The organism is Streptomyces verrucosisporus, from assembly GCF_017114865.1.
GTDB lineage: Bacteria > Actinomycetota > Actinomycetes > Streptomycetales > Streptomycetaceae > Streptomyces > Streptomyces fenghuangensis.
Genome location: NZ_JADEYH010000019.1, coordinates 56354 through 112246, shown reverse-complemented (window position 1 = coordinate 112246; position 55893 = coordinate 56354). Strand labels below are relative to the sequence as shown.

The 55893-nt window shown below is 74.1% G+C and carries 54 protein-coding genes and 4 pseudogenes (2 of these 58 only partly in view); 34 read left to right on the top strand and 24 right to left on the bottom strand.

From position 1 onward, the window contains the following. Positions 1-841 carry the 5' portion of a PP2C family protein-serine/threonine phosphatase gene (locus IQ279_RS20015; RefSeq protein WP_206350174.1) on the bottom strand. The gene continues 518 nt to the left of window position 1, outside the view, so 841 of the gene's 1359 nt are visible here — the first part of the coding sequence; its start codon is at positions 839-841; the stop codon falls past the left edge of the window. Positions 842-1110: 269 nt separating this feature from the next. Here IQ279_RS20015 and IQ279_RS20010 point away from each other — a divergent pair, with 269 nt between their 5' ends. Then, on the top strand, positions 1111-1791 hold the full coding sequence (locus IQ279_RS20010) for an enoyl-CoA hydratase-related protein (RefSeq protein ID WP_206350173.1): 681 nt from the start codon (positions 1111-1113) through the stop codon (positions 1789-1791). Between the two features lie 40 nt (positions 1792-1831). Here IQ279_RS20010 and IQ279_RS20005 read toward each other — a convergent pair whose 3' ends face one another. Further along, on the bottom strand, positions 1832-2749 hold the full coding sequence (locus tag IQ279_RS20005) for a hypothetical protein (protein WP_372445188.1): 918 nt from the start codon (positions 2747-2749) through the stop codon (positions 1832-1834). A gap of 226 nt (positions 2750-2975) precedes the next feature. Between IQ279_RS20005 and IQ279_RS20000 the strand changes: the two genes are divergently transcribed. After that, positions 2976-3614, top strand: coding sequence for an HAD-IA family hydrolase (locus tag IQ279_RS20000; protein ID WP_206350172.1), 639 nt, complete (start codon positions 2976-2978; stop codon positions 3612-3614). A 48-nt stretch (positions 3615-3662) separates the two neighbouring features. On the opposite strand, the gene IQ279_RS19995 is transcribed toward IQ279_RS20000, so the two are convergent. Both IQ279_RS19995 and IQ279_RS19990 read right to left on the bottom strand, forming a co-directional pair. Further along, on the bottom strand, positions 3663-4226 hold the full coding sequence (locus IQ279_RS19995; RefSeq protein ID WP_307792444.1) for a GNAT family N-acetyltransferase: 564 nt from the start codon (positions 4224-4226) through the stop codon (positions 3663-3665). A 119-nt stretch (positions 4227-4345) separates the two neighbouring features. Then, a complete protein-coding gene (locus IQ279_RS19990) occupies positions 4346-4690 on the bottom strand; it encodes a MerR family transcriptional regulator (RefSeq protein ID WP_206350168.1) in 345 nt (114 codons plus the stop codon). Positions 4691-4845: 155 nt separating this feature from the next. On the opposite strand from IQ279_RS19990, the pseudogene IQ279_RS19985 reads away from it, so the two are divergent. From IQ279_RS19985 to IQ279_RS19975, 3 genes and pseudogenes are all read left to right on the top strand, one after another. Further along, positions 4846-5109 (top strand): annotated as a pseudogene (locus tag IQ279_RS19985) (branched-chain amino acid aminotransferase); the annotation flags it as partial. Between the two features lie 111 nt (positions 5110-5220). Continuing rightward, on the top strand, positions 5221-5640 hold the full coding sequence (locus IQ279_RS19980; RefSeq protein WP_093851694.1) for a YciI family protein: 420 nt from the start codon (positions 5221-5223) through the stop codon (positions 5638-5640). A 15-nt stretch (positions 5641-5655) separates the two neighbouring features. Further along, complete coding sequence (locus IQ279_RS19975; protein ID WP_206350166.1) at positions 5656-6948, top strand: RNA polymerase sigma factor; 1293 nt, start codon at positions 5656-5658, stop codon at positions 6946-6948. 39 nt (positions 6949-6987) lie between these two features. Here IQ279_RS19975 and IQ279_RS19970 read toward each other — a convergent pair whose 3' ends face one another. Both IQ279_RS19970 and IQ279_RS19965 read right to left on the bottom strand, forming a co-directional pair. Next, positions 6988-7170 carry a DUF397 domain-containing protein gene (locus IQ279_RS19970; protein ID WP_206350165.1) on the bottom strand — a complete coding sequence of 61 codons (183 nt, stop codon included), beginning with the start codon at positions 7168-7170 and terminating at the stop codon, positions 6988-6990. Then, on the bottom strand, positions 7167-7466 hold the full coding sequence (locus tag IQ279_RS19965) for a Scr1 family TA system antitoxin-like transcriptional regulator (protein WP_307792443.1): 300 nt from the start codon (positions 7464-7466) through the stop codon (positions 7167-7169). Before IQ279_RS19965 ends, IQ279_RS19970 begins: the two co-directional genes overlap by 4 nt. Here IQ279_RS19965 and IQ279_RS19960 point away from each other — a divergent pair. The 8 genes and pseudogenes from IQ279_RS19960 to IQ279_RS19930 all read left to right on the top strand — a co-directional run bounded on the left by IQ279_RS19960 (position 7457) and on the right by IQ279_RS19930 (position 13744). Then, positions 7457-7918, top strand: a complete 462-nt coding sequence (locus tag IQ279_RS19960; protein WP_206350163.1) for an ATP-binding protein — start codon at positions 7457-7459, stop codon at positions 7916-7918. The genes IQ279_RS19965 and IQ279_RS19960 overlap by 10 nt on opposite strands. 32 nt (positions 7919-7950) lie before the next feature. After that, complete coding sequence (locus IQ279_RS19955; RefSeq protein WP_206350162.1) at positions 7951-9126, top strand: DUF262 domain-containing protein; 1176 nt, start codon at positions 7951-7953, stop codon at positions 9124-9126. After that, positions 9123-10244, top strand: a complete 1122-nt coding sequence (locus IQ279_RS19950; RefSeq protein WP_206350161.1) for a DUF3696 domain-containing protein — start codon at positions 9123-9125, stop codon at positions 10242-10244. The genes IQ279_RS19955 and IQ279_RS19950 overlap by 4 nt, the downstream gene beginning before the upstream one ends. Beyond that, positions 10222-11184 carry a hypothetical protein gene (locus IQ279_RS19945; protein ID WP_206350160.1) on the top strand — a complete coding sequence of 321 codons (963 nt, stop codon included), beginning with the start codon at positions 10222-10224 and terminating at the stop codon, positions 11182-11184. The genes IQ279_RS19950 and IQ279_RS19945 overlap by 23 nt, the downstream gene beginning before the upstream one ends. Positions 11185-11611: 427 nt before the next feature. Further along, positions 11612-11812, top strand: a complete 201-nt coding sequence (locus IQ279_RS19940; protein ID WP_372445187.1) for a hypothetical protein — start codon at positions 11612-11614, stop codon at positions 11810-11812. Beyond that, positions 11805-12634 (top strand): annotated as a pseudogene (locus IQ279_RS19935) (acyltransferase family protein); the annotation flags it as partial. The gene IQ279_RS19940 and the pseudogene IQ279_RS19935, both read left to right, overlap by 8 nt. A 274-nt stretch (positions 12635-12908) precedes the next feature. Further along, positions 12909-13076, top strand: a pseudogene (locus tag IQ279_RS28165) (ATP-binding protein); the annotation flags it as partial. Further along, a complete protein-coding gene (locus IQ279_RS19930; RefSeq protein WP_206350193.1) occupies positions 13073-13744 on the top strand; it encodes a response regulator in 672 nt (223 codons plus the stop codon). The pseudogene IQ279_RS28165 and the gene IQ279_RS19930, both read left to right, overlap by 4 nt. Here IQ279_RS19930 and IQ279_RS19925 read toward each other — a convergent pair. The 4 genes from IQ279_RS19925 to IQ279_RS19910 all read right to left on the bottom strand — a co-directional run bounded on the left by IQ279_RS19925 (position 13708) and on the right by IQ279_RS19910 (position 16922). Beyond that, a complete protein-coding gene (locus IQ279_RS19925; protein WP_307792442.1) occupies positions 13708-14916 on the bottom strand; it encodes a serine hydrolase domain-containing protein in 1209 nt (402 codons plus the stop codon). The genes IQ279_RS19930 and IQ279_RS19925 overlap by 37 nt on opposite strands. 5 nt (positions 14917-14921) lie before the next feature. Continuing rightward, positions 14922-15857 carry a DUF6895 family protein gene (locus IQ279_RS19920; RefSeq protein WP_206350159.1) on the bottom strand — a complete coding sequence of 312 codons (936 nt, stop codon included), beginning with the start codon at positions 15855-15857 and terminating at the stop codon, positions 14922-14924. Further along, positions 15854-16636: a hypothetical protein gene (locus IQ279_RS19915; protein WP_206350158.1), complete on the bottom strand. Its 783-nt coding sequence runs from the start codon at positions 16634-16636 to the stop codon at positions 15854-15856. The genes IQ279_RS19920 and IQ279_RS19915 overlap by 4 nt, the downstream gene beginning before the upstream one ends. Positions 16637-16739: 103 nt before the next feature. Continuing rightward, complete coding sequence (locus IQ279_RS19910; protein WP_206350157.1) at positions 16740-16922, bottom strand: hypothetical protein; 183 nt, start codon at positions 16920-16922, stop codon at positions 16740-16742. 778 nt (positions 16923-17700) lie between these two features. Between IQ279_RS19910 and IQ279_RS19905 the strand changes: the two genes are divergently transcribed. The 4 genes and pseudogenes from IQ279_RS19905 to IQ279_RS19890 all read left to right on the top strand — a co-directional run bounded on the left by IQ279_RS19905 (position 17701) and on the right by IQ279_RS19890 (position 21331). After that, entirely contained in the window at positions 17701-19302 is a 1602-nt protein-coding gene (locus tag IQ279_RS19905) for a S8 family peptidase (protein WP_206350191.1), read from the top strand. Beyond that, positions 19281-20546, top strand: coding sequence for a hypothetical protein (locus IQ279_RS19900; protein ID WP_206350155.1), 1266 nt, complete (start codon positions 19281-19283; stop codon positions 20544-20546). The genes IQ279_RS19905 and IQ279_RS19900 overlap by 22 nt, the downstream gene beginning before the upstream one ends. 21 nt (positions 20547-20567) lie before the next feature. Further along, positions 20568-20735: pseudogene (locus IQ279_RS28845) on the top strand (helix-turn-helix domain-containing protein); the annotation flags it as partial. A gap of 137 nt (positions 20736-20872) precedes the next feature. After that, on the top strand, positions 20873-21331 hold the full coding sequence (locus IQ279_RS19890) for a nuclear transport factor 2 family protein (protein ID WP_307792441.1): 459 nt from the start codon (positions 20873-20875) through the stop codon (positions 21329-21331). 145 nt (positions 21332-21476) lie between these two features. On the opposite strand, the gene IQ279_RS28525 is transcribed toward IQ279_RS19890, so the two are convergent. From IQ279_RS28525 to IQ279_RS19875, 4 genes are all read right to left on the bottom strand, one after another. Continuing rightward, the gene (locus IQ279_RS28525) at positions 21477-21599 is read right to left on the bottom strand and encodes a hypothetical protein (RefSeq protein ID WP_277402560.1); all 123 of its coding nucleotides are present in this window, start codon (positions 21597-21599) and stop codon (positions 21477-21479) included. Between the two features lie 35 nt (positions 21600-21634). Further along, on the bottom strand, positions 21635-22606 hold the full coding sequence (locus IQ279_RS19885; protein ID WP_206350154.1) for an MBL fold metallo-hydrolase: 972 nt from the start codon (positions 22604-22606) through the stop codon (positions 21635-21637). 39 nt (positions 22607-22645) lie between these two features. Next, positions 22646-23164 carry a flavin reductase family protein gene (locus IQ279_RS19880; RefSeq protein ID WP_206350153.1) on the bottom strand — a complete coding sequence of 173 codons (519 nt, stop codon included), beginning with the start codon at positions 23162-23164 and terminating at the stop codon, positions 22646-22648. A gap of 102 nt (positions 23165-23266) precedes the next feature. Next, entirely contained in the window at positions 23267-24064 is a 798-nt protein-coding gene (locus IQ279_RS19875) for an SDR family NAD(P)-dependent oxidoreductase (protein WP_206350152.1), read from the bottom strand. Between the two features lie 210 nt (positions 24065-24274). Between IQ279_RS19875 and IQ279_RS19870 the strand changes: the two genes are divergently transcribed. From IQ279_RS19870 to IQ279_RS19860, 3 genes are all read left to right on the top strand, one after another. Next, complete coding sequence (locus tag IQ279_RS19870) at positions 24275-24742, top strand: SRPBCC family protein (protein WP_206350151.1); 468 nt, start codon at positions 24275-24277, stop codon at positions 24740-24742. Positions 24743-24937: 195 nt separating this feature from the next. Next, complete coding sequence (locus IQ279_RS19865; RefSeq protein WP_206350150.1) at positions 24938-26092, top strand: acyl-CoA dehydrogenase family protein; 1155 nt, start codon at positions 24938-24940, stop codon at positions 26090-26092. Positions 26093-26207: 115 nt separating this feature from the next. After that, complete coding sequence (locus tag IQ279_RS19860; protein WP_206350149.1) at positions 26208-27518, top strand: cytochrome P450; 1311 nt, start codon at positions 26208-26210, stop codon at positions 27516-27518. A 148-nt stretch (positions 27519-27666) separates the two neighbouring features. On the opposite strand, the gene IQ279_RS19855 is transcribed toward IQ279_RS19860, so the two are convergent. From IQ279_RS19855 to IQ279_RS19840, 4 genes are all read right to left on the bottom strand, one after another. After that, a complete protein-coding gene (locus tag IQ279_RS19855; RefSeq protein WP_206350148.1) occupies positions 27667-28434 on the bottom strand; it encodes a VOC family protein in 768 nt (255 codons plus the stop codon). A 173-nt stretch (positions 28435-28607) separates the two neighbouring features. After that, positions 28608-29165, bottom strand: coding sequence for a hypothetical protein (locus IQ279_RS19850; protein WP_206350147.1), 558 nt, complete (start codon positions 29163-29165; stop codon positions 28608-28610). Further along, positions 29158-30525 (bottom strand): NAD(P)/FAD-dependent oxidoreductase, encoded by a 1368-nt coding sequence (locus tag IQ279_RS19845; protein ID WP_206350145.1) that lies wholly within the window; start codon positions 30523-30525, stop codon positions 29158-29160. The genes IQ279_RS19850 and IQ279_RS19845 overlap by 8 nt, the downstream gene beginning before the upstream one ends. After that, positions 30525-30848, bottom strand: a complete 324-nt coding sequence (locus IQ279_RS19840; protein WP_206350143.1) for a 2Fe-2S iron-sulfur cluster-binding protein — start codon at positions 30846-30848, stop codon at positions 30525-30527. Before IQ279_RS19840 ends, IQ279_RS19845 begins: the two co-directional genes overlap by 1 nt. Positions 30849-31090: 242 nt before the next feature. Here IQ279_RS19840 and IQ279_RS19835 point away from each other — a divergent pair, with 242 nt between their 5' ends. Continuing rightward, positions 31091-32629 carry an MFS transporter gene (locus tag IQ279_RS19835; protein ID WP_206350141.1) on the top strand — a complete coding sequence of 513 codons (1539 nt, stop codon included), beginning with the start codon at positions 31091-31093 and terminating at the stop codon, positions 32627-32629. An 18-nt stretch (positions 32630-32647) separates the two neighbouring features. Next, positions 32648-34162: an alpha/beta fold hydrolase gene (locus tag IQ279_RS19830; protein WP_206350139.1), complete on the top strand. Its 1515-nt coding sequence runs from the start codon at positions 32648-32650 to the stop codon at positions 34160-34162. A gap of 119 nt (positions 34163-34281) precedes the next feature. Here IQ279_RS19830 and IQ279_RS19825 read toward each other — a convergent pair whose 3' ends face one another. From IQ279_RS19825 to IQ279_RS19805, 5 genes are all read right to left on the bottom strand, one after another. Then, on the bottom strand, positions 34282-35040 hold the full coding sequence (locus IQ279_RS19825; protein WP_206350137.1) for an SDR family NAD(P)-dependent oxidoreductase: 759 nt from the start codon (positions 35038-35040) through the stop codon (positions 34282-34284). 177 nt (positions 35041-35217) lie between these two features. Further along, entirely contained in the window at positions 35218-36330 is a 1113-nt protein-coding gene (locus IQ279_RS19820) for a winged helix DNA-binding domain-containing protein (protein ID WP_206350135.1), read from the bottom strand. Positions 36331-36455: 125 nt separating this feature from the next. Further along, complete coding sequence (locus IQ279_RS19815; RefSeq protein WP_206350133.1) at positions 36456-37493, bottom strand: MDR family NADP-dependent oxidoreductase; 1038 nt, start codon at positions 37491-37493, stop codon at positions 36456-36458. Further along, positions 37490-38782, bottom strand: coding sequence for a cytochrome P450 (locus IQ279_RS19810; protein WP_307792440.1), 1293 nt, complete (start codon positions 38780-38782; stop codon positions 37490-37492). Before IQ279_RS19810 ends, IQ279_RS19815 begins: the two co-directional genes overlap by 4 nt. Positions 38783-38864: 82 nt before the next feature. Then, positions 38865-39986, bottom strand: coding sequence for an epoxide hydrolase family protein (locus IQ279_RS19805; protein WP_206350131.1), 1122 nt, complete (start codon positions 39984-39986; stop codon positions 38865-38867). 210 nt (positions 39987-40196) lie between these two features. Between IQ279_RS19805 and IQ279_RS19800 the strand changes: the two genes are divergently transcribed. The 12 genes from IQ279_RS19800 to IQ279_RS19745 all read left to right on the top strand — a co-directional run bounded on the left by IQ279_RS19800 (position 40197) and on the right by IQ279_RS19745 (position 55339). Beyond that, positions 40197-41420 (top strand): cytochrome P450, encoded by a 1224-nt coding sequence (locus IQ279_RS19800; protein ID WP_206350129.1) that lies wholly within the window; start codon positions 40197-40199, stop codon positions 41418-41420. A 7-nt stretch (positions 41421-41427) separates the two neighbouring features. Continuing rightward, positions 41428-42591 (top strand): CaiB/BaiF CoA transferase family protein, encoded by a 1164-nt coding sequence (locus tag IQ279_RS19795; protein WP_206350127.1) that lies wholly within the window; start codon positions 41428-41430, stop codon positions 42589-42591. A 49-nt stretch (positions 42592-42640) separates the two neighbouring features. Next, positions 42641-44323: an MFS transporter gene (locus tag IQ279_RS19790; RefSeq protein WP_206350125.1), complete on the top strand. Its 1683-nt coding sequence runs from the start codon at positions 42641-42643 to the stop codon at positions 44321-44323. A gap of 232 nt (positions 44324-44555) precedes the next feature. Continuing rightward, positions 44556-46193 carry a citramalate synthase gene (cimA, locus tag IQ279_RS19785; RefSeq protein WP_206350123.1) on the top strand — a complete coding sequence of 546 codons (1638 nt, stop codon included), beginning with the start codon at positions 44556-44558 and terminating at the stop codon, positions 46191-46193. A 53-nt stretch (positions 46194-46246) separates the two neighbouring features. Next, positions 46247-47284 carry a ketoacyl-ACP synthase III family protein gene (locus tag IQ279_RS19780; RefSeq protein WP_206350121.1) on the top strand — a complete coding sequence of 346 codons (1038 nt, stop codon included), beginning with the start codon at positions 46247-46249 and terminating at the stop codon, positions 47282-47284. A gap of 195 nt (positions 47285-47479) precedes the next feature. Further along, a complete protein-coding gene (locus IQ279_RS19775; RefSeq protein ID WP_206350119.1) occupies positions 47480-48505 on the top strand; it encodes an aromatase/cyclase in 1026 nt (341 codons plus the stop codon). Beyond that, positions 48492-49124, top strand: a complete 633-nt coding sequence (locus tag IQ279_RS19770) for an antibiotic biosynthesis monooxygenase family protein (protein ID WP_206350117.1) — start codon at positions 48492-48494, stop codon at positions 49122-49124. The genes IQ279_RS19775 and IQ279_RS19770 overlap by 14 nt, the downstream gene beginning before the upstream one ends. A gap of 109 nt (positions 49125-49233) precedes the next feature. Next, positions 49234-49479 (top strand): acyl-CoA carboxylase subunit epsilon, encoded by a 246-nt coding sequence (locus IQ279_RS19765; protein WP_206350115.1) that lies wholly within the window; start codon positions 49234-49236, stop codon positions 49477-49479. Between the two features lie 128 nt (positions 49480-49607). Next, positions 49608-51404 (top strand): fatty acyl-AMP ligase, encoded by a 1797-nt coding sequence (locus tag IQ279_RS19760; RefSeq protein WP_206350113.1) that lies wholly within the window; start codon positions 49608-49610, stop codon positions 51402-51404. Further along, positions 51404-53131: an acyl-CoA dehydrogenase family protein gene (locus IQ279_RS19755; protein ID WP_206350111.1), complete on the top strand. Its 1728-nt coding sequence runs from the start codon at positions 51404-51406 to the stop codon at positions 53129-53131. The genes IQ279_RS19760 and IQ279_RS19755 overlap by 1 nt, the downstream gene beginning before the upstream one ends. A gap of 44 nt (positions 53132-53175) precedes the next feature. Beyond that, entirely contained in the window at positions 53176-54417 is a 1242-nt protein-coding gene (locus IQ279_RS19750) for an acyltransferase domain-containing protein (RefSeq protein WP_206350109.1), read from the top strand. 1 nt (position 54418) lies between these two features. Beyond that, the gene (locus IQ279_RS19745; RefSeq protein WP_206350107.1) at positions 54419-55339 is read left to right on the top strand and encodes a 4'-phosphopantetheinyl transferase family protein; all 921 of its coding nucleotides are present in this window, start codon (positions 54419-54421) and stop codon (positions 55337-55339) included. Between the two features lie 36 nt (positions 55340-55375). On the opposite strand, the gene IQ279_RS19740 is transcribed toward IQ279_RS19745, so the two are convergent. Further along, on the bottom strand, positions 55376-55893 hold the 3' portion of the coding sequence (locus IQ279_RS19740) for a response regulator transcription factor (RefSeq protein ID WP_206350105.1). Its footprint extends 97 nt past the window's final position; the window shows 518 of its 615 coding nt (coding positions 98-615); the start codon falls outside the window, past its right edge; it ends in the stop codon at positions 55376-55378.

The following is a 55893-nucleotide window of genomic DNA, read 5'->3' as shown; positions in this document are numbered from 1 at the left end:
AGGCCGCGGCCTTCAGGTCGTGCCCGACGACGTCCCCGATGACGGCCGCGCAGGACTGGTCGGGCAGCAGGATGACGTCGTACCAGTCGCCGCCGAGCTGCCCGGGGGCCGTCGCGGGCCGGTAGACGGCCGATCCGCTGAACGGGTGGAGGTCGGGGAGCCGGGGCAGCAGCAGGCGCTGGAAGTTCTCGGCGCCGGAGCGGACCTGCTCGAACAGGCGGGCGTTCTCGATCGCCACGCCCGCCGCCCCCGCCAGCGCGACGACGATGTTCTCGTCCTGGGCGTCGAAGGGTAGGCCGTCGCGCCGGTCGGTCAGGTACAGGTCGCCGTAGATCTCGCCCCGCACGCCGATCGCCACGCCGAGCAGGGTGCGCATCGGCGGGTGCCCGGGCGGGAAGCCCGAGGAGTTGGGGTGGGCTCCGATGTGCTCGACCCGCAGTGGTTCGGGGTTGTGGATCAGGTGTCCGAGCAGGCCGTGGCCCCGGGGGAGCTCCACACCGGCGAGGGCGGCCTCCTCCTCGTCGCTCAGCCCGACGGGGATGAACTGCTCCAGTTTCTCGCCGCTGTCGTCCAGTACGCCGAGCGCGCCGTAGCGGGCGTCGACCAGCTCCATCGCCGTGGTGACGATACGGCGCAGCACCACGGGCAGCTCCAGCTCGCTGCTGATGGCCAGCACGGCGTCGAGCAGGCTCTGCAGCCGCTGCTGGGCGCGGGTCAGCGACCGGATCTGCTCGGTGAACTCGGCGGCCTCGGCCTCCCGGCCGGGGTCGGCCCGCGGGGCGGCGGGCGGGTCGGCACGGGACCGCCGCCTGTGCCACTGTGCCCCCTGGCCCTGCTCCATCAAGCCTCCTCGTCGCTGTGGACCGGGCACGCTACCCGGCCCGGACGCCCGCCGGGGGAGAGCACATGTTTCCTCTCCTGCGACACCCCACAGGGCATATGCTAAGACCCTTTTGTCCGATGAGTGAGATCCGGCGATCCGGTGCCGGGGATGTGGCCGGGGGAGCGGCTGGGTAGCATGCGGCCATCGCCGTTACCGGTCAGTAGGTTCTCGTTCGGGAAGACCACGAGAGGACGCGGCCGGTTCCACTCCCGCCCGAAGGAGCAGCCATGCCCGCGCTCGACCGCCAAGGCGACGTCTTCGTCCTCGACCTCGGAGACGGCGAGAACCGCTTCCACCCCGACTGGCTCGCCTCCGTAGGCGCCCTGCTCGACGAGGTGGAGAAGGCCGAGGGGCCGCGCGCCCTGGTCACCGCGGCGACCGGCAAGTTCTTCTCCAACGGCCTCGACCTCGAATGGCTGCTGGCCAACACCGGCAAGGCCGCCGAGTACGCCGCCAGCGTCCAGGACCTCTTCGCCCGGGTGCTGACCCTGCCGCTGATCACCGTGGCCGCCCTCCAGGGCCACACCTTCGCCGCCGGTGCGATGCTCTCCCTGGCCCACGACTTCCGCGTGATGCGCGCCGACCGGGGCTTCTGGTGCCTGCCCGAGGCCGACATCCACATCCCCTTCACCCCCGGCATGTCCGCCCTCATACAGGCCCGGCTGACCCCGCAGACGGCCCACGAGTCCATGACCACCGCCCGCCGCTACGGCGGGCAGGACGCGCTGGCCGCCGGGATCGTCGACCGCGCGGTGGAGGAGGACGCCGTCCGGTCCACCGCGATCGAGATCGCCGCCTCCCTGACCGCCAAGGCGAGCCCCACCCTGGGCACCATCAAGTCCCGGATGTACGGCCCGGCCGTCGCGGAGCTGCGCGCCGAGGAGATCCCGCTCAGCCTGGGCGGCTGAGCGGGCGACCGGTCGATCGGCTGGGCGGTCGTCCGGCCGCTCAGCCGAAGACCGGACCGGGCCCCGGTCCCGTGTGTCCCGGTCCCGCGCGCCCCTGTCCCGTGCGGCCGGGGCGCGCAGGCCCGCCCGCAGCCGCTCGACCCGGGCGCGCACCTCGGCGGCCGGCGGCCCGGCCGGCGCCGGTTCCGGCAGCCCCCGGCAGCCTCGGCACAGCCCGCCGGGCAGCGCCTCGGGACGGCCGGGACGCCCGCACCCGGTGCACTCCATCATCCGGCGCGGCGCCGTTCCCTGCGCGGGGACGGGTGCGGGTGCGGACGCGGGCGGCAGCCGGTCGGCCAGCCGACGCCGGGCCAGCGCCCCCCGGGCAGTGCACCGTCTCCGGCAGCCCGGACGTCAGCGCCAGCACGAGCTGCCCCGGGCTCGCCCCGCGCTCCAGCCAGGCGGCGGCCGGACCGGTCAGGGCTTCGCACTCGGCGGCCGAGAGCGTCATACGCGGATCGGCCCGCCCGAGCGCGGCCAGCACCTCGTAAGCCTCCGCCCGCCGGGACGGCCGTACGGCCCCGGTCTCCTCGACCGCCTCCGGCTCCCGTTCTGTAACCGGCGGGGCCTCACCGGGCGGCGTGCCCTCCCGCAGGAACGCCCCCCACCAGGCGTCGTCCCGCGCCGTCCGCGAGAAGTACGTGCGGTACACCCACTGGGTGCGGCCCTCGCCCACGGTCTCGCGCACCCACCGCAGATGCCCGGCCCGCGACAGCGCGTTCAGCGCGGACCGCACCGCCTGCTGCCCGTAGGCGGGCAGTTCGCGGGCGAGGGTCTTGGTGTCGATCGCCGCGCCGTCCGGCAGTCGGTCGATATGGGCGGCCACCGAGGCCTCACGGGGCGGCAGATGTTCGAAGTCGCCGCGCTTACGGGGGAGTTGTCCGGGCGCGGAGCGCTTTCCGTAGCCGGGAGCGGCCATCGGAGGGGCGTACGGGCGCACGTCGGCGCTACACCGCCGACGCGGTGTGTGGCGACCCGGTCGCTGAGAGTGGAGAACCGCAGGGTGGGAGGGTGGGAGGAGACCTCCCACCCATTCCTTGGAGAAGGCGCTCGAATCCCGGATCCCGACCCCCGGCACCCGAGCTCCGGGCCGGAATCCCGGCCCTCCGAAGCGGGCGGCGCACCGGAACGGAGAGGGAGGCCCCATGGATTCGCGCTGCGTCATCCTCGACATAGGCGGCGTACTGGAGATCACCCCGAGGACGGGCTGGCAGCGGTCCTGGGAGCAACGGCTCGGCCTGTCGCCCGGCACCGTGAACCGGCGCCTGGGGGAGGTCTGGCGGGCCGGAAGGGCCGGAGAGCTCGACGAGCCCGGGGTGCGGGCCCGGGGCTCGGCCGAAATCGCCCTGGACGAGGCGGCGGTGGACGCCTTCATGACCGACCTGTGGGCCGAGTACCTGGGCACGGCCAACGAGGAGCTGATCGCCTGCGTACGCGGACTGCGGAAGCGCTGCGGGCCGGGGCTCGGGCTCGGAATCCTCAGCAACAGCTTCGCCGGAGCGCGCGAACGGGAGGAGGCGGCGTACGGCTTCGGCGCACTGGTCGAGCGGATCGTCCACTCCCACGGGATCGGCGTCCTCAAGCCCGGCCCCCGCGCCTACGAGGCGGTGTGCGCCGCCATGGGCGCGCGCCCGCAGGACTGCCTCTTCGTCGACGACCTCCCGGAGAACGTCGAGGCCGCGCGGGAGTTCGGCATGCACGGGCACCTGCACGAGGACAACGCCCGCACCATCGCCCGGATCACGGCCCACGTGGGCCCGGTAACCGAGGCTCCACGCCCCTGAGCACCGGCCCGTCGTGCGGCCGACGCGTTCATCCCCGCCCAGGTGGCCTCACGGCGCCGGCCGCAGGCCCCAGGTCTGGAGGACGTAGGGCCGTCCCTTCTCCTCCCCCTCGATCAGCGGCACGTCGAGCAGACTGAAGCCCGCCCTGGCGGCCACGGCGACGCTGGCGGCGTTCTCCGCCTCCAGCTCCAGGATCACCTGCTCCGCGCCCAACTGCTCGAAGGCGTACGCGGCCATCACCCGCACCGCCCGTACGGCCAGCCCCCGTCCCCGGTGCGCCGGGCCGACCGCGTAGCCGAGCTCCGTCGCGTAGCCGAGCTCCGTACCCTCGGGGGCACGCCGCAGCATCGCCTCGCCGAGCGGCGCGCGGCCGTCGGTGGTGATCGCGAGCAGGATGGCCGTGCCGTCCGCCCGCAGCCGCCGGGCCCGGTCGAGCCGCGCGCGGGCGGCCGCCTCGTCGAAGGGCGAGACGATCGGCGTCCAGTACGCGATGTCGGGGTGGTCGAACAGATCCGGCATCGCGGCCACGTCCGCCTCAGTCCAGTCGCGCAGGACGAGCCCCTCCCCGGTGAGCTCGATCCGGTCGGGAAACGGCGGATTGCTGCTGCTCACGGTGATCCCCCCTGGCTCCGTAGGACGAGGCAGCATACCCGGGGCCACGGCCATGAGTCCGTGGACTTTTCCGCGTCCGGTACAGGCGGTGACCCGTGCCAGGGCGGCGCCCCGGGGCTTCAGGGGCGCGCGAGGTGGGCGGCGAGTGTGTCGCGGCCGCACGTCAGTTCGCCGATGCGCTCGTCCGACGCCGCCGACTCCCGCTCCAGCGCGCCCCACAGATCCGCGCACCAGCCGAAGCCCGGCTCCGATCCCCGGGCGCACGGCAGCACCGAGCGGATCACCTCGGTGATCAGGCCCGGGGCCGGCAGGGCGCGGATCCGCCGCACGGTGAGCGCCGCGTCCTCGCCGTAGGTGCGGTAGCCGTTCGGGCCGCGCTCGGAGGTGAGCGGCCCCTGCTCCCCGTAGTACCGCAGCAGCCGCGTGCTGACCCCCGTGCGCCGGGACAGCTCCCCGATCAGCATGTGCCGTATCCCTCCCGGAAGCTGACCTTCACACCGGTGTGAGGCCCTGACGTCGCCCCGCGAGCGGGCATTCCGCGCCCGCCGCCCCTCTTCCTGAAACCCCTGAAACCCCTGAAATCCCGAACTCCCGGGATCCGAGCTTCGGAGCGACGGACATGACCTCATCGACCCCTTGCGTCGTCCACCGCGACGGCCGTACGGCCACCGCCGGAGAGCCGGCGCCGCTCGCCTTCGCGGGCCACGCCCACTTCACCGCCGTGCAGGTGCGCGACGGCCGGGTCCGGGGGCTCGACCCGCATCTGGCGCGGCTGCGTTCGGCCTCGCTGGAGCTGTACGGCCGGGCGCTGCCCGACGAGCGGGTGCGGTCCCGCCTGCGGGCTGCGCTGGGGAGCGGTGCGCGGGACGTGTCGTACGCCGCCGGAGCCTCCTTCCGGAAAAAATTCGGCGGCCGTGTTGATCCGCGCCGTTCCCGTTCGACCTATGGGTGAGAGGGTCCCAGAGAGGCCCGGAACCGCCAGGGAGACAGAACCATGAAGTACATGCTGATCATGCGCGCCACCGACGAGGCTCTCGCGGGGATGGCGGACGTCGACTTCGGCGAGATGCTCGAGACCATCGGCAGGTACAACGACGAGCTGATCCGGGCCGGTGTGCTGGTCGCCGCGGAAGGGCTCGACGACGCCGCCGAGGGCGTGGTCGTCGACCACTCCTCGGAGCCGCCCGTGGTCACCGACGGCCCCTACGGTGAGACCAAGGAGCTGTTCGGGGGCTTCTACATCCTCAACGTGTCCTCCAAGGAGGAGGCCGTCGAGTGGGCCAGGCGGGCGCCGTTCAGCGGCCCGGGTCTGAAGACCGAGATCCGCCGGGTCACCACGATCGACGAGTTCCCCCAGGACAACGAGTGGATCCAGAAGGAGCGGGCGTGGCGCGAGGCCACCGGCCAGCTCTGAGGGGGGCTGCGGAAGATGGCCGACCCCACCGGCCGTGAGGCCGTCGCCGCCGTCTGGCGGATCGAGTCCGCGCGGATCACCGGCGCGCTCGCGCGGTACACCGGCGACTTCGCGCTGGCCGAGGACTGCGCCCAGGAGGCACTGGCCGAGGCGCTGGTGAACTGGCCGCGCGAGGGCGCGCCCCGCGACCCGGCGGGGTGGCTGCTCACCGCCGGAAGGCGCCGCGTGATCGACGCGTTCCGCCGGCGCTCCGCCCTCGACGAGCGGTACGCCGCCCACGGCCTGGGCGAGGGCGGCATCGTCGCAGGGGGCGCCCCGGTGGGTGCGCCCCCCGACCCGGCCCGGGAGGACGGTGACGTGCTGTGGGACCCGGACCGCATCGACGACGACACCCTCGCGCTGATGTTCCTCGCCTGCCATCCCGTGCTGCCGCGCGAGGGGCGGGTGGCGCTCACCCTGCGGGTGGTCGGCGGCCTGACGAGCGACGAGATCGCCAGGGCCTTCCTGGTGCCGACCGCCACCGTGCAGGCCAGGATCACCCGGGCGAAGAAGACCCTGAAGGCGGCCCGGGTGCCGTTCGGGACGCCGACGGCCGCCGAGCGGGCCGAACGGCTCGGCTCGGTGCTCAGCGTCGTCTACCTGGTCTTCACCGAGGGGTCCTCGGCCGGCTCGGGCAGGGACCTGATCCGGCTCGACCTCGCGAGCGAGGCACAACGCCTGGCGCGGGTGCTGAGCCGGCTGATGCCGGACGAGGGCGAGGTCCACGGCCTGCTGGCGCTGCTGGAGCTGACCGCGGCGCGCTTCCCCGCCCGTACCGGGCCGGACGGCGAACCGGTGCTGCTGGAGCACCAGGACCGCCGCCGCTGGGACCGGGCCGCGATCCGCCGGGGACGGGCCGCCCTGGCCCGCGCGGAGTGGACCGGCCGGGGCCTGGGCGCCTACGGCCTGCAGGCGGCGATCGCCGAGTGCCACGCCGCCGCCCCCTCGGTCGAGGCGACGGACTGGGAGAGGATCGTGCTCCTCTACGAGGCGCTCGGCCGGCTCGCGCCCTCACCGGTGGTCGACCTCAACCGGGCGGTGGCGGTCTGCATGGCGCGGGGACCGGCGGCGGCCCTGGCCATCGTGGACGGACTGGCCGGCGCCAAGGCGCTGTCCGGCTCCCATCTGCTGCCGAACGTCCGCGGGGAATTCCTCGCCCGCCTGGGCCGCACCGACGAGGCGCGCACCGAACTGGAGCGCGCGGTGAGGCTGTGCGGCAACGAACGCGAACGGACGGTGCTGCGACGCAAGCTCGCCGACCTCGGCTGATCGCCCGGCCGCCGGGCTCATCCGGCGGCCGGGACGGTGTCACGCGCGGGCGGTGTACGCGACGAAGTCGGCCCAGGCGGCGGGCGGGAGGACGAGCTGCGGCCCGTCCGCCGCTTTGGAGTCGCGCACGTGCACGGCGTCGGCGCACGCGGCCACCTCGACGCATTCGCCGCCTTCCGAGTCGCTGTGGCTGGACTTGAACCAGACCAGGCCGTCCCTCATAGCTCCTCCGCCACCTTCCTGATGAAGCGCGCCGATTCCTCGGTACTGAGAGCCTGCATGCGGATCATTCCATGGCGCTGGGTGAGCACGCTGATCTTCTCCGGGTCGGAGTGGAGCGCACCTGTCTCCTGCCCCTCCGCATAGGCGTAGTACTCGTGTTCGGCCGTTTCCAGCAGCACCATGGGCCCGCTGAGTCCGCCGGACACCCCGCGCTCGACGGGGAGCACCTGGACGGAGGCATTGCGCAACTCGCCCATCTCCAGAAGGTGACCCGTACGGGGGCACGATGACCGCACACCGATCCGACGCACCCGAAACACCCGAGACTCCGCTCTCCGCCGGACACCTGCCGGAGCGGGCGGAATGGCGCCTGCCGAACCACCCGCGCAGCGCGGGACGCGCGCGGGCCCTGCTGCGGGACGGGCTGAGCGCCTGGAAGGTGCCGGACGCGACGGCGGAGACGGCCGTACTGCTGCTGAGCGAGCTGGTGGCCAACGCCTGCCGCCACGCCCGCACCCCGCCCGGCCGGGAGATCGCCCTGCGCTGCGTGCTCGGCGACCGGGGGCTGCGGGTGGAGGTCTGCGACGCGGGCGACGGCGTGCCGCGTCCGCGCGGCACGCCGCCGGAGGACGAGTCGGGCCGGGGCCTGGCCCTGGTCGCGGCGCTCTCCGACGCCTGGGGCGCGTACCCGCGCTCCTGCGGGATCGGCAAGACCGTCTGGTTCGAGCTGTGCTGTCCAAGGCCCTGAGCCGACCCGGCGATCGTGGCTACGATCGAGACATGACTACGCCGGGTACCCGAGAGACGCCAAGGATTCTGGAGGACCTCTTCCTCGACGAGGGAACCGGAATCGAGGTGGAGACCGAGGCGGACGCCGACGCGGAGGAAACCCCCGCCGACATCGCCAAGCCGTGGAACCCGGAGCAGATCAGGGTCAACACCAAGCAGTTCTCCCTGCGGAACGTGCTCGACATGATCGAGGAGGGGTCGCTGGAACTCGCTCCCGACTTCCAGCGCGGGAAGGTGTGGAAGCCCCGGCAGAAGTCGCGGCTGATCGAGTCGGTCCTCCTTCAGATCCCGCTCCCGGCCTTCTACTTCGCCGAGGACAGCGACGGCGACATGCGTGTGGTCGACGGCCTGCAACGGCTCTCCACCATCAACGACTTCGTCCGGGGCGGCACGGACCGGGGCTTCGCGCTGAAGGATCTGGAATACCTGGGTCTGGAAGGGAAGCGTTTCGAGGATCTGCCCGCGCCGTGGCGGCGGCGCATCAACAACGCCCAGATCACGGTGCACGTCATCGACCCCACCACGCCGCCCGACGTGATGTACGACATCTTCAAGCGCATCAACACCGGCGGTACCCCGCTCAACGCCCAGGAAATCCGGCACTGCATGAGCAAGGACCGCAGCCGGAACATCCTGAAGGAGATGACACTCCTTCCGGAGTTCGACGCGGCCGCTCCCAGGATGAGCGGGCATGTCCGTATGAACGACCGGGAGATGGCGCTCCGATTCGCCGGTTTCCGGCTGATGGGGGTCGAGGGATACTCCCGTCACCTTTCGATGGAAGCCTTTCTCCAGCGCACCACCGCGATGCTCGACGATCCCGGTGAGGTCTCCGGCGAGAGGGCGGCGGCTCTGGTGGAGGACTTCCGCAAGGCCATGTCCAACGCCTATCTGGTGTTCGGCGAGCATTCCTTCCGCAAGTGGCCGCACGGGTCCGATCGGCACAACCCGATCAACCGGGCCCTGTTCGAGTCCTGGTCGATCGCCCTTCTCGGTCGGGAAGCGGCGGACCTGAAACGCCGCAAGGCCGCCATCGTCAAGGCGGCCCGCAAGCTGATGACCGACGACTACCGCTACCTGGAGTCGATCACGGCGTCCACGGGCGACCCGGCACGGGTGCGCTACAGGTTCGCCGCTACCGAGGAAGCCGCGGAGGCCGGAAGGTGATCACCTCTCTGCGGGTGAGGAACTTCAAGCGCTTCCTCGACGCCTCCTTCGACATGCGGCGGCTCACCGTCCTGACCGGGCTGAACGGTACGGGCAAGAGCACGGCCGTCCAGGCGCTGCTGCTGGCCCGCCAGTGCGCGCACAGGCGCGCGGGCGAGGTGGTCGAACTCAACGGGCCGTACGGGCTCGCGCTCGGGGAGGCGGAGGAGGTCCGGCACCGGGACGCCTTCGGCTCCGAGATCGAGATCGAGCTGGCCGGCAGCCATGCCTCCGAGCCCAGGACCTACCGGCTGGAGGTCCCCGACGACAGGGCACTGCACCTGCGGGTGGGGGAGGGGAGCACGGGCGAGCCGTTACCGGAGCTGACGAGGCAGGGGTGCGGCTTCACCTACCTGAACGCCGAGAGGCTGGGGCCCCGCGACCGGCTCGACGTGTCGGCCGAACGGCTGGACCGCATCGGCGTGGGAGTGCGGGGGGAGTACACCGCGCAGGTGCTCGCCCTGTACGAGAGCAGGCAGGTGCGTGAGCCTCTCCTGTATCCGGACACACCGAGGACGCACGGTGTGACGACCCTGCGCACCCAGGTGGAGAGCTGGGCATCCGAGATCATCCGGAGCATCCGGATCACCGCCCAGTGGCCGGCGGGCATCACCGCGAGCACGATCCGCTTCCACGAGACCGGCGCCTACGGCCTGAGCGAGCCGATCCGCCCGGCGAACATGGGCTTCGGCTTCTCCTACGCCCTCCCCGTCATCGTCGCGGGACTGCTGACGCGGCCGGGCGACGTGATGATCGTGGAGAACCCGGAAGCGCATCTGCACCCCGGCGGTCAGTCGAAGCTGGGCCGCTTCCTGGCCCGGGTGGCGGGCAGTGGAGCCCAGGTGCTGGTCGAGACGCACAGCGACCACGTGCTGAACGGGGCGCGGCTGGCGGTCGCCGAGGAAGGCGTCCTGGCGGCGGACGACGCGGTGATCCACTACTTCGGCGACGAGGGAGCCGAACCCATGCCCATCGGACTGAACGAGCGGGGCGAGCTCTCCGAATGGCCGAGGGGGTTCTTCGACCAGATCGAGTACGACCTGGGGAGGCTGGCACGTGCCCGGCGCAGCGGACGGTGAGCGGTACCGGTTCGTGGTGGACGAGGCGGGCTTCGACTTCCGGGGGCTCGCGGACGACGAGCTGACCGGCCACCTGGACGCCTTCAACGACATGCTCGACGAGGTGCTGAGGCGGTGCCCGGTGGGAGCCTCGCCCTGGTGGGGCGAGACCGAGTGTGCCGACGGCCACGAGATGTGGCGGTTCCTCTACGAGCGCGAGGGGCCGTACACGGTCTCCCCCGATGTCCGGCGGAGGCTGGCGCTGCTCATGGACCGCTGCTCTACCTGGGACTCCGGTGCGGCACGGCTGCCGGACCGGGTGGAGGTGGCCGGCTCGGAGCTGGAAGCGGCCTGGAGTGTCGGCTACGCGATGCACCGGGCGAGGGCCGGACATGCGACCGCCTGTCTGGTGTTACCCGCGGCGGACCGCAGCGGCTGGCTGGCGGTCACCTGCGAAGAAGGCGGTGCCGAGGTCTTCTTCCTGTCCGGCGCGCCGGACATCACGCACTTCTGGCGTGGGACGTTCCGCCGGGAGGACGTGCCCGAGAGCGGTTTCTTCGACCGAGCGCGCGAGGCCTTCCCGGAGTTGGAGTTCGCCCCGGGGCTGACCTTCCGTAAGTTCGACGGGACATACCGCGAGATGCGGGAGTGGGTGGTGGACGTCCTCGGGGTGCTCAACGACCACTTCGCCGGAGCGCTGGCAGCGCATTCGGGACAACCGCAGGCCGTGCAGGCAGAACTCGGACGGTTCGGCCTGGACCTCTCCCCGGAGAGCCCCAACACGCGCGGGAAACCGAGGATCATGCGGCAGCGGAAGGTCGAGCACGAAGGAGAGACCTACGACTGCGAGTGGCACGCGAAGAAGGAACGGCACCGGAACCGCGTGCACTTCACCCTGCCCGAGCAGCGGCTGGGCGGCCGGATCCTCGTCGGGATCTTCACCGACCACCTCGACACCTGATCGCGCCGACACCTCGTGGCCGCGGCCTGCACAGCGGTTGCGCGGGCCCGGGTGGTGTCCGGGCCGTACCCGTAGTACCCGGGAGCTACGCGGGAGGTGGGCTCTGAGGGGGGACGCCGGGTGAGGGGTGCGCTCCGTAGCTTTCGGACCGGGGGCACGACAGGTGTCCGATGCCGAGGGGAGCGCTCACCATGGGGGTCCGTCCACGCGGAAGACGCGGACGTCTGCGCCGCGCCCTGCTCAGCGCGCTGGTGGCCGCCTCGGTGGCCTTCCCGGTGGCGGGCGCGGCGCGGCCGTCGCAGGTGCCCGCGCCCGTACCGGTGGAGCTCGGGCCGCTGTCCGCGTCCCCCGGCGCGCCGGCCGGGCGGTACGCCGCCAACCGCGCGGGCATACGGGAGGCCGGGCGGGCGGCGACTGGATCGCCCGGGTGCCGAACGTACGGCTGGAGCTGCCCGGGGTGACGCTCGGGCTGGGGGCCGATCCGGTCTCGCCGGAGTTCGGCGCCCGGGTCTTCGACGCGGGCGCCGGCGGCCACAGCGACTACCTCGCGCCCGGTTCGCGGGCGCTGGGGAACATCGCCCGGATCGCGGCCGGGCGGCTCCCGGACGAGGGGGCCGGCCATGCGTGACCTCGTGTGGAGGATCGAAGCGGCCACCCCGCCCGGCCGCGACCGCGCCGTCGACGCGCTGCGGGCCGCCGCCGTCCTCGGGGTGGTGCTCGGCCACTGGCTGGTGACCGCCCTGGTCGCCGACAGCGGTCGGTTGCGCGGGGACAGCCCGCTGCGGCACATGCCCCACCTCGCCCCGTCCTCCTGGGTGTTCCAGACGCTGGCGGTCTTCTTCCTGGTGGGCGGGATGGTGGCGGCCGGGAGTCACGCGTCCGCCCGCGCCCGCGGGGTCCCGTACGGGCGGTGGCTGGGGGCCCGGCTGGCCCGGCTGTTCGGGCCGGTGGCCGCCATGCTCGCGCTGTGGGCCGTGGCGGCGGGGGGATGCTCGTGGCCGGGGCGGGCGCGGGGACCGTCCGCACCCTGTGCGCCCTGGTGTGGTCGCCGCTGTGGTTCCCGCTGGTCTTCGCCGCGCTGACGGCGGCGACCCCACTGGTTGCCCGGCTGGGCCCGGTGTGGCCGCCGGCCGTGGTGCTCTGCGTCGATCTGGCGCGGTTCGGGCTGGATGCCGGGCCCTCCTGGCTCGGCTCGGTCAACGTCGCGGCCGGCTGGCTGGTGCCGTACTGCCTGGGCGCGGCCTGGGCCCGCGGTGTCCGGCCGGGACGCCGGGCCTGCTGGGGGCTGCTGCTGGGCGGTGGCGCCGCGACCGCCGGGCTCGTGCTGTGGGCGGGCTACCCGGCGGCCATGGTCGGGGTGCCCGGGGCCGGGGTGTCCAACCTCGCGCCGCCCACGCTGGCCGCCGTCTGCTTCGGCCTGGCCCAGTGCGGCACGGCCCTGCTCGTCGTCAACGCGAACGAGTACCTCCACACCTACCGGATGGCCGCCCCGGCCGGCCTGCTGCTCGCCGGTGTCCAGTCGGCGGCGCTCGTCGGCGCGATGTTCCGCCCGATCCCCGCCTGGTGGGCGTCCACGGCCGCCCTGGTCCTGGTCGCGTGGTACGCGAGCGCCCGGATGGCCGCCGAGCCGTGGCTCCCCTTTGCCGCCGCCGGGCAGCGGCTTCCCTGGACGGCGGCCGTGCTCGCCTTGCAGGCCGGGGTGCTCTTCCTGGGCCCCTGCTCCCGCTCCGTCCGGCCGGGGCGAGGGGCACGGGCTGCCGGGCATGCGCGAGCGCGCCGCCATGCTGGGCGGCGAACTGGCCGCCGGACCTACTCCGGACGGCGGCTGGGAAGTGACCGCGATCCTGCCGGCGGATCCGGTGAAGGACGGACCTGTGAAGGACGGACCGTGACGGACATCCGCGTACTGATCGCCGACGACCAGATGATGGTCCGCCAGGGCTTCACGGTGCTGCTGGGCGCCGAGCCCGGCATCGAGGTCGTCGGCCAGGCCGTCGACGGCCTCGACGCCGTGGCCAGGACCGCCGAACTCGTCCCGGACGTCGTGCTGATGGACATCCGGATGCCCGGGCTCGACGGCATCGGGGCGACCCGCCGCATCACCGGGTCCGGCGAGGACGCCCCCAGGGTCCTGGTGCTGACCACCTTCGACCTCGACGAGTACGTGTACGAGGCGCTGCGCGCGGGCGCCTCCGGGTTCCTGCTCAAGGACGCCTCGGCCGATGAACTCGCCCACGCGGTGAGGGTGGTGGCGGCCGGGGACACGCTGCTCGCCCCGAACGTCACCAGGCGGCTGATCACCGAGTTCTCCCGGGTGAGCGGTGCGCCCCGCTCCCCGCTGAGGGAACGCGTCGGCGATCTGACCGGGCGCGAGACCGAGGTGCTGTCACTGATCGCACAGGGTCTGTCCAACGCGGAGATAGCCGAACGCCTGGTGGTGGCGGAGCAGACGGTGAAGACCCACGTCGGACGGATCCTGCTCAAGCTGGGCCTGCGCGACCGGACCCAGGCAGCGGTCTTCGCCTACGAGTCGGGGCTGGTGCGCCCGGCCGGGTACTGAGCGGTGGATCGGGTGCGGCGTGCGGGGATCTCGGCCGCGAGGTCGCGCAGGGTGCGGTAGGCGGTGCGGATGAAGGTGCCGCGCAGGGTGGGGGAGCTGTTGGTCACCGCCGCCAGGCCGACGCGGGCGGCCGGGCAGAAGCCGGCGAAGGACGTGAAGCCGCGGGTGCCGCCGGAGTGGAACAGCAGGTCGAATTCGCCGCCGTCGCGGGCGGTGTGGGTGCGCGCCTTCCAGGCCAGGCACATCCGGTCGCCGCCGGGCGCGGTCGCCCGGGGGCGGGTGACGTCGTGGAGGGCGGTGCACAGGGTCTCGTCCGCCTCCGGCGGCGGGGAGAGCAGGACCTCCAGGTAGCGCTGGAGGTCGCGGGCGCTGGAGCGCAGCGCGCCCGCACCCGGCAGTCCCGGGATGCGCCAGGGCGGGCGGGGGCGGCCGTGCCAGTGGCCGGTGGCCTGGGGCAGTTCGGGGTCGCAGGTGCTGTCGGCCAGGCCCAGCGGCGTGAGGATCCGGGTGGCGAGCGCCTCGCCGTACGGGGCGCCGGCCGCGTCCGACAGCAGCCGGCCCAGCACCCCGACGCCGAAGTTGGAGTAGCGCACCCGCTGTCCGGGAGGGTGGCGCACCCGGGTCTGGGAGAGGGCGTGCAGCAGGTGGTCGGGGGTGAAGCCCTCGTAGGGGTTGGTGTAGAAGCGGGGCACGGCCCGTGCCAGCAGCCCCGGCGGCAGCACGGGCAGCCCGGCGGTGTGCGAGGCCAGATGGGCGAGGGTGATCCGGTCGCCGTAGCCCTCGGGCACGGCGGCCGCGGGGAGGCGTTCGGCGATCGGGTCGTCGTGGTCCAGCTCGCCCCGGGCCACCGCCTCGGCCAGCAGCAGGGCGGTGAAGGTCTTGGTCACCGAGCCGAGTTCGAATCGGGTGGCGGCGGACGCGCCCCGGCACAGCGTCCTGGACTCGCCCACCCGCACCGCCACGACCGCCACCGCGGGGCCGGGCGCGGTGGCGGCGACCGTCTCCAGAGGGAGGGAGAGCGCGGACTCGGGCCGGGAGGTGGGGACTTCGGTGTCGGTGCTGTCAGTGGTGTCGGTGTTGTCGGTGGCGGTGTCCGGCCCGGTGGTGCCGGCGGAGGCGCCGGGGCCGGGTTCCCGTTCGGGGCCGGGGCGGGAGGCCGTGTCGGAGGACACCGGGCTCACCGCCGCGCGGCGCGGGAGAGCGCCAGGGTGCCGGCGACGGCCGCGACGACTGTGGGGTGGTGGTGGTCCCGGAAGCGCTGGGCGGCGTCCCCCTCGACCTCCTTGCCGTCCCGGGGCATCAGCCCGTCCTCGTGCTGCACCGAGGCCAGCTCCTCCCACAGGGCGGGGTCCGCGTACGGCTCGCGCAGGCAGCTTCCGACGATCAGCAGCTCGGTGACGAGGTCCCACTCCTGGACCTCCCGCCAGATGTCCAGCCACACCGGCAGCCACAGTTGGAGGTACTCCTCCAGGTGCGGCGGCAGGTCGCCGGGGCGGGCGCCCCAGTCGGTGATGTGGAAGACGGTGTGCGTCACGCAGTAGGCCGTCATCCAGTCGATCACCCACGGCTCGGGGGTGTTGCCGAGCCAGGTGGCGTCGGTCAGCCGCTTCCAGTCGGTCTCGCGCGCCAGGCCCGTCAGGCGGGCGGCGTTGGCGACGGCGAGGCGGCGGTTGGGCACCTGCTCGACGGCGTCCATGGTGACCAGGCCGCCGAGGTGGTCCAGCAGCGCCTCCAGGCGCCGGTGGCGGTAGCCGGCGCGGACGAAGTGCGCGTACAGCTCCAGCGGGTCGACCATCATCATGTAGCGCAGCTGCCGCTCGTAGAGCATGTCGCCGCCGCGCAGTTCCCACCAGGCGAAGTCGAGCAGTTCGCGGGCGGTGCGCTCCTCGCTCGCGGAGGCCAGCCCCTCGCGCAGCACCAGGGAGGCGGCCAGGGCCGTCTCGCCCAGCGGCTTGTAGATGCTGTCGGGGTCGGCCATGTCCGAGGTGGTGCCGGGCGGCAGGGTGCCCAGTTCGCAGTGGCGGCGCAGCCAGCCGAGGGCGCGGGTGGACACCCGGTGCGCCGACCGCCCCACGGGTGCGGGGGCCTCGGCGGTGGTGCGGGGCGTGCTCATGCGGTCGGTCCTCCCGGCCTCTGCGGCTGCGTACGGTCCAGCAGGCCGCGGGCGACGGCGGTGTCCAGCGCGGTGCGCCCGCCTCCCCCGCAGTGCAGTTCGAGGTGCCGCACCAGGGCGGCCGTATCCAGGTCCGGGCGTGCGCCGCGGTGCAGTGCGCAGGCGAGCCAGCGCGCCAGGCGGGCCGCGGTGGGGTAGTCGCGGCGGAGCATCGCGCGGGCGGCGCCCCGGCTCAGGTCGCGCAGCCGGTCCAGGGCGGTCTCGTGGACGGGGCCGTCGACGTTCGGCAGGGCGAGCGGGGAGAGCTGCGCCATGCTCAGGGACAGTTCGCGCCAGGAGGATCCGGGGGAGCCGGCGCCGCCTGGGGGCGTCGGCTCGCGTACGCCCAGGGTGTCCTCGGGGGTGTCGGCCGGGGTGTCTGTGAGGGTTTCGCCGGGGGAGCCACCGCCGTACCGCGCGAGGAGCCGCACGGTCGTCCAGTCGCGCCACGCGGCCTCGGGCGCGGCGTCCGGAGCGGGCGGAAAGATTCGCAGGGACTCGGCCACCGCCCGGGCGTCGCCGGGCCCGAAGGGCGCTTCGGCCAGCAGCGCGGGGGCGAACACGTCGGGTCCCAGCACCCGTACGGCAGCCAGTGCGACCTTGGGGTCGGGGGCTTCGTCCACCTGGGAGGCCACCACCGCCGGATCCCCGGCGCCCCGCAGGGCACCGAGGACACGGTCGGCCAGACTCTCCACCGCCGCGGTGTAGTCCGTGCGCGATGGGGTGTCCGGATTCGGCATCAGTGACCTACCTCTCTTGTTCGGTATGTCATGTTATGCCGATTCCGTTTGGTTCTGTCGCATCATGCCGCTTCCTGTCGCATCCCGCTGTGGAGCGGTCGCGTCACTTCTCCCGCGGCTCCCTGGGGGAGAGCAGGAGCGCGAGCAGCAGCAGGCCGATCGCCTCCGGCGCCCACACGGGCGCGTCGCTGACCGGGGCCTCGCGCGTGGTCATCAGGTCGGTGACCATGTCCCGCTCGGCCGGGGCGGCGGGGGCAAGGGTGGTTCCGGTGGTGTGGGTGAGCATCTGGGTCCTCCTCGGTGGGATGCCAGGTGGATGTCGCTGCCCGGTGTGGGCGGCTTCACATACGACGTTACGAATGCACTGCTGAATGTGCATATGCGCTTTTGATCCGCTTTGCGGGGTCCCGTGTTCCGTGCATGAGGCGGGAGATGGCGGCTGACCACGGGGAACGGACCGGGGCGTGCCGGCGATCCTCAAAGACGCGGGCCCGGAAAGGCGGTCGAGTATTCACCCGTACGGAGCAGGCGGACGAGGTGTGGCGCGGCCTGCGACCCGCATACGCCGTCCGGGCGCGGCCAGGGGCCGGACGAGTCTGCCGCCCGGACGGTGTGCGCCGCCGGTGCGGGGGCGGCCGGGCGCGCCTTCGGCGGCTGTCCGCTATCGGGTCAAGGGTCAGTGCCGGATGTCCGGTATCCGGGCGCCGGCCGGCGCGAATTCACCGGATGTCCGGCGGGCCGTCACGGAGGCGACCCGACGGTTGCGTCCAGGCTTTTCCGGACGTACACCCCCCGTTCCCCGCGCTGTGGGCCGGCCCGCCGCGGACCGGGGAGGGGACGCAAGGGTTTTCCCCGTATCGGGGCCCGCCGGGGCGTTCCCATGGTCGGCGGCACCGGGGTTCCGGGCGGAACCGACGTCATGCCCCACCCCGCCCGGAACCCCGGTGCGACCCCCGCACCAGGCACCCCCACCGCCCGGCACGCCCGGGCAGCTTCGAAAGGCCCCCCCCGTGAAGGCCCCAAGGCGAAGACTGATATCAGTGCTGGCGGCGACCGCCACCCTCATGACGGGAGCCGCCACCGCGTCCGTCGCGACCGCGGCCCCGCAGGCGGGGGAGAAGGCCCCCAAGGCCGGCGAGCAGCGGGCCGGACTCCCCGACGCACCCGCGGACGGCGTCATCGTCGCCTACCGCGACCGCACCGAGACCAAGGCCGCGAACGCCTCCCCGAGCGCGGCCGAGTCCGACTCCGAGGCGAGGGCCGAGGCCCGGGCCAAGGGCAGGAAGACCGGGCAGAAGCTGAAGTTCGAGCGCCGCCTGGCCACGGGCGCGGCCCTGTACGAGGTGGAGGGCAAGGCCTCGAAGGCCGAGATCAACAAGATCGTCAAGGCCTTCGAGAGCGACCCGGACGTCGCCTACGCCGAGCCCAACACGCGTATGTACGCGATGGCGACCCCCAACGACCCGCAGTACGGCAGCCAGTGGGACCTCTTCGAGTCCACCGCCGGCATGCGCGTGCCCGGAGCCCGGGACAGGTCCACCGGCCAGGGCACGGTCGTCGCCGTCCTGGACACCGGCTACGTCGCCCACTCCGACCTCGCCGCCAACATCGTCTCCGGCTACGACTTCGTCTCCAACTCCACCAACGCGCGGGACGGCGACGGCCGCGACAGCGACCCCGCCGACGAGGGCGACTGGTTCTACGCCGGCGAGTGCGGCGCCACCTACGACAGCGCCTCCTCCTGGCACGGCACCCACGTCGCGGGCACCATCGCCGCGTCGACCAACAACGGCAAGGGCATCGCGGGCATCGCCCACGGCGCGAAGATCCAGCCCGTCCGCGTGCTCGCCAAGTGCGGCGGCACCACGGCCGACATCGCCGACGCCATCACCTGGGCCTCCGGCGGCACCGTCTACGGCGTCCCGTCCAACCCCACCCCGGCCGACGTGATCAACATGAGCCTGGGCGGTGGCGGCACCTGCTCCAGCACCTACCAGAACGCGATCAACGGCGCGGTGGGCCGCGGCACCACGGTCGTCGTCGCGGCGGGCAACAGCAACACCAACGCCTCCGGCTTCGTCCCGGCGAACTGCTCCAACGTCATCACCGTCGCCGCCGGCGACCGCGAGGGCAACCGGGCCTCCTACTCCAACTACGGCTCGGTCGTCGACATCACCGCCCCCGGCGGTGAGACCGCGACCCGGACCAACGGCATCCTCTCCACGGTGGACTCCGGCTCCACCCGGCCCGCCGGCGAGAGCTACGCCTACTACCAGGGCACCAGCATGGCCGCCCCGCACATCGCCGGCCTGGCCGCGCTGATGAAGTCGGAGAACTCCTCGCTGACCCCGTCCCAGATCGAGGGACTGATCAGGTCCAACGCCCGCACCCTGCCCGGCACCTGCGGCGGCGGCTGCGGCGCCGGCCTGGCCGACGCCGCCGCGACCGTCGCGGCCGCGGGCGGCGACAGCGGCGGCGGTGAGGACCCGGTCGGCGACACCTACACCAACAGCGCCAACGTCTCCATCCCGGACGACAACGGCACCGGTGTCACCTCCTCGATCGCGGTGAGCGGCCGCAGCGGCTACGCGCCGGCCGACCGGATCTGTCCAAACGGGCCGCCGACGCCATCCTCGCCCGCGACGTGCCGCCCGCCGCCCGGCTGAGCGCCCGGCTCGCCATCCTGGACACCGCCTTCCAGAGTCTGGGCGACCTGGACGAGACCTTCTCCCACGCCCTGGCCGACGCCGGTGACGACCCGTCCATGCGCGCCGCCGTGCTGGTCCGGCTGGTGTGGAAGCAGCAACTGGCCGACGGCGACAGCGTCGCGGCCCGCGCCACCGCCGAGGAGGCGTACCGCCTGGCCCTGGCCGCCGGGGACCGGGAGACCGCCGTACTGGCGGCCACCGCCCGCGCCCGCATCAGCCGCGCCCTGGGGGAGCTTGAGGCCGAGGCGCACACCGAGGAGGCCCTGACCGTGTGGCGGGAGGGGCTCCCGCCCGCACTGCGCAACGGGCCGCGGCTGCTCGCCTGCCGCCACGCCCTGTTCGACGACCGGCTCACCGAGGCGCGCGAAGGACTGCTCGCCCTGCTGCCCGAACTCGAACGGCTGGGAACCACCGAGGACCTGGTGGTGGCGCTGCGCTCGCTGGCCGAGGTCGAGGCCCGCCAGGGGCAGTGCGCCGCGGCCCTCGCCCACGCCCGCCGCGCGGTGTCCATCGCGCTGGAGGCCGACTTCTCCCCGGGACCGCTGTGGTACAGCGCGGCGCTGGCCGAGACCGCCGGCGGCAGCTTCCGGCGCGCGGCCGACTACGCCCGCCGCAGCCTGCGCGCCTCCCAGGAGGAGGGCGACCAGGTCTTCGTGCACTGCTCCCTGTACGCGCTCGGGCGCGTACAGCTCGCCATGGGCGAGACCGCCCTGGCCCTGGAGACGCTCGGCGGCATCCGCGACCTGCCGATCGCCGCCCTGGCCACCGACCCGTCCGTCCTGCGCTGGCACGAGGAGCTGGCCGAGGCGTACGTGGCCGGCGGGGAGCCGGAGAGGGCCGCCGACCTGCTGGCGGAGGTCACCCCGGTGGCACGGCGGCTGGGCCGCACCACCGTGCTGACGGCGCTGGACCGGGTCCGCGGCCAGTACCTGGCGGCCACCGGCGATCCGGACGCGGGGGCGGAACTGCCGCGGGAGACCGCCGGCCGCTTCACCGCGCACGGGCTGCCCATCGAGGCCGGACGCACCCTGCTGGCGCTGGCGCGCACCGAGCGCCGCCGCAGGCGCCGGGCGGCCGCGCAGGCCGTACTGCGCGAGGCGGCCGGGGTGTTCGACCGGGCCGGGGCCCGGCCCTGGGCACGGCCGGCCGGCGGCGCCCCGTCGCGCGGCGGTGCCGGCCCGTTTCCCGGCGGGCCGGCCTAGTCCACCGAGCGGCTCACCGAGGCGGAGCGGCGGCTCGCCCTGCTCGTCGGGCGGGGGGCGAGCAACCAGGAGGCGGCGGCCAGGCTCTTCCTCAGCGTCAAGACCGTCGAGGCCCGGCTGACCCGCATCTACCGCAAGCTCGGCGTCCGCGGCAGGGCGCAGCTCGCCGTGGTGGTGCGCGACGAGTGACCCGTCCGGTCCGCGCGGCCCGGCCCGCGCGGACCGTGCGAGCCGGTCTCCAGCGGTGCTGAAGCCGGGCGCGGCAGCGTGGTGGCGATCGCGCCGCCGGCCTTCGGCGGCGCAGGCCGTCATCGAAGGGAGTCGCCGTGTCTCAGGCGGTCCAGGCAACCAGGAGCAAGGTCACCGGGGACCTCTACGCGGAGGTGCAGACGTTCTACGCGCGGCAGATGCGCCGCGTGGACGCCCTGGACATCGAGGGTTTCGCGGACACCTTCACCGACGACGGCGTGGTGGTGCACGCGAACGGCGAGCGGGCGCAGGGCCGGGAGCGGATGGTCGCGGGCATGCGGGCGAACCTGCCGCGCTACCGGGACATCGCCGTCCGGCACTGGTTCGACCACCTGCTGATCGAGACCGACCCCGGGGACGAGGACACCCTGCGGGTGTCGTACTACACGCTCGTCACCCAGACCGACCGCGAGGGGAAGGTCTCCTTCCAGCCGACCTTCACCGTCGACGACGTGCTGGTGCGGCGCGACGGCGAACTGCTCACGCGGTCGCGGGTCATCCACCGCGACACCCCCGTGGAGCTCCCCGCCCCCTGATCCCCCTCCGATGCGCCCCGGTCCGCGCTCCGCGCGGTACGGCGCACGGCACCACGGCGGTGGCCCCCCGATGGGATTCGGGGGGCCACCGCCGTGGTGCCGTGCGGCGCACGCACCGCTTCCGTCCCGGTTCTCGACCGGTCCGTCAGTCGATGCCCCGCCAGATGTGCGGCTCGGATGCGTCGTCCTCCTCTCCGGCCAGCAGGGGAACGGGGATGTCCCAGAAGTCGTGGGTCAGGGGCTCACGCTCCGGCGCATCGGTGATCATCGTCATCTCCTCCCCACCGGATCCGGCACGCCGCCTCAGGCGTGGCAGTCCGGCAGTCCTCCGTGGTACGCGACCATCTCCCCGAAGGGGCCGGCCACGTCCATCCGCGCTCCCGGCGGCAGCCCGTCCAGCTCCGCGCGGGCGCGGTGCAGGTTCCCGACCAGGCGCTCGGGGTCGAGCAGCCCGGCGAAGCCGCCCAGGTCCGCGCGGCGCGCCGCCTCCAGCGGGGGCAGCCCGTCGCGCACGGAATCCTCCGCGACGCGCAGCAGCCACCGCAGATACGCCTCGGTGGCGTCCAGCAGCTCCGGCCCGCCCACCGGCCCGTGGCCGGGGACCACCACACGCGGTGCGAGGGCACGCATCCGCTCCAGCGCCCGCAGCGAACCGGTCACCGAGCCCATCAGCACGAACGGCGTCACCCCCGACCAGACCAGGTCGCCGGTGAACAGCACACCGCGCTCGGGCACCCACGCCACCGTGTCGTCGGCGGTGTGCGCGGGGCCCAGGTGCAGCAGCTCCACGCGCAGGCCCCCGGCGTGGAGGGTGAGCCCGTCGCGGAAGGTCAGCGTCGGCAGGGTCAGCGGGACCTCGCCCCACTCCACGTCCGGCCACAGCCCGCACAGCCCCAGCCCCGCCTCGGCGCTGTCGGCGCGGGTGCCCTCGTGCGCGACGACCACCGCCCTCGGTGTGAACCGGCTGTTGCCGAAGGTGTGGTCGCCGTGGAAGTGGGTGTTGACGACGATGCCCGGCCCGCCCGGGGCGACCCGCTCCACCTCCCGGTGCAGCAGCCGGGCGCGGGCCTCGGTGGCCGCGGTGTCGATCAGGACGGGCGGGCCCTCGCCGCCGGGCCGGCCCGTCACCAGGCCCGCGTTGTTCAGGCACCAGCCGCCCGGCGGCTGGACGAAGGCGTGGACGCCGTCGGCGACCTCCTCCAGGAAGGGGACGCCGGCGGGGGCCGCGGCGGGGGGTGCGGTGGTGCTCCCGGTCGTTTCCGTGGGTGTGGCCATCGGATCTCCGTCCGTACGTGTCGGGGGCCGGCGCGGCGCTCAGACGAGCGAGGCGTACCGGCCCCGGTGGAACAGCAGGGGGCGGGCGCCGGGCTCGGAGCTCAGCGCCACCACCCGCCCGACGAGCAGCACATGGTCGCCCGCCTCGTGCTCGGCGTGCAGCAGGCACTCGAAGGAGGCCGACGCCGAGGGGACGACCGCGTTGCCCGTGATCCCCTCGACCGCGCCGATGCGCCGCATGGCCTCCTCGCCCGCGGGCCGGTCCGGCCGGGCGAACTCCCCGGAGAGCAGGCGGTGTTCCTCGGACAGTACGTTCACGGCGAAGCCGCCGCCGGCCGCCACCCGCGGCCGCATCCTGCCGTCCCGCTTCACCGAGACCAGCAGCAGCACCGGGTCGAGGGACACGGAGGTCAGACTGTTGAGGGTCATCACGGAGAGGGTGTCCCCGCTGCCCTGGGTCAGCAGCGTGACGCCGGTGGGGAAGCACCCCATCGCCGTGCGGAAGGAGCTGATGTCGGGCTCGGGCCCGGCAAGCAGTGTGGTGCCCGTGTCGGTCATGGTCCCGGCTCCGTCTCTGCGCGCCCGTCCCCGGTCCGCGCTGTCGTTGGCTGGTGGGCCGCCGGCCGGTCGCCGGCCGGCCGGTCGCGGGGGGTGGGCGGGTCAGTAGTTGCCGAGACCGCCGCAGACGTTGAGCGCCTGCGCGGTGATGGAGGCGGCGATGTCGGAGGCGAGGTAGCCGACCAGGCCGGCGACCTCCTCCGGGGTGGAGTAGCGGCCCAGGGGGATCTTCGCCTGGAACTTCTCCAGGACCTCCTCCTCCGTCACGCCCCAGTGGCCCGCGTAGCCCTGGCGCACGCGCTGGGCCATGGGGGTCTCGACGTAGCCGGGGCAGACGGCGTTCACGGTGATCCCGGTCTTCGCCAGTTCCTTGCCGACGGCCTTGGTGAAGCCGACGACCCCGTGCTTGGAGGCGGAGTACGGCGCGGCGAGCTCCACGCCCTGCTTGCCGCCGGTGGAGGCGACGTTGATGATCCGGCCCCAGCCTCCCTCGCGCATCCGGCCGGTGCTCAGCACCTCGCGGGTGACGCGGAAGGTGCCGTTGAGGTTGGTGTCGATCACGTCCAGCCAGAGGTCGTCGGGCATCTCGGCGGTGACGCCGCCGCCGCCCCGGCCGGCGTTGTTGACCAGGATGTCGATGCGGCCGTACTCGGCCACCGCCGCGGCCACCGCCTCGCGCACCCGCTCGGCCGAGGAGACGTCGCAGACCGTGCCGGACACCTCCAGACCCTCCGCGCGCAGCCGCTTGACCAGGGCCTTCACGCTCTCCTCGGCACGCGCCACGCCGAACACCGCGACGCCCTGCCGGGCCAGCAGCTCGGTCACGGCGAGTCCGATGCCGCTGGTGGCGCCGGTGACGAAAGCGACCCGGCGTCCCGTGCCTGTCCCCGCGTCTGTCATCGTGCTCTCCCGTATCCGTAGGGGCTTGGGTGACGAAGACCGTGACCGGCGCACCTTGCGGGTCTCTCGACTTCTCCTGGAGACCGCCGGGGAGGGAAGGGTTCCAGCGGTGCTCGACACCCGGTCGAGCACCGCCCGTGAGGGTGGGCCCGTCCGTTGTGCGCGACCAGGCGCCGCCCCAGGCGCCGTCCCAGGAGCGAGGAGGAGCCCATGCCCGAGCAGACGATCCCGGACGTGCGGAAGTCGGTGACCGTGGCGGCCACGGCCGAGGAGAGCTTCAAGGTCTTCACCGGGCGCCCCGCGGACTGGTGGCCCCCGTCCCACGTCCTGCTGAAGAAGGAGCGCGCCGGCCTCGCCTTCGAACCGCGTGTCGGCGGCCGCTACTACGAGTGGGACGTGGAGGGCAACGAGATCGCCTGGGGCCGCATCCTGGAGTGGGATCCGCCGCGCCGGCTGGTGATGACGTGGCGGATCGACGGCAACTGGCAGTCCATCACCGACGACGAGCGGGCCAGCGAGATCGAGGTCGACTTCACGCCCGTCGACGCGGACACCACGAAGGTGGAGCTGGCCCATGTGAAGCTGCACAAGCACGGCGAGGGCGCGCGGCGCATCTTCCAGGCGCTGGACGGCCCGAGCCCGGGCGAGACCCTGGAGCGCTTCGGAAAGCTGTTCTGACCCGGTTCCGGGCGCTCCGACCCCTCCGGGTGCTCCGGGCGTGCCGTGTCCGGCCGGAGTCGGGCCGTGCCCGGCCGGTGGCGGGCGGCGCGCGCCGGGTCCGGGCCGGGGTCCAGTGACGGTGCAGCGGCCTTCGAGGCGTGGTGCGCAAGCTGGCCCCGCCAACGAAGGCCCTCACCACAGGAGGTCACCAGGATGCCTGCCGACACACTGACGGACACACTGCCGGACACGACGCCGGACACACTGTCGGACGCCGGACTGGCGGTGGCCGCGGAGAAGCTGCGGATCCTCGCGGCCCGGGACGCGGCCGAGGCCGACACCTCCCGCGCGCTGACGCCCGGGGTCGTCGCGGCGCTGCGGGAGTCCGGCTTCGCCCGCCACTTCGTGTCCTCACGGTGGGGCGGCGCCCAGGGGTCGTTCGCCGAGCTGACCCGTGCCGTGATGACGGTCGGCGAGGGGTGCGCGGCCACCGCCTGGTGCGCCTCGCTGAGCGCCTACTCGGCCCGCTTCGCCGCGCACCTGCCCGAGGAGGGCCACCGCGCCCTGTGGGGCGCCACGCCCGACACCGTCATCGCCACCGCCCTGATGCCCGCCGGCCGGGCCACCCCCACCGAGGGCGGCTGGCGGCTGGGCGGCCGGTGGAGCTACGTCAGCGGCGTCGGCTTCGCCGACTGGGCGCTGGTGTGCGCCGCGGTGGCCGGCGCCGAGGGCCCGCCGAGGATGCGCTTCTTCGCGCTGCCCGCGGGCGACTACACGGTCGTCGAGAGCTGGGACAGCGTCGGGATGCGGGCCACCGGCAGCCACACGGTGGTGGTCGAGGACGCGTTCGTGCCCGCGCATCTGTCCTTCGACCGCACCGACATGCTCACCGGCCGCAACGCCGGCTCGCACCTGTCCTCCCACAACGTGCCCTTCCAGGCCGTGGGCGGCCTGACGTTCATCGCCCCGGTGGCCGGGGCGGCGGCCGGGGCGCTGGAGGCGTGCGCGGCGACCGTCACCGGGCGCCGGCGCAACCCGTCCAACGAGATCAAGCTGGTGCGCGCCTCCGGCCGCATCGACGCCGCCCGGCATCTGGTGGAGCAGAACGCCGAGGTCATCGACGAGCGGGCGTTCACCCCCGCGCTGATGGCCCGCAACGAGCGGAACGCCACGTTCGCGGCGGAGATCGTCAACGAGGCCGTCACCCTGCTGATCCGCGCCGCCGGGACCGGCGGGCTGGACGAGGGGCGTCCGCTGCAGCGGTTCTGGCGGGACATCACCTCGGCGACCAGCCATGTCGCGCTCCAGTACGACACCGCCGCCCGCAAGAACTACTCGGCCGTCCTGCTCGGCCCCGAGGAGGAGTGAGACGGGCGGGGCCCGTGCGGGGGCGGAGCCTCCGCGGCCCCGCCGTCGCACGCTCCGCCACACCCGCCCGCGCCCGCCGGCGCGGTCTTTCGCCCGCTCCAACGGAGGTGCCACCTTGTCCGTCTCACCTGTCGAATCCCTCGCCGAACCCCTCGCCGGTCCCGTCGCGGAGTCCTCCGCCGGGGACGCGGCCGCGGCCGGCTGCCCGGTCGCCCACGGGGGGATGGAGACCTACCCCTTCCCCGGATCGTCGTACCGGGGCCCCGACCCGCGCTACGCGGAGCTGCGCACCGAGCAGCCGGTGGTGAAGGTCCACACCGCCGGAGGCGTGGACGCCTGGCTGGTCACCCGCTACGAGGACGTGCGCGAGCTGTCGGCCGACCCCCGGCTCAGCCGCGCCCTGGCCTGCGGGCCGGGCGCGCCCCGCATCGGCGGGACGATGCACACCACCCCCGAGATGATCATCTCGCTGGACTCGCCCGAGCACTCCCGGCTCCGCAAGCTGGTGGCCGGCGCGTTCACCCTGCGCCGCGTCCAGCGGATGCGGGACGGCGTCCAGCGCGTCGCCGACGAACTGCTCGACGACATGCTGGCCAGGGGCGGCACGGTCGACCTGGTCCAGCAGCTGGCGCTGCCGCTGCCGCTGACGGTCATCGGCGAGCTGCTGGGCGTGCCGTCGAAGGACCTGCGCGACTTCGAGAAGTGGGCCCGCGCGTTCGCCACCGTCGACGACCGCGCCGGTGGCGAGGAGTCGCTCAACGGCCTGGCCAAGCTGAGCGAGTACATCGTCGGGCTGATCGCCGACAAGCGGGCGGACCCGGCCGACGACATGCTCTCAGAGTTGATCGCGGCCCGCGACGACGGCGACCGGCTCAGCGAGGAGGAGCTGGTCACCTTCGGCTTCACCCTGATCGGCGCCGGCTTCGACACCACCGCCAACCAGCTCGCCAACTCCGTGCTGGCCCTGCTGGCGCACCACCGCGAGCAGTGGCTGTGGCTGGCGGAGGACCCCGGGCGCATCCCCGTGGCGGTCGACGAACTGCTGCGCCACGTCAACCTGTTCGCCACCGACACCACCGGCTTCCCGCGCGTCGCCGCCGCCGACGTCGAGGTCGGCGGGGTGACGATCGCCAAGGGCGACGCGGTGCTGCTGGCGCTGGCGTCGGCCAACCGCGACGAGGCCGTCTTCGCCGACCCCGACCGGCTCGACCTGGCCCGCTCCCACAACCCGCACATCTCCTTCGGCCACGGCGTCCACCACTGCCTGGGCAAGCACCTGGGCCGAATGGAGATGGAGATCGCGATCGAGGGCCTGGTGCGCCGCTTCCCCGGCCTGCGGCTGGCCGTGCCCGAGGAGGAACTGCCCTGGCACACCGGCGAGATCAACCACACCCTCACCTCCCTGCCGGTCACCTGGGGGGAGTGAGTCCCGTACGGCCCCGCGGCGGCCGCGACGGCGGAAAAGCCGGGCCCGGACACTGGGATCAGCGTCCGGGCCCGGCTCCGTCACGTCCGCCGTGCCGCCCGCGGGCGGTCGTACGGGCAGTCCGCGGGCCGCCCGTACGGAAGCCGCGTCAGCCGGCTTCCGCCACCGGGCCCATCACGGCGAAGCGCGCGCCCTGGTCGTCCGAGAGCAGGGCGGAACGGCCGAACGGGCTGTCCATGGGCTCGCGCCGGACCTCCCCGCCCAGGGAACGGACCGTCTCCACGGCCTTGTCGCAGTCCTCGACGGAGAAGTACACCAGCATGTGGGCCGGGAGATCGGCGGGCTGGTACGGCCCCATCTGGAGGCGGGCGGCGACCGGCTGCGGGCCGCCGGGCAGCGAGAAGAGCTTGAAGTCGAACTCCGTGCCCTCCGAGACCTGCTGCCCCTGGTAGCCCAGGACGGTCTCGTAGAAGGGGTCGACGCGCTCCTTGTCGCGCGTGTAGACCTCGGGCCAGAAGAACGAGCCGGGGGCGCCGTGGAGGTCGAAGCCCGCGTGGCCGTCCGCCTGCCACAGGCCGAAGACCGTGCCGCCCGGGTCGGTGGCCAGCAGGCTGGTGCCCATGCCGGGCACCACCGACGGTCCGGCGACGACCCGGCCGCCGGCCTCCCCGATCCGGTCCGCGGCGCCGGCCGCGTCCGTCGAGGCGAAGTACAGGTTCCACGCGCCCGAGGCGCCCTCCGGGTCCGCGGCCAGCGCCCCCACGGTCTTCCCGTCGCACAGGGCCACCACGGAGGCCCCGTGGCCGGTGTCGTGGTACGTCCAGCCGAACAGCTCGCCGTAGAAGCGCTTCGCCGCCTCCAGGTCGGGCACCGTCGCGTCCACCCAGCAGGGGAAACCTGCCTCGAAAGCGGTCACGTCCCGCTCCTCTCCATCACGTCGTGTCCTCGTCGTGCACGGCACGTCCTGCGGTCGTCCGGACGCTATCCGCGGGCGCTCGAGCGGCGGACGAGAAGCGCCCGTGCCCGGCTCGCGGGGAGCCGGGCACGGGCGGTCGCCGCACGGGCGCGGACGGACGCGGGGCGGCGGGCTCAGCCGAGCCGGGTGCCCCGGGCCGAGACCGTGACGGGGCCGAAGACGGTGCCGTCCTGCTCCAGCACGGTGAAGGCGGTGGCGGTCGTGGTGAAGGCGTCACCCGACAGCCTGCCCAGGTGGACGGCGTGCACGGTGCCGGGGAAGACACCCTCGGCGGGCTCGGTGGGACCGGGGTGGGTCACGTAGAAGGAGAAGACGTTCTTGCCGCGGGCCGTCCAGTAGCCGGTGCCCGGGTACTGCGGCACACCGTTCTCGTCGGGGGTGCCGTCGGTCGTCACGGTGCGGTCGTCGTGGAAGACGAAGCGCGAGACGGCGGTGGTGGCGTCCGGGCCGGTGCCGACGGTGACGGCCACCTCCCAGGCGCCGGTGACCGCCGGGCCCCGGCCGTGCGCCCGGGCCTCTTCGGAGTCGGCGGCCGTGACCAGCAGGCCGGCGAGCACCGTCAGGACCGCGAACCAGACGGCGAGTACGCGCGGCGACACGCGCCGCCGCGCGTCGGGTGCGGAGGGGGTGGCGGTGGCGGTGGCGGGCGGGATGGTCTCTGTGTCAGGCATGGACTGGCCTCTCTGCGTGCTGTGCCGCTGGTGCTTGCTGTGCCGGTGGTGCGGACCGCTGCTGTGCGTGGGCCCTGAGGTCGAAGCCGGGACGGGCGACGTCCCTCGGCGTCAGGTCCGTGCCCGATGCCAGGAGACGGCGCGAGATGCCGTGGTCGGCGGGCCGGTTGACGGATTCCACGCCGGTCAGGCGCCCGGCGCGGAAGCAGAACACCGAAAAACGCCCGGCGTCCGGGTCGCCGGCGACCACCGCCTCGTCGTGGCCCGCGGTGAGCCCGGCCATCTGGAGCCGCAGCCCGTACTGCTCCGACCAGAACCAGGGGAGCGCGGTGTACGGCCCGGTCTCGCCCAGGATGTCGGCCGCCACGCGGCGGGCCTGGTCGGAGGCGTTCTGCACCGACTCCAGGCGGACGTGCCGCCCGGTCCACGGGCTGGGGAAGCGCGCGCAGTCGCCGACGGCGTACACGTCCGGATCGCTGGTGCGCAGCCGGGGGTCGACGATGACGCCGTCGCCCACCAGCAGTCCGGCGGCGGTGGCGAGTTCGACGTTGGGCAGGGCGCCGATGCCGACCACGACCAGATCGGCCGCCAGGCGCTCGCCGCCGTCCAGCTCCACCACCCGTACGTGACCGGGGTCCTCGGGACCGGTGCCGCCGTGCAGCGCCACCACCTCGCGGCGCGTCAGGACACGGACGCCCTGCCCGCGGTGCTCGGCCGCGACGTGCTCCGAGACGGCCTCGGTGACCACCCGCGACATCACCCGCGCGGACGCCTCGACGACCGTGACCCGGTGGCCGAGCGTGCGGGCGGTGGCGGCCAGTTCCAGGCCTAGGAAGCCCGCGCCGACCACCACCACGTCCAGCTCCCGGCCGTCGGTGAGCCGGCCGCGCAGCTCGTCGGCGCCGGCCAGGGAGCGCAGGGTCCGCACGCCCTCCAGGTCCGCCCCGGCGACGGGCAGGCGGCGCGGCCGCGAGCCGGTCGCCAGGACCAGGCGCCCGTAGGGCAGCTCACGGCCGGAGTCCAGCTCCACGGCCCCGCGGTCCCGGTCGATCCCGGCCGCCCGGTCGCCGCGGACCAGGTCGATGTCGAGAGCGGAGAAGAAGTCGTCGGGCCGCAGTTCGAGGCCGGCCCGGTCCACCGTCCCCAGCAGGTAGCCCTTCGACAGCGGCGGGCGCTGGTAGGGCAGCGCGGTCTCCTCCGCGACCAGCGTGATGCGGCCGGGAAAACCGCGGGCGCGCAGCGCCGCGACGGTCTCCACGCCGCCCTGTCCCGCGCCGACGACGACCACGTCCGGCGCGCCGTGCTCCCCGGCGGTTCTTCCCGCCGTGCTCCGGGCCGTCCCTTCCCTCGCCCCGGCCATCAGCTCTGCGCCTCCGGCAGGTGCACCACCAGGCCGTCGATCTCCTCGGAGACCGGGAGCTGGCAGCTGAGGCGGCTGTTGTCACGGCGGGGGCAGGCGGTGCCGTACAGCACCTCGTCCTCGGACTCGTGCATCTCGGGCAGCGGCAGTGTGTTGGCCTCGTCCACGTAGACGTGGCAGGTGCCGCACTGGGCGGAGCCGCCGCACTGGGCCTCGATGCCGTCGATGTTGTTGGTCTTGGCACCGCGCATGACCGTGTTGGGCGCCGCCACGTCGACGATGGTCTCGGTGCCGTTGGGGTGCTTGTAGGTGATCTTGGCCATGGCGCTCTCCTCGGCAAAGTCGGCCGGCCGCACATCGGTAGGCAGCGAACGGTGGCAGCGGCGTCTGGGGGCGCACTGGGAGCGCGCTGGAGCGCCTCTGGAGCACGGAGGAGACACGGGCGGAGACCCGGGGACCCGGCGAGGGGACGGCGGGAGCACGGCACGGCCGGGGACCCGGGCGCGCGGACGGGGCTCGACCGGGCCGCTACCGGCCGTCCACCCCGCCGCCGCAGCGTCCCCGCATGACCACCTGGACACCGCGCGCATCGGGCACCACCACCGGCAGGGGCACCAAGACGGCAGGCCGGAGGGGCGGACGACTCCGCCTCGTGCTGTTCGCCTGCTGCCTGGGGCAGTTCATGAACGTGCTCGACGCCTCGGTGGTGAACGTGGCCCTGCCCGTCATCGCACAGGAGCTGGGCTTCGAGAGACACACCCTGCAGTGGGTCAACAACGCCTACACCATCGCCGTCTGCGGCTTCCTGCTGCTCGGAGGCCGGCTCGCCGACCTGTTCGGCCAGCGCCGCGTCCTCCTCCTCGGCGTCACCCTGTTCACGCTGGCCAGCAGCGTCGGCGGGGCGGCGCACGACCCGGTCACGCTCGTACTCGCCCGGGCCTTCCAGGGACTGGGCGCGGCCGTCATGGCCCCGGCCACCCTCACGGTGCTGGGCACCACGTTCACCGAACCCGCCGCCCGCGCCAGGGCGTTCGGGATGTGGAGCGCGGTCTCCGGGGTCGCCGGGGCCGCCGGGGTGCTCGTCGGAGGCGTGGTCACCCAGTGGTTCTCCTGGCGCTGGGTGCTGCTGATCAACGTACCCCTGGGCCTGCTGCTGCTGGCCGCCGTGTACTGGGCCGTCCCCGAGACCGGGACGCGGCGGGACGGGCCGGGGGGAGGAAGAGGCCTGGATCTGCCGGGGGCACTGGCCGTCACCTGCGGCCTGATGGCCACCGTCCACGGCGTCGCCGCCTCCGGCGCCCACGGCTGGGACTCACCGCGGGTCTGGGGGACGACGGCGGCCGGTGCGGCACTGCTGTGCCTCTTCGTGCTCCACCAGGCCCGGTTCGCCCGGTACCCCCTGGTGCCGCTCGGCGTCTTCCGCAACCGGTCGCTGACCGCCGCCAACCTCGTCGCCTTCTTCGGCATCGCGGCCCTCTTCAGCACCTTCTACTTCTTCACCCTGGTCCTCCAGCAGGTGCTCGGCTACAGCCCGCTGCGCACCGGGCTGAGCTATCTGCCGATGTCCCTGGGCATCGCCCTCGGCGGCTGGGGCATCGCCCGGACGGTGCCCCGCACCGGCCCCCGGCCGGTGCTGCTGGGCGGACTGTCGCTGTCGTGCGCCGGGCTGCTGTGGCTGTCCCGGGTGGACGCCGGCTCCACCTACGCGGCCGACGTCCTCGGCCCCGCCCTGCTGCTGGGCTTCGGCATGGGCGCCGTCCTCAACGCGACGACGAACGCGGCCACCGCCGGCGTACCCGCCCGCGACGCCGGACTGGCCTCGGGCCTGCTGAACACCACCCGCCAGCTGGGCAGCGCCGCCGGCCTGGTGACCCTGGCCGCCCTCTCCACCGCCCGCGCGGACCGCGAACTGGCCGGCGGGGCGGCGCTGAGGGACGCGCTCGCCTCCGGCTACGGGCTGGCCCTGACCGGCGCCGCGCTGTTCACCGCCGCGGGACTGCTGGCGGCCCTGGCCGTACCGGGCCGGGGGCTTCCGGCCAAGGACGCTCCGGTCCAAGGGCGCTCCAGCCGTCTTCGAGACGGTGACGGGACGCTGGCGCCCTGACGAGAACGGAGGTTTCCGATGGCGACCAATCCGCCCGTAACGGCGGGCGCCGACGCGCTGAGCGCGTTCGGTTCCCAGCGGCCGCAGTGGACGGTCCGCACGCCCGGCGGCACCGACGGACCCGAAAGCACCGGCGAGGGGACCGGGGGGAGCGGAACCGGGGCCCGGGTGGAGTACGCGACCATCGAGGTCCCCCGCGACTACGCCGACCCGGAGGGCGAGCGCGTCACCATCGCCCTCAGCCGCCGCCGGGCCACCGACCCCGCCCGCCGCCGCGGCGTCCTGCTGGCCGTCAACGGCGGGCCCGGCGGGGACTGGGGCCTGGGCCGCGAGCTGCCGGGCAAGTACGAGGGCGGCCCCGTCCACGAGGTCTACGACCTCATCGGCTTCGACCCGCGCGGCACCGGCGACTCCACCCGCCTGTACGCCGAGGTCACCGTCCCCGCCGCCCCCTTCGACTCCCGGCCCCCGGACTCCGCGTTCGAGGCCCTGGGCGAGGACATGCGGCTGCGCGAGCTGGCCTGCGAGCGGGCCGGCGGCGAACTGCGCCCGCACATCAGCACCCGCAACACCGCCCGCGACATGGACGTCATCCGCGCCGTCCTCGGCGAGGAGCGGATCAGCTTCGTGGGCTACGCCTACGGCGCGTACGTCGGCGCCGTCTTCGGCAGCATGTTCCCCGACCGCCTGGACCGCAGTGTGCTCGACTCCTGCGTCCACCCCGGGTGGACCTGGCGCGAGCAGTTCCTGTGGCAGGGCGACGCCGTCCGGCGCAACGTCGACCGGTGGGCCGAGTGGACCGGCGAACGCGACGGGCACTTCGGTCTGGGCACCGGACCCGAGCAGGTGCTCGCCGCGGTGGAGGAGGTCGTCGCGCGTCTGGACGAGCAGTGCGACACCCCGCGGCTGCGCACCCTCCTCGACGGCGCGGTGGGCAACCGCGCGGCCGACCGGAGCAGGTGGGAGGAACTGGGCCTGCTGGTGGCGGGAGTGCGGGAGGCGACCGCCGCCGGAGATCTGGACCGCTGCCGCGAGCTACTGGCCGAGCAGGGCACCTGGCGGCCCGAGGACAGCGAGGGCGACCTGCGCGTCGGCGTCCTGGAGGCCATCACCCTGGAACACGCCTGGCCCGGCGACCTGGAGGTCTACCACCAGGACATGCGTGACTTCCGCAAGCGCTTCCCCTACGGCTACGGCGTGCTGCGCGCCCAGCCGTGGGTCGGTGCGTTCCGCACCTTCACGGCGCCCGAGGAGCCCACCCGCATCACGCGCGACGGCTACCCGGCGGGCCTGGTCGTCCAGGCCGACGGCGATCCGCTGGACCACTACGACGGCGGCGTCGCCATGGCCGGGCTGCTCGGCCACACGCTGCTCACCGTGGAGGACTCCGGCGACCACGAGATCTACGCCCTGTCCGGCAACCCCCGCGTCGACGCCCATGTCGAGCGCTATCTGACCGAGGGCGTCCTCCCGGCCCCGGGCACCACCTGCCCGGGCACGGTCTCCCGCCCGGACGTCCCCGCGGACGCCTGACCGGCCCACGTCCCGCGCCCGCGCGTCCGGCCCCCGGGAACCGCACCGGTTCCCGGGGGCCGGACGTACCCCGGTGGGCCGGCGCACGGCTCGGCGGTGGGGGGCCGTGGATCAGGGGATCAGGCGACGTCCATACCGCCGTCGAGGGTGATGATCTGGCCCGTCACCAGGGAGCTGGAGGGCTCCGCGAGGCGGGTGATCCAGGGGGTGACGTCGTCGGTCTCGCCGACGCGGCCCAGCGGCACCTGGTGCCTCACACCCTCGAACAGGCCCTCCACCTGCTCCGGGCCCAGCCCGTTGGCCGCGTACGCCTCGGTGCGGACGAAGCCCGGGGCGACCGCGTTGACGCGGATGCCCTTCGGAGCCAGCTCGGCCGCCCAGCTGCGGGTGAGGCTGTGGACGCCCGCCTTGCTCGCCGCGTAGACCGAGGAGCCCGCGGAGGCGTTGTGGCCGGCGCGGCTGGAGACCAGCACGATGCTGCCGCCGGGGGAGCGCAGCATCGGCAGCAGCTTCCCGGTGAGCAGCAGGGGGCCGATCAGATTGATGTCCACGACCTCGCGGACGGTGGCCGGGTCCAGGGCCTCCAGCGGGCTGAAGCGGAAGACGCCCGCGTTGTGCACCAGGACGTCCACCGCTCCCCCGAGTCCGGTGACGGCGGCGGCGACGGCCTCGGCCCCCGCCTCCTCGCGGACGTCGGCGGTCACCGTGACGACGGCGGGATGCAGGGCGGAGACCTCCGCCAGGCGCTCGGCGCGGCGGCCGGTGACGACCACGTGCTTCGCGCCGAGGTCGGCGAAGGCCAGGGCGGCGGACCGGCCGATACCGGTCCCGCCTCCGGTGACGACGACGGTCTGATCGGCGAAGGGCTTGTCCGACATGCGTAGCTCCCCTGTATGGGCCGGATGGGTGGGACGGGCTGGATGGACCGGGTGACGGCCGTCCGGCCGGACGGCCGGGCGCGGTCGCGGCCAGTACAGCCCGGGCCACTGCACCGCCGGTCGAGCCCGGCCGGAGGGCGGGGAGGGGAGGGGAGGGGACGGCCGGCGGCCGGACGGTCAGGGGGCCTCGAAGCGGATGTCGCGGGCACCGGCGTCGGCGGCTGCCGTGGCGAGCAGGTTCCCGGCCTCTTCGGCGAGCGCCTCGCGGTCCGCCGCCCTCAGCGGGGCGAAGGGTTCGAGGACCAGCGTGGCCGCCTTCTTCGTCCGGTCGATCCGCCAGGTCCCGGCCAGGAAACCGTCCACCAGGAAGGTGGACTTCACCAGGCCGTTGCGGGTGATGATCAGCCGGCGCTGCTCGTCGGTGAGGATCCGGGTGCGGTCTGCGTGGGAGAGCAGGACGTTGTCGAACTCCGGCAGCAGGCGGACGGGCGCCGGGGCGTCGGGGCCGGGGCGCGGGGCGTTCGGGAGGTCGAAGAGCTCCCGGTCCTTCTCGTCGCGGAAGATGGCCAGTTCGGGGCGGAGGTCCTTGAAGACGGCGGCCATCCGGGTCATGCCGGACCAGGTCTGCATGTCCGCGGCCGTGGCCGGGCCGAACGCCGCCAGATAGCGCCGCACCACCTGACGCGCCGAGTCGTCGGCGGACAGCGGCTCGCCCAGCCAGGCCTCGGCGGTGGTGTGCGCGGCCTGCCCGCTCTCGCCCCACAGGCCGCGCGGCGGCACCTGTACCAGCGGCTCCAGGGCGCGTACGACGTTGGCCAGGGCGAAGGCGTCCCGGTCCGGCCACCGCTCGGCCAGCCGCTTGCCCAGCTCGCCCAGGGTCAGGGGCTCGGACTCGACCAGGCGCCGGCCCTCGGCGGCCACCTCGGTGAGGTCCAGTCCGGTCAGCCGGCGTCCGAAGGTGCTGTTCAGACCGCGGGTCAGGGAGTTGTGCAGCACCGGGCGCAGGGCCAGGCAGTCACGGGCGGTGACCAGGTGGATGGTGCCGCGCATCAGCACCAGGCGCACCGCCTGACGCTTCCTCACCAGATCGGCCAGGTCGTCGAGGCGGAAGCCGGCGATACGGGTCCACAGGCCCAGATAGGGCGGGTTGGGGGCCTGGGCCTGCATGCCGACCAGGTGTTCCAGGACGTCGGAGGCGGAGGCGGCGGTACGCTCCAGTAGCCACTGCCGTGCCAGCAGTGCCCGGTTGAGCGCCCGCCGGTCCAGTACGGTCGGCGTTCCGGTCGTCATAGGGGTCCTCTCCTGTGGTGCGGCTTCGGTGGTACGGCGAACGCGCGGCGGTGCCCCCGCGACGTGGAAGGACGTCGCGGGGGCACCGCCGCGCGGTGGGGGGTTCGGGGAGGGCGGGCGGAGGCTCAGGACAGCTTGACCAGGACCGTACCGCTGTAGCGGCGCCGGAGCAGATCCACGAACGCCTGCGGCAGCGCCTCCACCCCGCCGTCGACGACCGTGTGCGGGAAGACGATGCGGCCCTCCCTCAGCCAGACGCCGAACCGCTCGTTCCAGCCGTCGATCTGGTCGGGGGTGTGGAGGGTGGCGAAGCCGCGGAACGACAGGTCCCGGCTGATCGCGGTCATCAGCGGCAGACGCGGGCTGCCGCCGTCCCCGCCGTGCTGCCCGGCGAGCGCGCCGCACAGGGCGAACCTGGCGCCGCGGTTGGCGAGCCGGACCGCCGCCTCGAACTGCTCGCCGCCCACGTTGTCGAAGACCACGTCCAGGCCGTCGGGGGCCAGTTCGGCGAGCTGCTCGGCCACCGGTCCGTCGTGGTAGTCGAAGGCGGCGTCGAAGCCGATCTCCTTCACCAGGAAGTCGATCTTCTCCCGGGAGCCGGTGCTCCCGATGACGCGCTTCGCGCCGCGCAGCTTCGCGATCTGCCCGGCCAGCGCGCCGACGCCGTTGGTGGCGCCGGAGACGAAGACCGTCTCGCCCTCGCCGGCGCCGACGGTGTCGACCATCCCGTGCCAGGCGGTGGGGCCCTGGGAGAGGAAGTACTCCGGGCCGGGCAGCAGGTCGCGGTCGCGGCGGAAGAACTCCTGCGCGGAGCCGGCCGCGTACTGCCGCCAGCCGGAGAAGTGCTCGACGAGGTCGCCGACGGCCAGGTCGGGGCTGGCCGACCGCACGACCGTGCCGACGGTCCGGCCCCACATCGCCACCCCCGGCTGGAAGACCGGGATCGGCAGCTTCGTGGCCGGGTTCATCTGGTCGCGGGCGACCGAGCCCAGGGTCATCCAGTCGTTGCGGACGACGACCTGTCCCTCGCCGGGCTCGGACAGTTCGCTCTCGCCCATGGCGAAGTGGTCGAGGGTGACCTCGCCCTCGGGGTCCGGGTAGGCGGCCAGCCGCACTTCGAGGCTGGTGGCGGGCAGGGCGTCGGGCAGGACGGCGGTGCTCATGAGGTGCTCCTTCGCAGTTCCACAGGGAGGGTGAGCGGGTTGTGGTTGACGTCGCCGGTCCGCCAGGGGACCTCGGCGGCGGGCACGGCGAGCCGCGCCCCGGGAAAGCGGCGGGTCAGCTCCTCCAGCGCCACGGAGAGTTCGAGGCGGGCCAGGGGAGCGCCCAGGCAGCGGTGGATGCCGTGCCCGAACGCCAGGTGCGGGTTCTCCGCACGGACGGGGTCGAGGTGTCCGGGATCGGTGAAGACCGCCTCGTCGCGGTTGGCGGAGGCGAAGGAGACGAACACCGCGTCGCCCGCGGGGACGACCGTCCCGCCGAGGGGCACGTCCTCGGTGGCGATCCTGGGCAGGCCGGAGGTGTCGTCCGCGTTGAGGTTGACGGTGCGCAGCAGCTCCTCGACGGCCGCCGGCACCTCCTCGGGATGTTCGCCCAGCCGTCGCCACAGCTCCGGATGGTGGGCGAGCAGGGTGAGGGCGAAGTTGGCGATCTGTCCGGCCGAGGAGTCGAATCCGGCCCCCAGCAGGGTGTATCCGAGGCCGATCAGCTCCTCCTCGCTCAGCCGGTCCTCCCCGAGCCGGGCGGCGGCCAGCGCGGACAGCACGTCGTCGGCCGAGCCGGGCGAGGCGGCGGGGGCGGCGCGCCCGGCCGCCACCAGGGCGGCGATGTAGGCGCCGAGGCTCTCGCGGGCCTCCACCGCCTGCTCCTCGGGTGCCGACAGATCGGCGAACCGCCGTACCCAGGTGTGGAACCGCCCGCGGTCCTCTCCGGGCACGCCCAGCAGCTCGCAGATGACGGCCATCGCCAGCGGGGCGGCGAACCGCGCCACCAGGTCCACCGGTTCGCCCCGGTCCGCCTCCGGCTCCAGGTCCCGCAGCAGCCCGCCGGCCAGCTCGCGCACCCGCGGCCGCATGCCCTCGATCCGCCCGGGCGAGAACGCCTGGGCGGCCAGGGCGCGCAGCCGGGTGTGGTCGGGCGGGTCGAGGGAGACGATCATGCCCGGCGGGGCCTGGAACAGACCGCTGAAGCGCGGGGCGCCGGGTGCGTACATCGCGGCCCGGCTGAACCGGGGGTCCTCCAGGACGGCCCGTACGTCCGCGTGCCGGGTCACCAGCCAGGCGTGGCCGCCGCCGGCCGTCCCCACCCGTACGACGGGCCGCTCGGCGCGCAGCCGCGCGTAGGCGGGGGCGGGGCCCCGGTAGCTCGATCCGGGGAAGGGGAAGGGGGGCAGGGGCTCGGGGGCGCGTGCGGCCCGGGGGGAGGCTTCGGGAGGGGCCTGGTGGACGGTCACGGCGTCGCCTTTCACGGTCTCGGCTCGCGGTGCGGTGCGCGGGGTGGGTGGGGTGCGCGGTGCGGTCCGGGAGCGGCGGGCGTCAGCGCAGCGGGCGGAAGAAGGAGCGCAGCTCGCCGACGAGCGGTTCGGGCTGCTCCAGGGCGGGGAAGTGGCCGCCGCGGTCGTGGTCGGTCCAGCGGCGCAGGTCGGTGAAGCGGTCCTCGCACCAGGCGCGCGGCATCCGGCCGTCCTTGGGGAACAGCGAGCAGGCGGTGGGCACGCCCACCGGGCCCAGCGCCATCTTGTTGTGGCTCTCCCAGTAGACGCGGGCCGAGGAGGCGCCGGTGGCGGTGAACCAGGCGACCGACACCGCGTCCAGGATCCGGTCCCGGGGGATCACCTTGTCCAGGTCGCCGTCGTGGTCGCTCCAGGCCCAGTACTTCTCCACCATCCACGCCAGCTGCCCGGCCGGCGAGTCCGTCAGGCCGTAGCCGAGGGTCTGGGGGCGGGTGGCCTGGAGGACGGAGTACGCGCCCTCGCTCTGCTGGAACTCCTTCAGCGCGGCCAGCCCGGCCAGGTCCCGCTCGTCCAGCTCCACCTGCTCCCGCGGCGGACGCGCGAAGGGCATGGCGATGTGGATGCCCGCCAGACGTTCCGGGCGGGTCTCGCCGAGGATCGCGGTGAGGAACGAGCCCCAGTCAGTGCCGTGCGCGGCGTAGCGGCCGTAGCCCAGCCGGGACATCAGCTCGTCCCAGGCGGCGGCGGTGCGCTCGATCGTCCACCCCGCCTCGGCCGGCTTGTCGCTGAAGGCGAAGCCCGGCAGGGAGGGGCAGACCACGTGGAAGGCGTCGGCCGGGTCCGCGGGGTCGGTCAGCGCGCCGACGACGTCCAGGAACTCCACGACCGAGCCGGGCCAGCCGTGGCTGAGCAGCAGCGGCATGGCGTCCGGGTGCGGGGAGCGCACGTGCAGGAAGTGGACGCCCAGGCCGTCGATCTCCGTGCGGAACTGCGGCAGTGCGTTCAGCCGCGCCTCGGTCGCGCGCCAGTCGTAGCCGTCGCGCCAGTGGCCGGCCAGTTCCCTCAGGTACTCCAGGGGGACGCCCTGGGACCAGTCGCCCACGGTCTCGGCCTCGGGCCAGCGGGTCCTGGCCAGCCGTTCCCTCAGGTCGGTGAGGTCCGCCTCGGGGACCGCTACGCGGAAGGGCGTCACTGCCGTGCTCATCGGCGTTCCTCCAGGGCTGGACTGGCTGGGCTGGGCTGGGCCGGCCGGGACGGGCCTCCCCACCGGGACGGGCCGCACGCTACGGACGCGGCCTAGAGACCGGGTCGAACAGCGCCCGGGGCGGGAGGAAGGGTGGTTCGAGCCCTGTTCATGCCTCTCTCCAGAGGCGGGTGTCAGCGTCGCAGCCGTCCTGACGAGGAGGGACCAGCGATGAGCACACAAGCCGAACAGACCGGCGCAGCAGTGGAGGAGACCTTCCCCTACGAGCGGAAGTGCCCGTTCTCCCAGCCCGAGCAGTACGCGCAGTTCGCCGAAGAGCCCGTGAAGCAGGTCCCGCTCACGACCGGACTGAAGGTCTGGGCGGTCACCGGGCACGAGAACATGCGCCAGCTGCTGACCGACCCGCGCACCAGCGCCTCGCGCAAGGAGGCGAACTTCCCCTTCTACTTCGACGCCCCGCCGGAGTTCCGCACCGAGACGTCCTTCATCGGTTACGACCCGCCCGAGCACACCAAGGTCCGCCGCAAGGCCGCCGTGACCTTCACCAACCGGCGTGTGCAGATGCTGCGTCCGCAGATCGAGAAGATCGTCGACGAGGCGATCGACGCGATGATCGAGCAGGGCCCCGGCGTGGACATGCATCACGCCCTCTCCCTGCCGGTGCCGATGACGGTGATCTGCCTGCTGCTCGGCATCCCCTACGAGGACCACGAGTTCTTCCAGGTCAACGGCACCACCCTGCTGGGCGGCACCGCGACCATGGCCGAGCGCCAGGCCGCCCTGGTGGACGTCAACAACTACCTGTTCGACCTGGTGGCCAAGAAGGAGAAGGAGCCCGGCGACGACCTGCTCAGCCGGGCGATCGCCGAGTACCGCGAGTCGGGCGAGGAGTACGAGGCCCGCGACCTGGTCAACCTGTGCCGGCTGCTGATGAACGGCGGGCACGAGACCACCGCCAGCATGATCTCGCTGGGCACCGCCTGCCTGCTGGAGCACCCCGAGCAGCTGGAGCAGCTGAAGGCCGACCCCGGGCTGATCGGCCCGGCGGTCGAGGAGCTGGTCCGCTACCTGACCATCGGCGACGCGGCCGTGCCGCGCGTGGCCACCGACGACATCGAACTGGCCGGCGCCACCATCCGCAAGGGCGACGGCATCCTCTGCCTCGGCCTGACGGCCAACCGCGACGCCGAGGTGTTCGAGGACCCCGACGAGCTGATCCTCGCCCGCGGCAACCGCCGCCACTTCGGCTTCGGCCACGGCCTGCACCACTGCATCGGAGCGGACCTGGCCCGGCTGGAGCTCCAGCTGGTGTGGGGCAGGCTCTTCGAGCGCATCCCGACCCTGCGGCTGGCCAAGCCCTTCCAGGAGATCCGCTCCAAGGAGCGCGCGATCATCTACGGCCTGTGGGGACTCCCGGTCGCCTGGGACGAGTGAGCCGGCGATGGGCCCTCTGGAGGGGCTGAGGGTCGTGGAGCTCGCCGGGATCGGGCCCGCGCCCTTCGCCTGCATGATGCTCGCCGACCTCGGCGCGGACGTCGTACGCGTCGACCGGACCGACGGCCGCCGCTCGTTCCCGGACTGGCACGTGGTGCTGGACCGCGGGCGGCGGTCGCTCGGGCTGGACCTGAAGGACCCGCGGGGCGTGGCGGAGCTGCTGTCGCTGGTGGAGACGGCCGACGTGCTCGTCGAGGGCTTCCGGCCCGGGGTCGCCGAACGGCTGGGCATCGGCCCCGCGGACTGCCGCGTGCGCAACCCCGCCCTGGTGTACGCGCGGATGACCGGCTGGGGCCAGGAGGGGCCGCTCGCGCGGGAACCCGGCCACGACATCAACTACCTGGCCCTGACCGGGGCCCTGCACGCGATCGGGCGGGCCGGCGGGCCGCCCGTCCCCCCGGTGAACCTGCTGGGGGACTTCGGCGGCGGCGGGATGCTGCTGGTCGTCGGAGTGCTGGCGGCGCTGCGCGAACGCGAGGTATCCGGTCTCGGGCAGACCGTCGACGCGTCGATCGTGGACGGTGTCGGCGCGATGCTCGGCATGCTGGTGGGCATGGCCGGCAGTGGCCAGTGGCGCCATGAGCGCGGGACGAACCTGCTCGACGGCGGCGCCCCCTTCTACCGCTGCTACGAGTGCGCGGACGGCCGCCACATGGCCGTCGGGGCACTGGAGGAGCGCTTCTACACCGCCCTGCTGGACGGGCTCGGCCTCGACCCCGACGCGCTCCCGGACCGCGACGACACGGCCAACTGGCCAGTGCTGGAAAGGCTGTTCGAGGAACGCTTCGCCCGGTACGACCGCGACACCTGGACGGCCCGCTTCGCCGGGACCGAGGCGTGCGCCACCCCGGTGCTCACCGTGGAGGAGGCGGCCTCCCACCCGCACCACCTGGCCCGCGGCAGCGGCCCGGCCGCGCCCGCGCCGCGCTTCAGCCGGACTCCACCAGGACCCCAGCGGGCCGGGTCAGGCTGGAGCCGGCCGTCCGCGGCCTCATTTCGCCGTACGACCCCCGAGAAAACCAGAGAGGTAGGCCATGACGATTTCGTCGGAGCACGTTCCGTCCGTGGAGGCGGAGGTGGAGAGGCCGAGGGAACAGGCGGGGGCTGGTAAGCCGGCCGACGGGTCGGCCGGCACGCCGGAAGGCGCCTCCACCGATGAGGTGAAGCTCGACCCCCTGCGCTGGGCGGCCCTGCTGGTGCTGCTGGTCTCGGCCTTCATGGACCTGCTGGACGGCACCATCGCCAACGTCGCTGCCCCCTCCATGCAGCGCGAACTGGGCGCCGGCTACTCGGCGATCCAGTGGATCCTGGTCGGCTACCAGCTGGCCTTCGCCCTGCTGCTGATCCTCGGCGGCCGCCTCGGCGACATCTTCGGCCGCAAGAAGGTCTTCCTGCTCGGCGTGGCCGGCTTCACCCTGACCTCCCTGACCGCGGGACTCGCCCAGGAGCCGTGGCAGCTGGTGGTCTCCCGCGTGCTGCAGGGCGCCTTCTCCGGGATCATGGTCCCGCAGGTGCTCTCCATCATCCACGTCACCTTCTCCAACAAGGAGCGCGGCACCGCCTTCGCGCTGCACGGACTGGTGGGCGGCCTGGCCGCCACGCTCGGCCTCGCGCTGGGCGGACTGATGGTGCAGTGGGACCTGTTCGGCCTCGACTGGCGGCTGATCTTCCTGGTCAACGTCCCCGTCGGCCTCTTCGGTCTGTTCTACGGCTCGAAGGTGATCACCGAGTCCAAGGCCCCGCAGGCGCTGCGGCTGGACGTCACGGGCGTGCTGCTGGCCACCGTCGGCATGCTGATGCTGATCTTCCCGCTGCTCCAGGGCCGCGAGATGGGCTGGCCGGTGCTGGGCTTCGTCTCCATGGCGGGATCGCTGCTGGTGCTGACCGGGTTCGTCCTGTGGCAGAAGCACAAGATCCGCAAGGACGGATCGCCGCTCGTCGAGCTGGGGCTGTTCCGCACCCGCAGCTTCTCCTCCGGTCTGGCCGTGAACCTCATCTTCTACATCGGCATGGGCATGTTCACCATCGGCTGGACGCTGTACATGCAGATCGGCATGGGCTGGTCCCCGATGCGCGCGGGCCTCACCAGCCTGCCGTTCTGCCTCGGCGCGTTCATGACCGCGACGACGTCGGTGATGATCCTGGTGCCGAAGTTCGGCCGCAAGGCGCTCCAGGTCGGCGCGGTCGTCCTGGTCGCCGGTCTGGGCGCGTACATCTGGGTCGCCGGGGAGTACGGCAGCCAGGTCACCTCCTGGCACCTGGCCGTCCCGCTGTTCCTGATCGGCCTGGGCTTCGGCACGGTGGCCACCCCGCTGCCGCTGATCGTCACCTCGGAGGTGCCGCACAAGGACGCCGGTTCCGCGTCCGGCCTGGTCAACACCAACACCCAGCTCGGCTTCGCCATCGGCGGCGCGCTGGTGAGCGTGGTGTTCTTCGGCGGGCTCGTCGGCAACACCGGGGCCGCCGTGGAGGACCAGGTGCCGCAGCTGCGCAAGGACCTGGTCGCCGTCGCCGGCCTCTCCCCCGAGCGGGCCGACGAGGCCGTCACGGCCTACCGGACGTGCGCGGTGGACCGCGCGGGCGAGAAGGACATGGCCATCGTGCCCGAGAGCTGCTCCTCGGCGACCGTCCTGAGCGAGCCGGCCGTCGCCGAGGTCCTGGAGCCGTACACGAAGGACACCACGGGCGTCTCCTTCGCGGCGAGCTTCCAGACCCTGCTGTGGACCTTCATCGGCATCACCGCGGCTGTCTTCCTCCTGCTGTTCTCCGTTCCGCGGCGACTGCGCCAGGACGGCCCCGAGGACGCCTCCGAGCAGGAGCAGGCGGCCGGCGCGACCGCCTGACCCGCCCAGAGAGCGTCCCCGCGAACGGCGGGGGCGGACCGGAGCCCCGGGCCCGGTCCGCCCCCGCTCCGTGCTGTCCCGGGCCGTCCCGCTCCGGGCCGTTCCGCTCCGGTCCGCCCCCGCTTCGGCGGTGCTGCCGACCGCCTCTCAAGCCCACTTCGAGGCGGTCCCCGGACGGTGGGCCGTACCCGCCGCGGTAGTCGGCCGCCGGCGGCACCAATGAGGAGGGACGATGGCCGATCGGCGCTTCCAGCTCTACGACACGACCCTGCGCGACGGAACACAGCAGGAGGGCCTGGCGCCGACGGTCGGGGACAAGCTCGCCGTCGCACGCCACCTGGACGCCTTCGGGGCGGGCTTCATCGAGGGCGGCTGGCCCGGAGCCATCCCCAGGGACACCGAGTTCTTCCGCCGGGCGCGCACCGAACTGGACCTGCGCAACGCGGAACTGGCGGCCTTCGGGGCCACCCGCAGGCCCGGCACCCTGGTCACCACCGACCCGCAGGTGCGGGCGCTGCTGGAGGCCGAGACCCCGGTGGTGACCCTGGTGGCCAAGAGCCACACCCGGCACGTCGAACTCGCCCTGCGCACCACCCTCGCCGAGAACCTGGCGATGATCGGCAGCACCGTACGGCACCTGGTGCGGTCCGGCCGCCGGGTCTTCGTCGACGCCGAGCACTACTTCGACGGACACCTCGCCAACCGCGAGTACGCCCTGGAGGTCGTCCGCGCCGCCGCCGAGGCCGGCGCCGAGGCCGTCGTGCTGTGCGACACCAACGGCGGTTCCCTGCCGGACGGCGTCGGCGCCGTGGTGGCGGACACCCTCACCGCCACCGGCGCGCGCCTGGGCATCCACTGCCACGACGACACCGGCTGCGCGGTGGCCAACACCCTGGCCGCCGTGGACGCCGGCGCCGACCACGTGCAGGGCACCGCCCACGGCTACGGGGAGCGGTGCGGCAACGCCAACCTGTTCACCGTCGCCGCCAACCTGGTCCTCAAGCGGGGCCGCACCGACGTCGTCCCCGCCGAGCGGCTGCGGGAGATGGCCGAGACGGGCCGCGCCATCGGCGAGCTGACCGGAGTGCACGCCCACCCGGCGGCCCCGTACGTCGGCGCCTCCGCCTTCGCGCACAAGGCCGGGCTGCACGCCTCCGCCCTGCGCGTGGACCCCGACCTCTACCAGCACATCGACCCCGGCCTGGTGGGCAACGCCATGCGCACCCTGGTCTCCGACATGGGCGGGCGCTCCTCCATCGAGCTCAAGGCCCGGGAGCTGGGCTACGAGGTCTCGGCCGGCTCCGAGCCGGTGGCGCGGGCCGCGGCACGGGTCAAGGAGCTGGAGGGGCGCGGCTACAGCTTCGAGTCCGCCGACGCCTCCTTCGAACTGCTGCTGCTGGAGGAGCTGGCCGGCGGCGGGCTGGAGTACCCCTTCGAGGTGGACGCCTGGAAGGTCGGCGTCGAGGAGCGGTCCGGGGGCGAGGTGCGCACCGAGGGTTCGGTGCGGCTGCGGATCGACGGCACGCCGCTGGCCGCGACCGGCACGGGCAACGGGCCCGTCAACGCCCTGGACCGGGCGCTGCACCAGGCGCTCGACCCGTTCTTCCCCGAACTGGCCCGGCTGGAACTGGCCGACTACCAGGTCCGGGTGCTGGGGAACGGCTCGGGCAGCGCCGCCGCCGCGCGCGTCCTGATCACCTTCACCGACGGGCGCCGCCGCTGGGGCACCGTCGGCGTGGACGGGAACACCGTCGCCGCCTCCTGGCGGGCCCTGCTGGACGCGGTCCGCTACGTCCTGCTGACCGAGCGCGGGGCCGACCACCGCGCCCCCCACCGGGCCGCGGTCCCCGCGGTGGCGGCGGCGGGCTGACCGCGCCGTCCCGGACGGCACCGACGACACCCGGACGAGATGGGGAGTGGACCGTGCGAGTGGAAGACATCTACATACGGGGGACCGGCGTGCGGCTCCCCTCGTCCCTGCCGGTGGCCGACGCGGTGGCGTCGGGCGCCTGCCCGGAGCGGGTGGCGGCGGCCACGGGCATGGTCTCGGTGGCGTACTCGCCGGACGAGTCCGCCGCCGAGATGGCCGTGCACGCCGCCCGCACCGCCCTGGGCAGGGCGGGCGGCAGCGGCGGCGACACCGACCTGATCCTGCACGCCGACACCTACCACCAGGGCCAGGACCTGTGGCCCGTCGCCTCCTACGTGCAGCGCGAGACGCTCGGCAACAGCTGCCCGGCCATCGAGATCCGGCAGATGTCCAACGGCGGCATGGCCGCCCTGGACCTCGCCCACTCCTACCTCACGGCCGTCCCCGGGCGCCGCGACGCGCTGCTGACCACCGCCGACCGGTTCTGCGAGCCCGGCATCGACCGCTGGCACACCGACCCGGGCACCCCGTACGCCGACGGCGCCACCGCGCTGGTGCTCTCCCGGCGCGGCGGGTACGCCCGGCTGCGCTCCCTGGCGATGCTCGCCGACCCCGAGCTGGAGCCCCTGCACCGCGGCGACGAGCCGTTCGGGCGGGCGCCCTTCTCGCACCGCGTCCCGGTGGACTTCGAGGAGGCCAAGCGCTCCTTCGTGGCCCGGGTGGGCATGTCCTACGCCGTCACCCGCGCCCACGCCGGGCAGCAGACCGTGCTCAAGCAGGCGCTGGCCGACGCCGACCTGGAGCTGGGCGAGGTGGACTGGGTGGTGCTGCCGCACTTCGGGCGGCGCCGGCTGCAGTCCATCTACTACCAGCCGTTCGGCATCGACCCGGCCCGCACGGCCTGGGAGTGGAGCCGCACGGTCGGGCATCTGGGCGCGGGCGACCAGTTCGCGAGCCTGGACCACCTGGTCGTCTCCGGCCGGGCGCGGCCCGGCGACAACTGCCTGCTCGTCGGCGTCGGCGCCGGCTACAGCTGGGGCTCGGCGGTCGTGGAGGTCCTGGACCGGCCCGAATGGGCGCGCACCGCCTGAACGCACCGCCCGAACGCACCGCCCCGAACACGGCGGCGCGGACCTCTGAAAGCAGCCCGGCCCGCGCGCCCCGCCCGGCGCCCCGCCGGGCGGGCTCGAACCTCTCTCCTCCGGCGCTCCAGCCCTGCTCGAGCGCCTCCTGCCAATCTGACACAGGCGCCGTGCGAGCGGCGCGACCCGAAGGGAAGATCCGCCATGGTGCCGAACCCCGCCACCGCCGTCGCCGAAGCCGCCGGGACCGCCCGGACCCACGTCACGGAGCACACCGTCGTCGTCGACGCGCCCGCGGACACCGTCTACGGCCTGGTCGCCGACGTCTCGGCGTGGCCGCAGGTCTTCGGCCCCACCATCCACGTCGAGGTCCTGGAGGAGCACGCCGACGAGCAGCTCCTGCGGATCTGGGCCACGGCCAACGACCAGGTCCGCTCGTGGACATCGCACCGCATCCTCGACAGCCGCGCCCGCACCGTCTCCTTCCGCCAGGTGGCCTCCGCGCACCCGGTGGCGTCGATGGGCGGGAAGTGGCTGGTGGAGCCCAACGACGGCGGCGGCAGCCGTGTCGTCCTGCTGCACGACTACACCGCCGTGGACGACGACCCGGCGGCGGTCGAGCTGATCGAGCGGGCCGTGGACCGCAACAGCCGTGCCGAGCTGACGGCCCTGAGGAACGCCGCCGAGCAGGGCGGCGCACAGGAGGACGGCGCGGAGGACGGCGGACCGCGCTTCACCTTCAGCGACTCGGTGGACATCGAGGGCGCGGCCGAGGACGTCTTCGCCTTCCTCGACCGCGCCGACCTGTGGCCCGAGCGCCTGCCCCACGTCGCCCGCATCGGCCTGGAGGAGTCCCCCTCCGACGGCGGCGGCTCCACCGTCCAGCGCATGGACATGGACACCCGCAGCCCGGACGGCTCCCTGCACAACACCATGTCCGTGCGGGTGTGCTTCCCCGACCGGTCCACCATCGTCTACAAGCAGCTGCGGGTGCCGGTGGTGATGAGCGGGCACACCGGCCGCTGGGAGATCGAGCCCCACGGAAAGGGCGTGCGCGCCACCTCCTGGCACACCGTCACCCTCGACCCCGAGGGGGTGCGGCAGCTCCTGGGCCCCGAGGCCACGCTCGCCGAGGCCCGTGCCAAGGTCCGGCAGGCCCTGGGTGCCAACAGCACCACCACCCTCCGGCACGCCAAGCGGTTCGCAGAGGACCTTCATGACCGACCGTGACCTCAGCAGTCCACTGACCACAGTCCACCGGTTCACCGTCAAGGGGGACCCGCGCCGGTTCGAGCAGGAGTTCCGGGAGCACTCCCAGTACCTGCGCGGCCGGCGGGACTTCTCCTATCTGGTGACCGTGCGGCTGCTGGACTCCCCGGCCTCCTACGTCCATGTGGGGCACTGGCGGAGTCTGGAGGGCTTCATCGAGACCGTGCACACCGAGACGTTCCTCGAACACGTGCGGTGCCTGGAGCCCATGGTGGACACCGAGGCCGACCAGGCGGTCGGCGTCGACCGCCTGCTGGTGCGCAACGCGCTGCCCGGGCACGACAACGTGGTGCTGCTGCCGTGCACCGTGCTGGGCGGGGTGCGGGAGTTCGAGAAGGAGGCCCGTGAGCTGTCCCGCCTCCTGGCCGGCACCGACGGCTTCGGCGGCTTCGACCTGCTGCGCTCGACCTTCCGGCCGCAGCGGTACCTGGGCATGGCGTGGTGGGCCGACACCGGGGCCTGCGACCGGGCCCTGGCCGCCGCCGGGCGCGACGGGGCGTTCGGCGGGCTGGGCCGGGTGGCGCGCTTCCGCGTCGAGCGCACCCGGCACATCGCCTACGAGCGGGGACTCGCCGCCTGAGCACGGCCGCCGGGCACGACGGGCCGGGCCCTTACGGGGCCCGGCCCGTCGTTGCCGGGCCCGGCCCGCCCGCGAGCGCCCCTCTAGCCGCGGGGCGCACCCTGCCCGCATGGCCAACGACACACCACAGGCCCTGCTGACCGTCGTACGGGGGAACCCCGACGCGGGAGAGCTGGCCGCCGTCACCGCCGTACTACTGGCGCTGTCGGCCCACCGGACCCCCGCGGGCGCGTCCGGCCCGCGGGGACCGGAGGCCGCGGCGGAGGCCGGCGACCCGGAGGCGTACGCGGGCCGCGCCGACTGGTCCGCCGGGCGCGCCGGCTACCGCCCGCCCACGGCATGGTCGCGGGCATGACGGGGGGCCGGCCCGCCGGTCCGGGGGATGTCGAGCCCGGTTCGAGAGGGTGTTCGTACCTTCCCGGAGAAGTCACACGGGCCGGTGCCGCGGGCACGGCGGCCACGACGGCACGCGAGGGGGAGGCGATGAACGGTCACCGGAGCTTCACCGATCTCATTCTGTCCAGGGCCCGGCAGACGCCGGGACGGGCGGCGCTCGTCCTGCTGGGCGAGGCCGGCGGCCCCGGCGGCGAGCAGACCGCCGAGACCGTCTCCTACGGGGAGCTGGACCGCGAGGCCAGGGCGCTGGCCGGCTGGCTCCAGGAGCACGGCGCGCGGGGCGAGCGGGTGATGGTCCTGCAGTCCCGCCGGCGGCTGTTCGCCGTCAGCCTGGTGGCCTGCCTGTACGCGGGGGCCGTCGCCGTCCCCGTGCCGCCCGCGGGCGGCCGCCGCCATCACGAGGAACGGGTGACCGGCATCGTCAAGGACGCCGCCGTGCGGATCGCCCTGACCGACTCCGCCGAAGCCCCCGAGGTCTCGCGGCTGCTGGCCGGCGCCGGGTACGGGGACGTGGCCTGCCTGCCGGTGGACGCCGTCCCCGGGGCGGGGCCGTGGCACCGGCCCGACCTCGGCCCCGACTCGGTGGCCTTCCTCCAGTACACCTCCGGCTCCACCCGCGACCCCCGCGGCGTGGTGGTCACCCACGGCAACGTCATGGCCAACCAGGCGGCGATCGGCCGTGCCCTGGGCACCCGGCCCGGCGACCGGCTGGGCGGCTGGCTGCCCTTCCACCACGACATGGGACTCGTGGGCCAGCTGCTGCACCCGCTGTGGCTGGGCGGCACCGCCGTGCTGCTGTCCCCCACCGCCTTCGTCAAGCGGCCGGTCCGCTGGCTGGAGGCGATCTCCCGGTACGGCGTGCGCGTCAGCGGCGCCCCGGACTTCGCGTACGAGCTGTGCCTGCGCCGGATCACCGACGAGCAGCTCGCGGGTCTGGACCTGTCCGGCTGGGAGACCGCCGTCAGCGGCGGCGAGCCGGTGTGCGACAGGACCCTGCGCGCCTTCGCCGAGCGGTTCGCCCCGGCCGGGCTGCGGCCCGGGGCGCTCACCCCCTGCTACGGGCTGGCCGAGGCCACCCTGCTGGTGACCGGCGCCGTGCGCGGGCCCGGTGAGGAGCCCGCACGGCTGGTGGTGGACGCCGCCGCGCTGGAGCGCCACGAGCTGCGCGCCCCCGCCACGGAGCCGGTTCCGGAACCGGCCCCGGGGCCGCCTGCCGTGCCCGGTGCCGCGCACCGCGCGCTGGTCTCCTGCGGTCCCGTCGCCGACGGCGAACTGCGCGTCGTGGAGCCCGCCGGCGGCGAGGTGCTGCCCGACGGCCGCATCGGGGAGATCTGGCTGCGCGGCCCCGGCGTGGCCCGCGGCTACTGGGGCCGCCCGGCGGAGACCGCGCTGACCTTCGACGGACGCACCGCCGACGGGGACGGCGGCCACCTGCGCACCGGGGACCTGGGCGCCGTCGTGGACGGCGAGCTGTACGTCACCGGCCGCCTCAAGGACATGATCGTGGTGGCCGGCCGCAACATCTATCCGCAGGACCTGGAGCGCACGGTGCAGCGGGTCAGCTCGCTGTTCGGGGCCGCCACCGCGTTCGCCGTGCCCGGCGAGCGGGACCGGATCGTCGTCGTCCAGGAGCTGCGCGCCCGCGGCCGGTACGACATCGACCTGGCGGCGCTGACCGCGGCGGTGGGCAACCGCCTGGCCGAGGAGTTCGAGGTGCGGGCCGGCGGGGTGCTGCTGGTGCGCCCCGGCACGGTGCGCCGCACCACCAGCGGCAAGGTGGAGCGCGCCGCGATGCGCGGTCTGTTCCTCCGCGGCGAACTGCGGCCGCTGCACGAGGAGATCCTCCCCGAGGTCAGGGAACTGATGACGGCCGGGGCACGGTGATGGGGGCGTACGGGGACCGCGCCGACGCGCTGGAGCGCGCCTTCGGCCCGCTGGACGACCCGGCCAACCCGCTGGGCCAGGACGCGATCCTGGCCGCCGACGCGGCCGGCCGGGTGCCCGCCGGAGCGGAGGAGGTCCTCGACGCCCACCGCTTCAACGCCGAGTTCGTGCCCGCGGAGCTGGGCGGCGGACTGTCGCGGATGGACGGCCTGGGCCGGGTGCTGCGGCCGGTCTTCCGCAGGGACGCCTCGCTCGGCTTCGGCTACGGGCTCAACTGCTTCTTCGCCGCCGCCCCCGTCTGGATCGGGGGCAGCGCCGGGCAGCGGGCCGAGGTGGCCGGGCACCTGCTCCGGGGCCGCCGCGTCGCCGTGGCGCGGCACGAGGTGGCGCACGGCAACGACTTCGTCCGCGAGGAGTTCACCGCCCGGCCCGCCGACGGCGGTTACCTGCTGAACGGCAGCAAGTCGGTGATCGCCAACGCCTCGCGGGCCACCGGACTCGTCGTCTTCGCCCGCACGTCCACCGGCGGCGGCGGACGCAGCCACTCGGTGCTGCTGCTGGACCGGGCCGGGTTGCCCGGGGACCGGCTGACCGACCTCGCCAGGCGTACCACCAACGGGATGCGCAGCGCCGAGTTCGGCGGGCTGCGGGCCACCGACTGCCCGGTGCCGGGCGGAGCGCTGGTCGGCGAGCCCGGTGGCGGCTACGAGCTGTCCCTGCGCTCCTCGCTGCTCATCCGGGGGCTGATCCCGTCCATCGTGCTGGCCGGGACGGACACCGCGCTGCGCACGGTGGCCCGGTTCGCGGCCCGACGCCGGCCCGGGGGGCGCTCCCCGCTGGACGTCCAGCATGTGCGCGACGTCCTCACCGGCGCCTTCCTCGACCTGCTGCTGAGCGACTGCCTGGCCCTGGTGGCGACCAGGGGGCTGCATCTGATTCCCCGGCAGACCAGCGCGTACGCCGCCGCGGCCGCCTATCTGGCCCCGAAGATCGTCGCGGAGTCGATGGACGGGATGTCCGCGGTCCTGGGAGAGGAGAGCCTCGCCCGGGACGGCGCGTACGCGATGTTCGCCAAGCAGCTGCGCGATCTGCCCGTCACCTCGCTGGGCCATGCCGGCAGCGCGGGCCGCCAGGTCAGCCTCCTGCCCCAGCTGCCCTTCTTCGCGCGGCACGTGTGGTTCAACGACGTCGAGGCGCCCGCCGGGCTGTTCCGGCTCCACGGGGACCTGCCGCCGCTGGACCCGGCCGGGCCCGCCCTGCTGGGCGACAGTGATCCGCTCGCCGCGACCCTGGTGGCCACCGACGGCCTGCTGGGCTCCGACGGCCTGTCCGGGGAGGCCCCCGGGGACCGGGGCGCGCTCGGCGCGCTCACCAGCGCCCTCGTCGCCGAACTGGGCGAGCTGCGCACGGCGTTCGCCGGAATCGGCGCGGACGACCGCGCGGCCCTGGTCGATCCGCGCAGCTTCGCGCTGGCCGACCGGTACGCCCTGGTGCTGGCCGCCGCCGCCTGTCTCGGGGTGTGGCGGGAGCAGCGGTCCGGCGGTGCCGCGGGAACCTTCCTCGCCGATCCCGCCTGGCCCACCGCGGCCCTCTACCGCCTGTGCCGGCGGCTGGGGCTGCCGCTCCCGGAGCGGCCCGCCGCGTGCGAGAGCCGGGTGCTCGCCGAGGTCCTGGCACGACTGCACGGACGGCGCAGCTACGACCTCTACGGCACGGGTCTGGCCTGACCGCCCCGCGTCACCCCCTTCGGATCGCTGAAAAGGAGCGCGAGATGTCCGTACCCCCCCGCCGGGTGCGCGAGCAGGCGTACGCCGACTGGCTGACCGAACGCCTGGCCCACTACCTCGGCCGGCCGGTGGAGGAGGCCGTGTCGTTCACCGAGCACGGCCTGGACTCCGTGGCCGCGCTGAGCCTCTACGGCGACATCGAGGAGAAGTACGGCCCGCTGATCGACCCCACCGACGTCTGGGCGTACCCGACCGTGCGCGCCCTGGCGCGGTACCTGGCGCTGCGGGACCCCCGGCCCGGCGGGGACGGCCGGGTGCGCGCGGCGTTCGTCTTCACCGGGCAGGGCTCCCAGCACCCCGGCATGACCGCCGGCCTGTACCTGCACTCCACGGGATACCGCGCGCATCTGGACGCGGCGGCGGACGCGCTGCTGCCCTACACCGGCCTGTCGGTCGTCGACCTGATCCTCAGCGGGGACGCGCGGATCCACCAGACGGCGTTCACCCAGCCCGCCCTGTTCGCCGTCGAGTACGCCCTGGCCCGCACGCTGGAGGAGTCGGGGGTGTGCCCGGTGGCGGTGCTGGGCCACGGCATCGGGGAGTTCGCCGCCGCCACCGTCGCCGGGGCGCTGACACTGGAGACGGCGGCCCAACTGGTCTCCTTGAGAGGCGCGTTCATGCAGTACCTGCCCTCCGGCGGCGGGATGACGGCCACCTGCGCCCCCGCCTACGAGGCGGCCGAGCTGCTGTCCGGCGAGCCCGGGGTGAGCATCGGTGCGGTCAACGCGGCGAAGGCCACCGTGCTGTCCGGGGAGATCGCCGGTCTGGAGCGCGTACAGGAGAAGCTGGCCGCACGCGGCATCGCCGCCACCCCGCTGAAGGTCACGCACGCCTTCCACTCCCCGCTGATGGCTCCGGTCCTGCCGCGCTTCGAGCAGGTGGCCCGGAGGCTGCCCGGCGGCGCGCCGCGGGTGCCGTTCTACTCCACGGTGCGGGGCGGCTACACGGGCGAGCCGCTCTACGCCCCCTACTGGTCCCTCCAGATCACCTCCACGGTGCGGTTCGCCGACGCGGCCCGGCAGCTGCTCGCCCAGCAGACCCCGACCCATGTCGTCGAGATCGGCCCCAAGGCGGTCCTGACCCCCTTCGTGCGCCGCATGGGCGGCAGCCGGGGGCCGGTCTGCCTGGCCATGTGCCGGGGGCCGGAGAGCAACGCGGTGGACCTCGCCGGAGTGCTGTCCGAGCTGGACGCCGGCCCGCTCTCCGCGTCCCTGGCGGAGAGCTGAGGTGGCGCCTTCCGCGCGGGCCGCGGGGAGCGGGGAGCACGGGGGAGGGGCGCCGGGCCTCCTGGAGGTCGCGGGCCCCCACGGCCCCTGGGATCCGGTCCGGCAGGAGCTGGCGGACCGGGGGACCGCGGTGGTGGCCGGGCGCCTGCCCGACTGGCGCCTGCCGGGCGGTGACCCGGTGCTGCGCCGGATGCTGGGCCGGGACTGGCACCGCTACGAGGCCATGTCGCGACCCCTGATGAAGGAACGTTTCTCTGCCTCCCGGCTGCTGCTGCGGCACGTGATCGCCGCGGCGATCGACACGGCCCCGGAACAGGTGGACCTGGCCTACCAGCCCGGCGGGCGGCCGTACGTGCGCGGCTGCGACCAGATCGACATCAGCCTGAGCCACACCCGCGAGACGCTGGTCGCCGGCGTCACCCGCAGGGGCCGGATCGGGGTGGACGTCGAGTCGGCGGACCGCCGGATGGCCGGCACCGGCTCGGAGTCCCAGGGCTGCACCCCCTACGAGCTGGCCCGGCTGGACGAGGGGGAGGCGGGCGAGCGCAACGCGGCGCTGGTGCGGCTGTGGACCCTGAAGGAGGCGTACAGCAAGGCGCTCGGCCAGGGGCTGCGTTTCCGGTTCACCGAGTTCGGCTTCGACCTCGGCGCGGACCGGATCCGGCTGGTGCGGCCCGACGGCACCCCGGCGGGCGGCGACGAGTGGACGTTCGGCACCGGCGTACTGGCCGGGGATCCGGACGGCGGGCAGGACGGGGACCGGGACGGGGGGTACGTCGTCGGCACCGCCGTGCACGACTCCGGTTTCGGCGAGAACTCCGACCTGTCGGTGCGCACCGCCCTGGACGCCGGCCTCCTCGACGCGCTGCTCGGCGCGGCGGCCCCGCCGGCCCCGTCGGCCGCCTTCGGGGCGGACCCGTGAGCGGCCCCGCGAGCGGCGTCCCGCGAGGCACACGGCTCAGGGGATCCAGCCGGCCTCCTCGGCGATCCGCACGGCGTCGATGCGGTTGCGGGCGTTGAGCTTGGCGACGATGGTCGTCAGGTAGTTGCGGACGGTCCCCTTGGACAGGTAGAGGGTGCCGGCGATCTCGGCGGCGTCGGCACCCTGCGCGGCGAGCCGCAGCACCTCCAGCTCCCTGGGGGAGAGGGGGTTGTCGGGGCAGTCCCAGGCGGACAGGGCCAGCTGGGGGTCGATCACGCGCTGGCCCTGGGCCACGGAACGCACGGCGTGGGCGAGCCGCTCGGAGGGCGCGTCCTTGAGCAGGAACCCGGTGACGTGCGCGGCCAGGGCCCGGCGCAGGGTGCCCGGACGGCCCAGGCTGGTGAGGATCAGGGTCCGGCAGCAGGGAAGCCGCTCGTGCAGGTCGGCCGCCGCGGTGAGGCCGTCGACACCGGGGAGGTCGACGTCCAGGACGGCCACGTCGGGCCGGGTCTCCAGCGCGCGCTCCACGACGATGTCCCCCCGGTCGACGGCGG

Bases quoted from the DNA above. Each gene is read 5' to 3' on its own strand.
- IQ279_RS19990 (WP_206350168.1), bottom strand. From the start codon at position 4,690: ATGCTGATCGGGGAGCTGTCCCGGCGCACGGGGGTCAGCACGCGGCTG.
- IQ279_RS19955 (WP_206350162.1), top strand. From the start codon at position 7,951: ATGACTACGCCGGGTACCCGAGAGACGCCAAGGATTCTGGAGGACCTC.
- IQ279_RS19960 (WP_206350163.1), top strand. From the start codon at position 7,457: ATGACCGCACACCGATCCGACGCACCCGAAACACCCGAGACTCCGCTC.
- IQ279_RS19825 (WP_206350137.1), bottom strand. From the start codon at position 35,040: ATGTCGGACAAGCCCTTCGCCGATCAGACCGTCGTCGTCACCGGAGGC.
- IQ279_RS19770 (WP_206350117.1), top strand. From the start codon at position 48,492: ATGACCGACCGTGACCTCAGCAGTCCACTGACCACAGTCCACCGGTTC.
- IQ279_RS19870 (WP_206350151.1), top strand. From the start codon at position 24,275: ATGCCCGAGCAGACGATCCCGGACGTGCGGAAGTCGGTGACCGTGGCG.
- IQ279_RS19815 (WP_206350133.1), bottom strand. From the start codon at position 37,493: ATGAGCACCGCCGTCCTGCCCGACGCCCTGCCCGCCACCAGCCTCGAA.
- IQ279_RS19880 (WP_206350153.1), bottom strand. From the start codon at position 23,164: ATGACCGACACGGGCACCACACTGCTTGCCGGGCCCGAGCCCGACATC.
- IQ279_RS19920 (WP_206350159.1), bottom strand. From the start codon at position 15,857: ATGAGCACGCCCCGCACCACCGCCGAGGCCCCCGCACCCGTGGGGCGG.
- IQ279_RS19775 (WP_206350119.1), top strand. From the start codon at position 47,480: ATGGTGCCGAACCCCGCCACCGCCGTCGCCGAAGCCGCCGGGACCGCC.
- IQ279_RS19875 (WP_206350152.1), bottom strand. From the start codon at position 24,064: ATGACAGACGCGGGGACAGGCACGGGACGCCGGGTCGCTTTCGTCACC.
- IQ279_RS19765 (WP_206350115.1), top strand. From the start codon at position 49,234: ATGGCCAACGACACACCACAGGCCCTGCTGACCGTCGTACGGGGGAAC.
- IQ279_RS19910 (WP_206350157.1), bottom strand. From the start codon at position 16,922: ATGCTCACCCACACCACCGGAACCACCCTTGCCCCCGCCGCCCCGGCC.
- IQ279_RS19865 (WP_206350150.1), top strand. From the start codon at position 24,938: ATGCCTGCCGACACACTGACGGACACACTGCCGGACACGACGCCGGAC.
- IQ279_RS19975 (WP_206350166.1), top strand. From the start codon at position 5,656: ATGGCCGACCCCACCGGCCGTGAGGCCGTCGCCGCCGTCTGGCGGATC.
- IQ279_RS19905 (WP_206350191.1), top strand. From the start codon at position 17,701: ATGACGGGAGCCGCCACCGCGTCCGTCGCGACCGCGGCCCCGCAGGCG.
- IQ279_RS19840 (WP_206350143.1), bottom strand. From the start codon at position 30,848: ATGGCCAAGATCACCTACAAGCACCCCAACGGCACCGAGACCATCGTC.
- IQ279_RS19750 (WP_206350109.1), top strand. From the start codon at position 53,176: ATGTCCGTACCCCCCCGCCGGGTGCGCGAGCAGGCGTACGCCGACTGG.
- IQ279_RS19850 (WP_206350147.1), bottom strand. From the start codon at position 29,165: ATGCCTGACACAGAGACCATCCCGCCCGCCACCGCCACCGCCACCCCC.
- IQ279_RS19970 (WP_206350165.1), bottom strand. From the start codon at position 7,170: ATGAGGGACGGCCTGGTCTGGTTCAAGTCCAGCCACAGCGACTCGGAA.
- IQ279_RS19755 (WP_206350111.1), top strand. From the start codon at position 51,404: ATGGGGGCGTACGGGGACCGCGCCGACGCGCTGGAGCGCGCCTTCGGC.
- IQ279_RS28525 (WP_277402560.1), bottom strand. From the start codon at position 21,599: ATGATCACCGATGCGCCGGAGCGTGAGCCCCTGACCCACGACTTCTGG.
- IQ279_RS19980 (WP_093851694.1), top strand. From the start codon at position 5,221: ATGAAGTACATGCTGATCATGCGCGCCACCGACGAGGCTCTCGCGGGG.
- IQ279_RS19795 (WP_206350127.1), top strand. From the start codon at position 41,428: ATGGGCCCTCTGGAGGGGCTGAGGGTCGTGGAGCTCGCCGGGATCGGG.
- IQ279_RS19760 (WP_206350113.1), top strand. From the start codon at position 49,608: ATGAACGGTCACCGGAGCTTCACCGATCTCATTCTGTCCAGGGCCCGG.
- IQ279_RS19820 (WP_206350135.1), bottom strand. From the start codon at position 36,330: ATGACGACCGGAACGCCGACCGTACTGGACCGGCGGGCGCTCAACCGG.
- IQ279_RS20000 (WP_206350172.1), top strand. From the start codon at position 2,976: ATGGATTCGCGCTGCGTCATCCTCGACATAGGCGGCGTACTGGAGATC.
- IQ279_RS19805 (WP_206350131.1), bottom strand. From the start codon at position 39,986: ATGAGCACGGCAGTGACGCCCTTCCGCGTAGCGGTCCCCGAGGCGGAC.
- IQ279_RS19915 (WP_206350158.1), bottom strand. From the start codon at position 16,636: ATGCCGAATCCGGACACCCCATCGCGCACGGACTACACCGCGGCGGTG.
- IQ279_RS19845 (WP_206350145.1), bottom strand. From the start codon at position 30,525: ATGGCCGGGGCGAGGGAAGGGACGGCCCGGAGCACGGCGGGAAGAACC.
- IQ279_RS20005 (WP_372445188.1), bottom strand. From the start codon at position 2,749: ATGGCCGCTCCCGGCTACGGAAAGCGCTCCGCGCCCGGACAACTCCCC.
- IQ279_RS19830 (WP_206350139.1), top strand. From the start codon at position 32,648: ATGGCGACCAATCCGCCCGTAACGGCGGGCGCCGACGCGCTGAGCGCG.
- IQ279_RS19800 (WP_206350129.1), top strand. From the start codon at position 40,197: ATGAGCACACAAGCCGAACAGACCGGCGCAGCAGTGGAGGAGACCTTC.
- IQ279_RS20010 (WP_206350173.1), top strand. From the start codon at position 1,111: ATGCCCGCGCTCGACCGCCAAGGCGACGTCTTCGTCCTCGACCTCGGA.
- cimA (WP_206350123.1), top strand. From the start codon at position 44,556: ATGGCCGATCGGCGCTTCCAGCTCTACGACACGACCCTGCGCGACGGA.
- IQ279_RS19885 (WP_206350154.1), bottom strand. From the start codon at position 22,606: ATGGCCACACCCACGGAAACGACCGGGAGCACCACCGCACCCCCCGCC.
- IQ279_RS19835 (WP_206350141.1), top strand. From the start codon at position 31,091: ATGACCACCTGGACACCGCGCGCATCGGGCACCACCACCGGCAGGGGC.